The 55,352-nt window shown below is 66.5% G+C and carries 49 protein-coding genes (1 of these 49 running past the window's edge); 37 read left to right on the top strand and 12 right to left on the bottom strand.

Translation table 11 applies throughout. From position 1 onward, the window contains the following. The 9 genes from AC1DOP_RS18125 to AC1DOP_RS18085 form a co-directional block, all read left to right on the top strand. On the top strand, nucleotides 1-393 hold a 393-nt coding region (locus tag AC1DOP_RS18125), incomplete at its 5' end, for a GDP-mannose 4,6-dehydratase (protein WP_442121734.1). A 16-nt stretch (nucleotides 394-409) separates the two neighbouring features. Then, entirely contained in the window at nucleotides 410-1,576 is a 1,167-nt protein-coding gene (locus tag AC1DOP_RS18120; RefSeq protein WP_442121733.1) for a nucleotidyltransferase family protein, read from the top strand. Then, entirely contained in the window at nucleotides 1,573-2,991 is a 1,419-nt protein-coding gene (locus tag AC1DOP_RS18115; RefSeq protein ID WP_442121732.1) for a mannose-1-phosphate guanylyltransferase/mannose-6-phosphate isomerase, read from the top strand. Before AC1DOP_RS18120 ends, AC1DOP_RS18115 begins: the two co-directional genes overlap by 4 nt. A 143-nt stretch (nucleotides 2,992-3,134) precedes the next feature. Next, nucleotides 3,135-3,848, top strand: a complete 714-nt coding sequence (locus AC1DOP_RS18110; RefSeq protein ID WP_442121731.1) for a PEP_CTERM-anchored TLD domain-containing protein — start codon at nucleotides 3,135-3,137, stop codon at nucleotides 3,846-3,848. 35 nt (nucleotides 3,849-3,883) lie between these two features. Beyond that, entirely contained in the window at nucleotides 3,884-4,912 is a 1,029-nt protein-coding gene (locus tag AC1DOP_RS18105) for a TIGR03790 family protein (RefSeq protein WP_442121730.1), read from the top strand. Between the two features lie 143 nt (nucleotides 4,913-5,055). Then, entirely contained in the window at nucleotides 5,056-8,085 is a 3,030-nt protein-coding gene (locus AC1DOP_RS18100) for an ExeM/NucH family extracellular endonuclease (RefSeq protein WP_442121729.1), read from the top strand. A 25-nt stretch (nucleotides 8,086-8,110) separates the two neighbouring features. Further along, the gene (locus AC1DOP_RS18095; protein ID WP_477252582.1) at nucleotides 8,111-8,701 is read left to right on the top strand and encodes an NF038129 family PEP-CTERM protein; all 591 of its coding nucleotides are present in this window, start codon (nucleotides 8,111-8,113) and stop codon (nucleotides 8,699-8,701) included. A 269-nt stretch (nucleotides 8,702-8,970) separates the two neighbouring features. After that, nucleotides 8,971-9,687 carry a winged helix-turn-helix domain-containing protein gene (locus AC1DOP_RS18090; protein WP_442121727.1) on the top strand — a complete coding sequence of 239 codons (717 nt, stop codon included), beginning with the start codon at nucleotides 8,971-8,973 and terminating at the stop codon, nucleotides 9,685-9,687. A gap of 8 nt (nucleotides 9,688-9,695) precedes the next feature. Beyond that, the gene (locus AC1DOP_RS18085; protein ID WP_477252580.1) at nucleotides 9,696-10,463 is read left to right on the top strand and encodes a LuxR C-terminal-related transcriptional regulator; all 768 of its coding nucleotides are present in this window, start codon (nucleotides 9,696-9,698) and stop codon (nucleotides 10,461-10,463) included. 14 nt (nucleotides 10,464-10,477) lie between these two features. On the opposite strand, the gene AC1DOP_RS18080 is transcribed toward AC1DOP_RS18085, so the two are convergent. Together AC1DOP_RS18080 and AC1DOP_RS18075 are read right to left on the bottom strand one after the other, a co-directional pair. Next, nucleotides 10,478-10,768, bottom strand: a complete 291-nt coding sequence (locus AC1DOP_RS18080; RefSeq protein WP_477252578.1) for a hypothetical protein — start codon at nucleotides 10,766-10,768, stop codon at nucleotides 10,478-10,480. 349 nt (nucleotides 10,769-11,117) lie between these two features. Continuing rightward, complete coding sequence (locus AC1DOP_RS18075; RefSeq protein ID WP_477252576.1) at nucleotides 11,118-11,867, bottom strand: NF038120 family PEP-CTERM protein; 750 nt, start codon at nucleotides 11,865-11,867, stop codon at nucleotides 11,118-11,120. A gap of 257 nt (nucleotides 11,868-12,124) precedes the next feature. On the opposite strand from AC1DOP_RS18075, the gene AC1DOP_RS18070 reads away from it, so the two are divergent. From AC1DOP_RS18070 to AC1DOP_RS18015, 12 genes are all read left to right on the top strand, one after another. Continuing rightward, the gene (locus AC1DOP_RS18070) at nucleotides 12,125-12,556 is read left to right on the top strand and encodes a hypothetical protein (RefSeq protein ID WP_442121723.1); all 432 of its coding nucleotides are present in this window, start codon (nucleotides 12,125-12,127) and stop codon (nucleotides 12,554-12,556) included. 189 nt (nucleotides 12,557-12,745) lie between these two features. Next, the gene (gene gspG, locus AC1DOP_RS18065; protein ID WP_442121722.1) at nucleotides 12,746-13,198 is read left to right on the top strand and encodes a type II secretion system major pseudopilin GspG; all 453 of its coding nucleotides are present in this window, start codon (nucleotides 12,746-12,748) and stop codon (nucleotides 13,196-13,198) included. A gap of 11 nt (nucleotides 13,199-13,209) precedes the next feature. Further along, nucleotides 13,210-14,400: a type II secretion system F family protein gene (locus AC1DOP_RS18060; RefSeq protein WP_477252573.1), complete on the top strand. Its 1,191-nt coding sequence runs from the start codon at nucleotides 13,210-13,212 to the stop codon at nucleotides 14,398-14,400. A 17-nt stretch (nucleotides 14,401-14,417) separates the two neighbouring features. After that, the gene (locus AC1DOP_RS18055; protein WP_442121744.1) at nucleotides 14,418-16,100 is read left to right on the top strand and encodes a GspE/PulE family protein; all 1,683 of its coding nucleotides are present in this window, start codon (nucleotides 14,418-14,420) and stop codon (nucleotides 16,098-16,100) included. Further along, nucleotides 16,093-16,926 carry a hypothetical protein gene (locus AC1DOP_RS18050; RefSeq protein ID WP_477252571.1) on the top strand — a complete coding sequence of 278 codons (834 nt, stop codon included), beginning with the start codon at nucleotides 16,093-16,095 and terminating at the stop codon, nucleotides 16,924-16,926. Before AC1DOP_RS18055 ends, AC1DOP_RS18050 begins: the two co-directional genes overlap by 8 nt. Beyond that, nucleotides 16,923-17,474, top strand: coding sequence for a PilN domain-containing protein (locus AC1DOP_RS18045; protein WP_477252569.1), 552 nt, complete (start codon nucleotides 16,923-16,925; stop codon nucleotides 17,472-17,474). Before AC1DOP_RS18050 ends, AC1DOP_RS18045 begins: the two co-directional genes overlap by 4 nt. Then, nucleotides 17,471-18,064: a hypothetical protein gene (locus tag AC1DOP_RS18040; RefSeq protein ID WP_442121718.1), complete on the top strand. Its 594-nt coding sequence runs from the start codon at nucleotides 17,471-17,473 to the stop codon at nucleotides 18,062-18,064. The genes AC1DOP_RS18045 and AC1DOP_RS18040 overlap by 4 nt, the downstream gene beginning before the upstream one ends. Beyond that, nucleotides 18,061-18,621, top strand: a complete 561-nt coding sequence (locus AC1DOP_RS18035; RefSeq protein ID WP_442121717.1) for a hypothetical protein — start codon at nucleotides 18,061-18,063, stop codon at nucleotides 18,619-18,621. The genes AC1DOP_RS18040 and AC1DOP_RS18035 overlap by 4 nt, the downstream gene beginning before the upstream one ends. After that, nucleotides 18,621-20,636 (top strand): secretin N-terminal domain-containing protein, encoded by a 2,016-nt coding sequence (locus tag AC1DOP_RS18030; protein WP_477252567.1) that lies wholly within the window; start codon nucleotides 18,621-18,623, stop codon nucleotides 20,634-20,636. The genes AC1DOP_RS18035 and AC1DOP_RS18030 overlap by 1 nt, the downstream gene beginning before the upstream one ends. Further along, complete coding sequence (locus tag AC1DOP_RS18025; protein ID WP_477252565.1) at nucleotides 20,633-21,109, top strand: prepilin-type N-terminal cleavage/methylation domain-containing protein; 477 nt, start codon at nucleotides 20,633-20,635, stop codon at nucleotides 21,107-21,109. The genes AC1DOP_RS18030 and AC1DOP_RS18025 overlap by 4 nt, the downstream gene beginning before the upstream one ends. A gap of 4 nt (nucleotides 21,110-21,113) precedes the next feature. Beyond that, nucleotides 21,114-21,488, top strand: a complete 375-nt coding sequence (locus AC1DOP_RS18020) for a type II secretion system protein (RefSeq protein WP_442121714.1) — start codon at nucleotides 21,114-21,116, stop codon at nucleotides 21,486-21,488. Nucleotides 21,489-21,502: 14 nt separating this feature from the next. Continuing rightward, nucleotides 21,503-22,318 carry a type II secretion system protein gene (locus AC1DOP_RS18015; RefSeq protein WP_477252563.1) on the top strand — a complete coding sequence of 272 codons (816 nt, stop codon included), beginning with the start codon at nucleotides 21,503-21,505 and terminating at the stop codon, nucleotides 22,316-22,318. Here AC1DOP_RS18015 and murJ read toward each other — a convergent pair. Then, nucleotides 22,299-23,843 carry a murein biosynthesis integral membrane protein MurJ gene (gene murJ / locus AC1DOP_RS18010; RefSeq protein ID WP_442121712.1) on the bottom strand — a complete coding sequence of 515 codons (1,545 nt, stop codon included), beginning with the start codon at nucleotides 23,841-23,843 and terminating at the stop codon, nucleotides 22,299-22,301. The two genes, AC1DOP_RS18015 and murJ, sit on opposite strands and share 20 nt — an antisense overlap. A 201-nt stretch (nucleotides 23,844-24,044) precedes the next feature. On the opposite strand from murJ, the gene rpsT reads away from it, so the two are divergent. Then, the gene (rpsT, locus tag AC1DOP_RS18005) at nucleotides 24,045-24,311 is read left to right on the top strand and encodes a 30S ribosomal protein S20 (RefSeq protein WP_047823157.1); all 267 of its coding nucleotides are present in this window, start codon (nucleotides 24,045-24,047) and stop codon (nucleotides 24,309-24,311) included. A 297-nt stretch (nucleotides 24,312-24,608) separates the two neighbouring features. Here the strand turns inward: rpsT and AC1DOP_RS18000 are convergent, their stop codons facing one another. After that, nucleotides 24,609-24,806, bottom strand: a complete 198-nt coding sequence (locus AC1DOP_RS18000) for a hypothetical protein (protein WP_442121711.1) — start codon at nucleotides 24,804-24,806, stop codon at nucleotides 24,609-24,611. Nucleotides 24,807-24,912: 106 nt separating this feature from the next. Beyond that, nucleotides 24,913-25,491 (bottom strand): pseudouridine synthase, encoded by a 579-nt coding sequence (locus tag AC1DOP_RS17995; protein ID WP_442121710.1) that lies wholly within the window; start codon nucleotides 25,489-25,491, stop codon nucleotides 24,913-24,915. Between the two features lie 81 nt (nucleotides 25,492-25,572). Between AC1DOP_RS17995 and icd the strand changes: the two genes are divergently transcribed. After that, nucleotides 25,573-26,829 carry an NADP-dependent isocitrate dehydrogenase gene (icd, locus tag AC1DOP_RS17990; RefSeq protein ID WP_442121709.1) on the top strand — a complete coding sequence of 419 codons (1,257 nt, stop codon included), beginning with the start codon at nucleotides 25,573-25,575 and terminating at the stop codon, nucleotides 26,827-26,829. Nucleotides 26,830-26,880: 51 nt separating this feature from the next. Next, nucleotides 26,881-27,051 carry a hypothetical protein gene (locus tag AC1DOP_RS17985; RefSeq protein ID WP_442121708.1) on the top strand — a complete coding sequence of 57 codons (171 nt, stop codon included), beginning with the start codon at nucleotides 26,881-26,883 and terminating at the stop codon, nucleotides 27,049-27,051. Between the two features lie 60 nt (nucleotides 27,052-27,111). Here AC1DOP_RS17985 and AC1DOP_RS17980 read toward each other — a convergent pair whose 3' ends face one another. Beyond that, nucleotides 27,112-27,315, bottom strand: coding sequence for a cold-shock protein (locus AC1DOP_RS17980; protein WP_060566744.1), 204 nt, complete (start codon nucleotides 27,313-27,315; stop codon nucleotides 27,112-27,114). A 344-nt stretch (nucleotides 27,316-27,659) separates the two neighbouring features. On the opposite strand from AC1DOP_RS17980, the gene clpS reads away from it, so the two are divergent. From clpS to AC1DOP_RS17960, 4 genes are all read left to right on the top strand, one after another. Further along, nucleotides 27,660-27,962, top strand: coding sequence for an ATP-dependent Clp protease adapter ClpS (gene clpS / locus AC1DOP_RS17975; RefSeq protein WP_027864722.1), 303 nt, complete (start codon nucleotides 27,660-27,662; stop codon nucleotides 27,960-27,962). After that, nucleotides 27,959-30,259, top strand: a complete 2,301-nt coding sequence (gene clpA, locus AC1DOP_RS17970) for an ATP-dependent Clp protease ATP-binding subunit ClpA (RefSeq protein WP_442121707.1) — start codon at nucleotides 27,959-27,961, stop codon at nucleotides 30,257-30,259. The genes clpS and clpA overlap by 4 nt, the downstream gene beginning before the upstream one ends. Before the next feature lie 129 nt (nucleotides 30,260-30,388). Then, nucleotides 30,389-31,966: a methyl-accepting chemotaxis protein gene (locus tag AC1DOP_RS17965; RefSeq protein WP_477252557.1), complete on the top strand. Its 1,578-nt coding sequence runs from the start codon at nucleotides 30,389-30,391 to the stop codon at nucleotides 31,964-31,966. Nucleotides 31,967-32,057: 91 nt separating this feature from the next. Then, entirely contained in the window at nucleotides 32,058-35,453 is a 3,396-nt protein-coding gene (locus tag AC1DOP_RS17960) for a S41 family peptidase (RefSeq protein WP_477252555.1), read from the top strand. A gap of 26 nt (nucleotides 35,454-35,479) precedes the next feature. Here AC1DOP_RS17960 and AC1DOP_RS17955 read toward each other — a convergent pair whose 3' ends face one another. The 3 genes from AC1DOP_RS17955 to prpR form a co-directional block, all read right to left on the bottom strand. Further along, nucleotides 35,480-36,658 carry a trans-sulfuration enzyme family protein gene (locus AC1DOP_RS17955; protein ID WP_442121704.1) on the bottom strand — a complete coding sequence of 393 codons (1,179 nt, stop codon included), beginning with the start codon at nucleotides 36,656-36,658 and terminating at the stop codon, nucleotides 35,480-35,482. Then, nucleotides 36,655-38,040 carry a pyridoxal-phosphate dependent enzyme gene (locus AC1DOP_RS17950; protein WP_477252553.1) on the bottom strand — a complete coding sequence of 462 codons (1,386 nt, stop codon included), beginning with the start codon at nucleotides 38,038-38,040 and terminating at the stop codon, nucleotides 36,655-36,657. Before AC1DOP_RS17950 ends, AC1DOP_RS17955 begins: the two co-directional genes overlap by 4 nt. A gap of 94 nt (nucleotides 38,041-38,134) precedes the next feature. Next, entirely contained in the window at nucleotides 38,135-39,763 is a 1,629-nt protein-coding gene (gene prpR, locus AC1DOP_RS17945; RefSeq protein ID WP_477252551.1) for a propionate catabolism operon regulatory protein PrpR, read from the bottom strand. A gap of 111 nt (nucleotides 39,764-39,874) precedes the next feature. On the opposite strand from prpR, the gene AC1DOP_RS17940 reads away from it, so the two are divergent. From AC1DOP_RS17940 to AC1DOP_RS17930, 3 genes are all read left to right on the top strand, one after another. Then, nucleotides 39,875-40,228: a DUF485 domain-containing protein gene (locus AC1DOP_RS17940; RefSeq protein WP_477252549.1), complete on the top strand. Its 354-nt coding sequence runs from the start codon at nucleotides 39,875-39,877 to the stop codon at nucleotides 40,226-40,228. After that, nucleotides 40,225-41,886: a cation acetate symporter gene (locus AC1DOP_RS17935; protein ID WP_442121700.1), complete on the top strand. Its 1,662-nt coding sequence runs from the start codon at nucleotides 40,225-40,227 to the stop codon at nucleotides 41,884-41,886. Before AC1DOP_RS17940 ends, AC1DOP_RS17935 begins: the two co-directional genes overlap by 4 nt. 76 nt (nucleotides 41,887-41,962) lie before the next feature. Then, nucleotides 41,963-42,328, top strand: a complete 366-nt coding sequence (locus AC1DOP_RS17930; protein WP_477252547.1) for a VOC family protein — start codon at nucleotides 41,963-41,965, stop codon at nucleotides 42,326-42,328. A 7-nt stretch (nucleotides 42,329-42,335) separates the two neighbouring features. On the opposite strand, the gene AC1DOP_RS17925 is transcribed toward AC1DOP_RS17930, so the two are convergent. Next, entirely contained in the window at nucleotides 42,336-43,451 is a 1,116-nt protein-coding gene (locus tag AC1DOP_RS17925) for an alpha/beta fold hydrolase (protein ID WP_477252545.1), read from the bottom strand. 2 nt (nucleotides 43,452-43,453) lie between these two features. Then, the gene (locus tag AC1DOP_RS17920) at nucleotides 43,454-45,067 is read right to left on the bottom strand and encodes a M20/M25/M40 family metallo-hydrolase (protein ID WP_477252543.1); all 1,614 of its coding nucleotides are present in this window, start codon (nucleotides 45,065-45,067) and stop codon (nucleotides 43,454-43,456) included. 268 nt (nucleotides 45,068-45,335) lie between these two features. Here AC1DOP_RS17920 and prpB point away from each other — a divergent pair, with 268 nt between their 5' ends. The 6 genes from prpB (at nucleotide 45,336) to AC1DOP_RS17890 (ending at nucleotide 54,892) form a co-directional block, all read left to right on the top strand. After that, on the top strand, nucleotides 45,336-46,226 hold the full coding sequence (prpB, locus tag AC1DOP_RS17915) for a methylisocitrate lyase (protein ID WP_442121696.1): 891 nt from the start codon (nucleotides 45,336-45,338) through the stop codon (nucleotides 46,224-46,226). Nucleotides 46,227-46,253: 27 nt separating this feature from the next. After that, nucleotides 46,254-47,420 carry a bifunctional 2-methylcitrate synthase/citrate synthase gene (gene prpC, locus AC1DOP_RS17910; RefSeq protein ID WP_442121695.1) on the top strand — a complete coding sequence of 389 codons (1,167 nt, stop codon included), beginning with the start codon at nucleotides 46,254-46,256 and terminating at the stop codon, nucleotides 47,418-47,420. Between the two features lie 45 nt (nucleotides 47,421-47,465). Further along, nucleotides 47,466-47,990, top strand: coding sequence for a GNAT family N-acetyltransferase (locus AC1DOP_RS17905; protein ID WP_442121694.1), 525 nt, complete (start codon nucleotides 47,466-47,468; stop codon nucleotides 47,988-47,990). Further along, the gene (gene acnD / locus AC1DOP_RS17900) at nucleotides 47,987-50,602 is read left to right on the top strand and encodes a Fe/S-dependent 2-methylisocitrate dehydratase AcnD (RefSeq protein ID WP_477252540.1); all 2,616 of its coding nucleotides are present in this window, start codon (nucleotides 47,987-47,989) and stop codon (nucleotides 50,600-50,602) included. Before AC1DOP_RS17905 ends, acnD begins: the two co-directional genes overlap by 4 nt. A gap of 56 nt (nucleotides 50,603-50,658) precedes the next feature. Then, nucleotides 50,659-51,861, top strand: coding sequence for a 2-methylaconitate cis-trans isomerase PrpF (prpF, locus tag AC1DOP_RS17895; protein WP_477252538.1), 1,203 nt, complete (start codon nucleotides 50,659-50,661; stop codon nucleotides 51,859-51,861). Between the two features lie 151 nt (nucleotides 51,862-52,012). Continuing rightward, nucleotides 52,013-54,892 carry a sensor domain-containing protein gene (locus AC1DOP_RS17890; protein WP_477252536.1) on the top strand — a complete coding sequence of 960 codons (2,880 nt, stop codon included), beginning with the start codon at nucleotides 52,013-52,015 and terminating at the stop codon, nucleotides 54,890-54,892. Here the strand turns inward: AC1DOP_RS17890 and xth are convergent. Further along, a protein-coding gene (gene xth, locus AC1DOP_RS17885) for an exodeoxyribonuclease III (protein WP_442121690.1) crosses the window boundary here: on the bottom strand, nucleotides 54,873-55,352 show its 3' portion. It continues 285 nt past the right edge of the window; only the last 480 of its 765 coding nucleotides appear in the window; the start codon falls outside the window, past its right edge — the gene reads right to left on this strand; it ends in the stop codon at nucleotides 54,873-54,875. The genes AC1DOP_RS17890 and xth overlap by 20 nt on opposite strands.

Raw genomic sequence — 55,352 nt, 5'->3', positions numbered from 1 at the left:
ATCGCCCAGGTCGCCAACGGCCAGCGCGAGAAACTGTCCGTGTACGGTGGCGACTACCCGACCCCGGACGGCACCGGCATGCGCGACTACATCCACGTGGTCGACCTGGCGATCGGCCACGTCAAGACCCTCGACAAGCTGGCCCAGGGCGCCGGACTACATACTTACAACCTGGGCACCGGCAATGGCAACAGCGTGCTGGAAATGGTGCATGCCTTCGAAAAGGCCTGCGGCAAGCCGATTCCGTATCAGATCGTAGACCGTCGCCCCGGCGACATCGCGAAGTGCTACGCCGACCCGACCCGCGCGCGCGAGGAACTCGGTTGGACGGCGAAGCGTGACATCGCGCAGATGTGCGCCGACTCCTGGCGCTACCAGACTACCCCAAAATGAGCATGAGGACCGAACCATGAAAGCGATGATTCTTGCAGCAGGCAAAGGCACCCGCGTACGTCCGCTGACCTATGACCTGCCGAAACCGATGATCCCCGTGCTGGGCAAGCCCGTGATGGCTTATCTGATCGAACACCTGCGCAAGCACGGCGTGTCCGAGATCATGGTCAACGTCAGCCACCTGCACGAAAAGATCGAGGAATACTTCGGCGAGGGCGAGCAGTTCGGCGTCCAGATCGGCTACTCCTTCGAAGGCTATACCAAGGAAGACGGCGAAGTGGTGGCGGTGCCGATCGGCTCGGCCGGCGGCATGAAGAAGATCCAGGAATTCGGCGGCTTCTTCGACGACACCACCATCGTCCTGTGCGGCGACGCCCTGATCGACCTCGACCTGAAGGCGGCCCTGCTGGAGCACCGCCGCAAGGGGGCGATGGCCACCGTGATCACCAAGGAAGTGCCTTGGGACAGGGTGTCGAGCTATGGCGTGGTGGTCACCGACCAGAACGGCCGCATCACCCAGTTCCAGGAAAAGCCGAAGCAGGAAGAGGCGCTGTCGAATTTCATCAGCACCGGCATCTACATCTTCGAACCCGAAGTCATCGACCTGATCCCCTCGGGCGTGGAGTTCGACATCGGCTCCCAGCTGTTCCCGCTGCTGGCGGAGAAGGGCATGCCCTTCTATGCCCAGGGCCGCCCGTTCAACTGGCTGGACATCGGCAGCGTGTCGGATTACTGGGAAGTGCTGCAGAACGTGCTGACCGGCGAAGTCAATCACATGGACGTGCCCGGCATCGAGATCGAGCCCGGCCTGTGGGTGGGCCTGAACACCAGCATCGACTGGAACGGTACCACCATCAAGGGCCCGGTCTATATCGGCTCCGGCGTCAAGATCGAGGCCGGCGCCACCATCATCGGCCCGACCTGGATCGGCCATGGCAGCCACATCTGCGAAGGTGCCGAAATCGTCCGTAGCGTGCTTTTCGAATATACTCGCGTGCTTAACGATGTGACATTGCACGAGATGATCGTCTTCAAGGACTACAGCATCGACCGCGCCGGCGAGATGAAGCACTCGTCCGAATACAGCTCCGACGAGTGGCTGAACGCCCGCGACCGTCGCCGCAGCCGCCGCAAAGACGGCGCGGACGAGACAGATTCCCCATTAGAGAAAATTAGCGCATGAAAATTTATCCAGTCATCCTCTCCGGCGGCGCCGGCACCCGCCTGTGGCCGCTCTCGCGTGCCCTGATGCCCAAGCAGCTCTTGCCGCTGGTCACCGACAAGACCATGCTGCAGGAGACCGCTTTGCGGGTCCGCGGCTGGCCGGGGTTGATGGCGCCGCTGGTCGTCTGCGGCAACGAACACCGTTTCCTGGTTGCCGAGCAACTGCGCGAGGTGGGCATCACCCCGAGCGGCATCCTGCTCGAGCCGGTCGGCCGCAACACGGCCCCGGCCGTGACCGCGGCCGCGCGCCACCTACTGGCCGAGGATCCCGAGGCCATCATGCTGGTGCTGCCGGCCGACCACGTGATCGAGAAGAACGAAGCCTTCCGCCTGGCGGTCGAGCGTGCGTACCAGATGGTGCAGGACGGTTCGCTGGCCACCTTCGGCATCGTGCCGAGCGTGCCGGAAACCGGCTACGGCTACATCCGCCGCGGCGAGCCGCTGCCGGGCGTTGATGATTGCTACAAGATCGAGCGCTTCGTCGAGAAGCCCGACCGCAACACGGCCGAAGCTTTCGTGGCCGATGGCGGCTTCTACTGGAACAGCGGCATGTTCATGTTCCGCGCCGACCGCTTCCTGGCCGAGATCGAGCAGCACGCGCCCGAGATCGCCAGGGCGGCGGAGCAGGCCATGAGCAGCGCCTACCGCGACCTCGACTTCTGCCGCCTGGACGAAGCCGCGTTCACGGCCTGCCCGTCGGATTCGATCGACTATGCGGTCATGGAACATACCCGTGACGGCGTGGTGGTCGCCGCCGACATCGGCTGGAGCGACGTCGGTTCCTGGTCGGCCCTGGCCGACGTGCAGCAGGCCGATGCCCACGGCAACGTGCAGCGCGGCGACGTCTACCTGGACGGCGTCAGCAATTCGCTGGTGCGCGCCGAGAGCCGCATCGTGGCCGTGGTCGGCGTCAAGGACCTGGTCGTGGTGGAAACCTCGGACGCGGTGCTGGTGGCGCACAAGGACCAGGTCCAGCGCGTCAAGAACATCGTCGACCACCTGAAGGTCCAGGAGCGCACCGAGCACCTGTATCACACCCGGGTCTACCGTCCCTGGGGCTTCTACGAAGGCATCGATGCCGGCGAGCGCTTCCAGGTCAAGCGCATCTGCGTCAAGCCGGGCGAGAAGCTGTCGCTGCAGATGCACCACCACCGCGCCGAGCACTGGGTCGTGGTGTCGGGCACCGCGCGCGTCACCTGCGGCGACAGCGTCAAGCTGCTGGCCGAGAACGAGTCGACCTATATTCCGATCGGCATGACCCACCGCCTGGAAAACCCGGGCAAGCTGCCGCTGCACCTGATCGAGGTGCAGTCGGGCAGCTACCTGGGCGAAGACGACATCGTGCGTTTCGAGGACGTCTACCAGCGCGCCTGACCCGTTCGCCTGAATCACATTCGCCTTGATCACGCCGCCCGCGCACCAGCGCCGGCGGCGTTCTCTTTTCCGCAGGTCTACAGTGCGTACATCATCATGCGTCAGGCATACAATGCCTTGACTCGAACCGATGGGGGACTCCCATGAAGACGATCATTGCGGCGGGCGGCATGGTGCTGGCGCTGGCCGGCGGCCTTGCGCGTGCAGGCGATATCATCGGCGGCTCCAGCCTGCTGGACGACGGCCGCCAGGCCCAGCTAGAGCGCTGGCTCGGCAAGGGCGAGTTCAACCTCGACAAGGTCTACACCTTGCGTCCGGGCGATACCTCGGCCACCTTCCACCAGGCCGCCGACGGCAGGGGCGCAAGCTTCACCCTGCTCGACGTGACCAACAGCAGCGGGCAGAGCTTCCTGGTGGGCGGCTACAACCCGCAGAGCTGGTCGTCCACCGACGGCTGGCACGAGACCGAGCGCGACTTCCAGCGCACCGCCTTCCTGTTCAACTTCACCACGCCGGCGGTCTACCGCCAGGTGCCGACCAGCTACGAGCTACCCAGCCAGGGTCTGCGCCAGACCTTCAACGACATCCTGTTCGGCCCCGTGTTCGGCTCCGGCCCCGACCTGCTGGTCAATGACGACCTCACCAAGGCCTTGTCCTGGCAACTGAGCTATGGCAATCCGATGAACGAGGGCATGAGCATCATCGACGGCAGCCTGGGCGGCCAGGCCGTCACCGTGAATGCGATGGAAATCTTCGCCATCGTCCCGGTGCCGGAGCCAAGCGCCGGCGCGATGCTGCTGGCCGGGATCGGCATGCTCGCCGCGTTCGGACACTGGCGCCAGCGCAAACGGGCGTAAATTGTCCTCGTTGCAAGTTGTGGCATGATGAAGGGATGAGATCGATCCGACGTTTTCTTCCCTTCCTGATGCTGGCGGTCAGCGCCGGCGCCCATGCCCAGTTCACCAGTGCCCCCAGCCTGCAGCCGGCGCAACTGGCCGTCGTCATCAACGATGCCGAGCCGAACAGCGTCAAGATCGGCGAGTACTACCGCAAGCGGCGCGGCATCCCGGAAGCCAACGTGGTCCACGTCAGCATTCCGGACAAGCCGCACGAGATCAGCTTCGAACGCTTCCAGGAACTCAGGGAAGAGATCGACAGCCACCTCGGCCCGGACATCCAGGCGGTGCTGATGGTCTGGACCGCGCCCTACAGGGTCGAGTGCAATTCGATCACCGGCGCCTACACGCTGGGCTTCGATCCCTCCCAGTGCGCCAAGACCTGCGCCAGCGGACGCTCCAGCCCTTACTTCAACTCCAGTTCCACACGGCCCTATACCGACCTCAAGCTGCGCCTGTCGATGCTGCTGCCGACCGAATCGGTATCGGAAGCCAGGGCGCTTATCGATCGCGGCGCCTCGGCCGGTTTCCGCGTCGTGCCGGCCACCGCCTATTACCTGGTCACCTCGGAAAAGGCGCGCAACTCGCGCGCCGGCTTCTTCCCGCCGCCGGGCCGTATCGAGTCCAGGAAACTCAGCACCAAGACGATCCAGGGCGATGTGCTGGAAGGCGCGAAGGACGTGATGATCTACGAGACCGGCATGGCCCAGGTGGACAAGCTGAATACCCTGCATTTCCTGCCCGGCGCCCTGGCCGATCACCTGACTTCGCTCGGCGGCGACCTGCTGGGAGAAGGGCAGATGAGCAGCCTGCGCTGGCTGGAGGCGGGCGCCACCGCCAGCTACGGCTCGGTCAGCGAACCCTGCAACTACTGGCAGAAATTCCCCAATCCGACCGTGCTGCTCAAGCATTACGTGCAGGGCAATAGCGCGATCGAAGCCTACTGGAAGAGCGTCGCCTGGCCGACCCAGGGCCTGTTCATCGGCGAGCCGCTGGCGGCTCCCTACCGCAAACGGCCGCGCTGACGGCCGTCCCCCTTCCGTTTCCCGAGCGGTGAAGCGGATTGGTCCGTACGGACTAATCCGTGGTCATGATGTTGTCAATTTGTGCATTTAATATTGATTTGTTAAGTGTTTCACTGACAACCGCATCCACTTCGGGAACCCACATGACCCAACGTTCATTCTTTCAAGCTCCAGGCCGCCTGACCGTGCTCGCGGCCCTGCTGGCCAGCCTGTCGGCGCCGGCCTTCGCCGGTGACGGCGGCCCCATCGTCATCAGCCAGGTCTACGGCGGCGGCGGCAACGGCGGCGCCACCTATCAGAACGACTTCGTCGAACTGTTCAACCGCAGCGGCGCCCCTGTCACCCTCGATGGCTGGAGCATCCAGTACACCTCTGCCGGCGGCAACAGCTGGGGTAGCAACAAGGTCAACATTCCCAAGGTAACCCTGGCTGCGGGACAGTACTACTTGATTCAGCTGCAATCCGGCGGCGCGGTCGGCGCCGCGATGCCGGCCGCGGACGCCTCATCCGGCAGCGTCAACATGAGCGCCAGCGCAGGCAAGGTCGCGCTGGTCAGGAGCCAGACCGCTCTGCCGACGGTCGCCAATCCGAATCCGACCGACCAGCCCACGCTGGCCGACCTGGTCGGCTTCGGCACCAGCGCCACCGGCTACGAAGGCACTGGCCCCACCTCGCCGAACCTGTCGAGTTCGCTCGCCGCGCTGCGCAAGGACGGCGGCTGTGCCGATACCGACGATAACAAGAACGATTTCGTCAACGGCACGCCGGCGCCGCGCAACACCGCCAGCGATCTGCATGTCTGCAGCGGCACTGGCGGCGGCACCCCGCCGGCCGCGCCGATCGTCCTGAACTGCCCGGCCACCGTCAGCGGCGGCCTCGGCACCGCTTTCTCCGGCGCCCTGAGCGCATCGGACAGCGACAGCATCGTCAACGCCGCCGTCATCGCCAGCGGCGCCGTGAGCGGCATCAGCCTTACCGACTTCGCACCGGCCGCCGCCGCCGGCGGCAGCGCCTCGGTCAAGCTGTCGGTCGCGGCCAACGTGCCGGCCGGCCTCTATCCGGTGGTGGTGAGCTTCAGCAACGACGCCAGCCAGAGCAACAGCTGCACCGTCAACGTCTCGGTCGCCGGCCAGCTGACGATCCCGCAGATCCAGGGCAGCGGCGCCACCAGCAAGTACGCGAACACCGTCCAGACCACCAGCGGCGTGATCACCAAGAAGCTCAGCGGCGGCGGCTTCTTCATCCAGGACCCGAACGGCGACGGCGACCCGACCACCTCGGACGCCATCTACGTGTTCGGCGCCGCCACTGCCGGCAACGTCGGCGACATGGTGCGCGTGACCGGCACCGTGACCGAATACAAGCCGAGCGGCGCGACCCGTTCCTACACCGAACTCACCAGCGTCACCGCGGTCACCGTCACCGGCAGCGGCTACACCATCGCCCCGACCAATATCCAGCTGCCGGACGCCGACCTCGCCAACTACGAAGGCATGCTGGTGCGCTTCGTCGGCCCGCTGACCGTGAACGGCAACAGCTACCTGGCCGACCGCGGCGAACTGGTGCTGTCGAACGGCCGCCGCGAAACCGCCACCAACCGCTATCGCCCGGGCACCCCGGAAGCGATCGCGCTGATCAAGGCCAACGATCGCAACATGGTCGTCCTCGACGACGGCATCTTCACGACCCCGCCGCAGATTCCCTACCTGGCCGACGACAAGACCGTGCGCACCGGCGATACCGTGAACGACCTGACCGGCGTGCTCGACTTCGGCGCGATCGGCGGCGGCGGCGCCGCGTTCAAGGTGCAGCCGACCGAGACCCCGCAGATCAGCCGCACCAATGCGCGCCTGGACAAGCCGGAAGTCGCCCCGGGCAACGTCAAGGTCGCCAGCGCCAACGTGCTGAACTTCTTCACCACCTTCACCGACGGCACCGATGTCGAGGGCCGGACCGGCCAGGGCTGCAAGCTCGGCAGTTCGACCAGCAAGAGCAATTGCCGCGGCGCCGACAGCCTGGCCGAGTTCGTGCGCCAGCGCGACAAGATCGTCAACGAGCTGAAGGGCATGGATGCCGACGTGGTCGGCCTGATGGAAATCCAGAACAACGGCGACTATGCGGTCAACTACCTGGTCGGCCAGCTCAATCAGGCGGTCGGCTATCCGGCCTACGCCGTCGTGCCGCAGCCGCCGGCCACCGGCACCGACGCGATCCGCGTGGCGATGATCTACAAGCCGGCCGTGGTGAGCCTGGTGGGCGCTTCGATGTCCGACAACGCCGCGATCAACAACCGTCCGCCGATGGCCCAGACCTTCAAGTCGGTCGCCAACGGCGCCAGGTTCTCGCTGATCGTCAACCACCTGAAGTCGAAGGGCAGCTGCAGCGGCGCCGGCACCGGCGACAGCGACAGCGGCGACGGCCAGGGCTGCTGGAACGCCACCCGCGTCAAGCAGGCACAGCAGCTGGTGAGCTTCATCAACCAGGTGGTGGCAAGCTCGGGCGATCCGGACGTGCTGGCGGTGGGCGACTTCAATGCCTACGGCCAGGAAGATCCGATCGTCTACCTGAACGGCCAGGGCATGGTCAGCGAGCTGGAGCGCTTCGTGCGTCCGAACGGCATGCCGTACTCCTATGTGTTCGACGGCCAGAGCGGCTACCTCGACCACGCGCTGGCCAGTACCTCGCTGGACAAGCAGGTGGCCGGCGTGACCGAATGGCATAACAACGCCGACGAACCGGATGCGATCGACTACAACCTGGAAGGCAAGGCCGGCAACGACCCCTACGTGAACAACGCCTTCCGCGCCTCCGACCACGATCCGGTGATCGTCAGCCTGAACCTGGCGCCGGTACTGACCGACGTGAGCGCCAGCGTGAAAGCGGTGCAGTCGGGCTTCACCGTCAACCGCATCACCAACAAGTACAGCGGCTCGGTCACCTTCACCAACATCGGCGCTGCGGCGCTGAGCGGTCCCCTGCAGTTCCTGCTGCAAGGCCTGCCGGCCGGCGTCACGCTCGACAACAAGAGCGGCACCAGGGATGGTGCGCCGTATGTGACGCTGCCCGATGCGTCGCTCGCCGCGGGCGCCTCGGTGACGGTCAGCGTGACATTCAGCAACCCGAACAAGGTCACGATCTCGTACACGCCGAAGCTGTACAGCGGCTCGTTCTAACCCACCGAATCAAGGATCAAACAAGATGGCAACTCTGAAATCGCTCCTGACCAGCTCGCTGCTGGCACTGACCATGGCCTGCGGCGCCGCCCTGGCCACCCCGATCACCTACCACGTGGACCTGACCACCAAGTCCTTCGCCGCCGAAGGCAGCGGCTACCTGGAGCTGTCGCTGGCCGGCCCGGGCACCGGGGTGCCGACCTCGGCCTTCATCAGCAAGCTCACCGGCGTCGGCAGCGGCACCACGCTGTTCGGCGACGCGTCCGCGGCGGGCAACGGCTTTACCTTGCGTGCTCCGGACGGCGCGCTGTGGCAAGCCGTCACCTTCGGCGGCCTGCTCGGCTTCGACCTGACGCTCGATGTCGGCGATACCGGCAGCGACTTCAGCCGCTTCAGCGTCGCCGTCGTGAACCAGGAGCAGACGGATTACCTCACCGGATCCGTGGTCCAGATCGACCTGTCCGCCGGCGCGCCGCCGCAGATCCAGGGCAGCGACATCGCGTTCGTCACCGAAGGCGCCGGCGGCGGCAACACCGACGTGCCCGAACCGGCCGACTGGGCCCTGGTCATGACCGGCCTCGGCCTGATGGGCCTGATGCAGCGCCGCCGCGCCTGACCCGGGCAGCGGCTGCAATCACCCGCCTGTCCGCGAGGGCAGGCGGGTTTTTTGTGTCTTGTATGTATCCTTTTCGCCACTTTTGCCGCGCCCTCGCCGGCCTGTTCCGGACGGGTGAAGCCCGCTTCCCTCTAGGGTTTGCGCGCTTTTCTCATTTATTCGGGAAAGATATCAATCTCCAAGGCAAATCATATTGTTCAGTCCATCTTGCTTGGTGCATATTAAAATCATTCCTGTTCCCGCAGACCCAGCAATGTAGACCGAGTTCCATGGCAGCACACATTCTCGTGGTCGACCCCGATCCCGCCATCCGCCGGCTGCTCGAGCTGAACCTGAGCAGCGCCGGCCACCATGCCGCCAGCTGCCTCGACGCCGAGTCGGCCCTGGTGCTGATGGACGACAGCCTGCCCGACATGCTGCTGCTCGAGTGGGACCTGCCCGGACAATCCGGCGAGGCGCTGATCCGCCGCCTGCGCGCCCAGGCGCGCACCCGCGAGCTGCCGATCATCATGGTGTCCGGCCGGATCGGCGAGCACGACAAGATCCTGGCACTGGAATCGGGCGCCGACGATTACCTCGGCAAACCCTTCAATCCGCGTGAGCTGCTGGCGCGCATGGGAGCGGTGCTGCGGCGGCGCATCCCGCACGTGTCGAGCGAGACCGTGCAGATGGCCGGCCTGCGCCTCGATCCCGGCACCCAGCGCGTGATCGCCGGCTCGCGCCTGCTGGCGCTGGGACCGGTCGAATTCCGCCTGCTGAACTTCCTGATGCACCATCCGGAGCGCGTGCACACCCGTTCCCAGCTGCTCGACAAGGTCTGGGGCCGCCATGCCGTGCTCGACGAGCGCACCGTCGATACCCACGTCGGCCGCCTGCGCAACGCCCTGCAGCCCAGCGGCCACCAGGAACACATCGAAACCGTGCGCGGCACCGGCTACCGCTTCGTGGCCTGGAACGCGCGCGTCGACTGGTCCGAGGTCGCCTGAGTTCGCGCGTGGACGCGGTCGTCATCCTCAGCCGGCAGGAGCAGGAATACCTGCTGCGCGCCGTCGAATCCGGCCTGCGGGTGGCCAGCATGCGCCAGTTCTTTCTCTGGACCCAGGGCCAGCTGCAGGCGCTGCTGCCGCACCAGGTGATGGTGGCGCTGCAGTTCGCGCCTTCGGGTGCGCTGCGCCGGCTGGAATGCCTGCATGCGACCCTGCTGCCGGCCGATGCCGAAACCCTGCTGGCAGACTGCCGCGACGGCCTGGCGCTGCGCATCGCCCGCCACTGCATGCGGGGCGGCAGGTTGCCGGCGCTGGCCGACCTCGGCGCGGATGAGGCGGACGGCAGGCGCGGCGCCCTGGCCGGTTTCGGAACGGAGTTGCGGGAAGCCGGCTTCGACAGCGTGCTGGTGCACGGCACCGGGCCGCTGGCGGACGGGGCAAGCGTATTCCTGCTGTTCGGGCTGCCGATGCGGCCGGGGCCGCGGCATGCCTATTTCCTGGAATTGCTGCTCGCCCACCTGCACCTGGCGCTGCTGCGCCTGCCGGTGTCGGAAGCGCATGCCGCCGGCCGGCCGCCGCGGCCGCTGAGCGCGCGCGAAACCGAGATCGTCGGCTGGCTGCGCGAGGGGAAGAGCAATGAAGAGATGGCGCTGATCCTCGGGATCAGCGCGCTGACCGTCAAGAACCACCTGCAGCGGATCTACCGCCTGCTCGGGGTCGGCAATCGCGCGCACGCTCTGGCGCGCTGCCTCGAACTACGCCTGCTGGAAGCCTGAGCCTCCGGCAAGAATCAGATGCTGCTGCTGGTGTCGCCGGCTGCCTGGCCGGCGGCGGCGCGGCGCATCGCATCGTAGCGGTAGGCTTCGGCGTTGCCGTCGATGATGCGCGGGCTCTTGCAGCCATCGGCGGCGCAATCCGGCGCCGGCATGGTGGCAGCGACCTGGGATGCAGTGCCCGACTGTCCGGACACGAGCACGGCGGCAGCGGTCTGGGTCGGCTGGTCGGCCTGGCCACCGCCGCAGGCGGCGAGGATGACGGCGACGACGAAGGCGGAAACGGAGCGGAAGGCGTGAAGTTTCATGGTGCGGAAGAGGGTGCGTTCAACAGATGATCTATTGTAGGCAGGAAATTTTCCGCGACTCAATATTTTTTTCGTTAATTTAGTGCAAATATTGATGTTTTGAAAGATTTTTGTGTGGAAATAAGCGAAGTTGCGAGTAAATGCCGAAAGTGTGCTCGGGGAAATTTTAAGTGCACCAAGGCAACGTCGTGCTGATGCGACGTTTGCGTACTGACATCTGGAAAAACTGCATAAACAAATTCACATCCGCGGCAAGCTGTGTTATCGCTTCGGCACGTGGGAGGAGGAGGGCAGAAAAGGAGGGGAGTCGGCGCATCCCGGAGGCCGCGCCGGCGTTGCCGCGAAGGGATCAGCGGCGGCGGCGGGTGCCCGCGCCCACACCCAGCAGGCCCAGCGCCAGCAGGGCCGCGCTGGCCGGCTCCGGCACCTCGTTGCTGGGCAGGTCGGACAGGGCGATATTGTCCAGGCCGATCTGGGCCGGATTGCCGTCCAGGCCACCGCACTGGCCCTCCGCGTTGCAGCGGAAGCCGACGATCGCCAGTTCGATGAACTGTTGCTGCGAGAAGTCGAGGCCGCCGACGGCATCGGTCGCGTCGAAGTGCTGGAAGGCGATCGTGTCCGGGATGTTGAACTGGATGGTGTCGACGGTGGTCCCGTCGGCGCGCAGGCCGATCACTTGCAGCGCGGCCGGGATGGACGGGTACTGTTCGCCGAGGGCGGCGATGAAGCTGGCGTCCAGTCCGCTGAAGCTGAAGGTCGCTCCCGACACGTTCGGCGTGATGTCGATCAGGCCGCTGGTCAGCAGGTCGAAGTAGGTCGTCGTGTTATTGATCGGGCAAACGTTCGGACCGCAGCTGGCCAGGTTGCCGCCGTCGATGAAGCGGCCGATCAGGATCGTGTTCGGCGGCGCCACGCCACCCGGATCGAGGAAGGTGACCTTGTAGCCGTCCTGCACGAAGCTTCTCGTGTTGAGCGCCGGCCCGCTCTGGCCTTCGAAATCGATGACGGCCGCCTGGGCCACGCCGGCGGAGGCGATGGCAAGCACGGCAGCGCCGAAGATATGTTTGAGTACACCGCCGCGAAGTGTGGTCCTGATCATGGTTTGCCTTTTTTCGGTGGAGGATGCGCGGATGCGCGGCTTGCGGGACTGCCCAAAACTTGCCATAGAATATATCATTTAAGATAACTTTGTGTGGCAGATAACACACAAGCGAACGAACGGCGATATTCACATTCAGCCGAATAATATTTGAATTAACTAAGCATCTGTCGTGTAACAGGCGCTTATGAACGAAGGGTGCCGACGCCCCATCGGTACGCTTGACGCTGCGACGGGCCGGGGCGCATGATGGGTCCATGCGAACCCTGATCCCCTTATTGCTGGCGCTGGCCGCCTGTACCGCCTGCAGCGCCGCCGCCCCCGAGGCCCGGCAGGTGCCGCGCGGCACCCAGACCCCGCCGGCCGCCGCCGCAGGCGAACCGGGCGATACCCTTGCGCGCATCCGCGCCCTGGTCGGCACGCCGGACTGTTCCAGCGATGCGCAATGCCATACGCTGGCGCTCGGTGCGCGTCCCTGCGGAGGGCCCGAAAGCTACCTGGCCTGGTCCTCGGGCAAGACGCAGCAGGCCGAACTCCAGGCCCTCGGCGAGCGCTACAAGGAAGAGCGGCGCACCGCCAATGCGGCGGACGGCAGGGTCTCGACCTGCCAATACATGATGGATCCCGGCGCCGTCTGCCGCGCCGGCACCTGCCAGCTGGGCGGCAGCGGGGTTCTGCAGGCGCGCTGATTTCCCCGGCGATTCCCCTTGCGTGGCTGCATTATTCCTGGCTTTTTTCGGTTACAGGCCTGTGACGCATCGATACGTTTCCTTCGATTGTCGCAACTTGTGTTGCATAGTAAAAAAGAAATTGTCTGTGCGTCTAGGAGCATGGTAGCCTTGCACGGCTAGGCTTTCCAAAAGCACAAAGGAGTGGGGATGGTTTCAGAGAAGTACCGGGGCGCACACGGTCGTGTCGACAAGGCCCGCAGCGCAGGTTTCACGCTGCTCGAGCTGCTGGTGGTGATCGTCATCATCGGCCTGCTGGCCGCTTATGTCGGCCCCAAGTATTTCTCCCAGCTCGGCAAATCCGAAGTCACGGTGGCGCGCGCCCAGATCGAAGCCTTCGAAAAATCGCTCGACACCTACCGCCTCGACGTCGGCCGCTACCCGACCACCGAGGAAGGCCTGAACGCCCTGGTGGTGGCGCCGCCCACCGCCGCCGGCAAGTGGAACGGTCCCTACCTGAAGAAGGGCGTGCCGCCTGATCCCTGGGGCCACCCCTACCAGTACCGTGCGCCCGGCACCAAGGGCGACTACGAGATCGTCTCGCTCGGCAAGGATGGCCAGCCGGGCGGCACCGGCGACGCCGCCGACATCAGCTCGCAATAAGCGCGCCTGCCGTGCAGTTCGCGGTCCGCACCCTCGCTCCCGACATGAGCATCGCCAGCGTGGTGGTCGATGCCTCGGATGAAGCCGACGCCCGCCGCCAGGTCGAGGCGCGCGGTCTCTACGTCAGCGCGGTCGAACCGGCGCGCGCGGCCGGCTTCCAGCTGCGCCGGCGCGGCGGCAAGCTGTCGCTGGTCCTGTTCAGCGAGGAGCTGCTGGCCCTGCTGACCGCGGGCCTGGGCATCGTCGAGGGCCTCGAAGCCCTGCTCGAAAAGGAAGCCGGTCCGTCCACCCGCGCGGTGCTGGAGCGCCTGCTGGCCGGCCTGCGCGAGGGCAAGCGCTTCTCCAGCGTGCTGGCCGAGCAGCCGGCCCTGTTCCCGCCGCTCTACGTCGGCATCGTGCGTGCCGCCGAGGGCACCAGCGACCTGCCGCGCGCCCTCGAACGCTATATCGAATACCAGCAGCGCATCGATGCCGTGCGCTCGAAAATCGTCAGCGCCTCGATCTATCCGGCGATCCTGCTGGTGGTCGGCGGCGGCGTCTCGATCTTCCTGATGTCCTATGTGGTGCCGCGCTTCGCCGAGGTGTATCAAGGGGCCGGGCGCAACCTGCCGTGGATGTCGCGCCTGATGCTGGACTGGGGCCAGTTCGCCGGCCGCCACGCCGGCGGCCTGCTGCTGTCCTTCGCCGCCGCCATCCTGCTGGCCGGCTGGGGCATGCGCCGCGTGCTGCGCCAGGGCGGCGCCGCGCGCCTGCTGGCGAAGCTGCCGGGCATCGGCGAGCGCGCCCGCGTCTACGAACTGTCGCGCCTCTACCTGACCCTGGGCATGCTCAACGAGGGCGGCATCACCATCGTCAGCGCGATCGAGACCGTGCAGGGCATGGTCTCGCCCGGCATCGGCGCCAGCCTGCGCGCGGCCAAGGCGGCGATCGAATCCGGGCGTCCGCTGTCCGACGCCTTCGAGGCCAACGGCCTGACCACGCCGATCTCGCTGCGCATGCTGCGGGTGGGCGAGCGCACCGGCGACATGGGCCCGATGCTGACCCGCTCGGCCGCCTTCTACGACGGCGAGATCGGGCGCTGGATCGACCGCTTCACGCGCACCTTCGAGCCGCTGCTGATGGCCGCCATCGGCCTGGTGGTCGGCGCCATCGTGGTGCTGCTGTACATGCCGATCTTCGACCTTGCCGGAGACATGTCGTGACTGATTCGAACGCCGACATGTTCGCTCACTTCGATCCCGCCCTGCTGGCTCGCGCGCGCGCCCAGAGCCGCCAGTCGCAGCGTTCGCTGGTCGAGGAGCTGCAGTCCCTGTCCGGGCTGGAAGCACGCCAGATCGTGCGCCGGCTGGCCGAGCCCTTCGGCCTGACGGTCATGGAGACGGCCGAGATGTTCGGCCGGCAGCCGGCCTTCGACCTGCTGCCGCTGGCGCATGCGATGGCGCGCAACTGCGTCCTGCTGAAAGACGGAGAGGGGCAGCTGACCGGCGTGATCGCCGACCCCTTCGACCTCGACCTCCAGACCTGGCTGGCGGCGCAGGCCGGCTGCACGGCTGTGCGTCCGCTGCACCTGCGCCTGGCGCTGGCCGGGGACATCCAGGCCTATCTCGGCAAGCAGGAGGAATCGGCGCGCGCCGTCGATACGCTGGTGGGCGACAGCGACTCCGGGCGCCGCGACGGCAAGGCCGCCACGATGCTGTCCTTCGCCTCGGTGTCGGAAGGCGCCAGCCCGGCCGTCAAGCTGGTCAACTCGACCCTGTACGATGCCTTGAAGGCCGGCGCCTCCGACATTCATCTCGAGAGCACGGCCGGCGGCCTGGCCGTGAAATACCGCGTCGACGGCGTGCTCGATCATGCGGCCTCGGTGGGCGGCATCGAACTGGCCGAGCACATCATCTCGCGCCTGAAGGTGCTGGCCGAACTCGACATCGCCGAGCGCCGCATCCCGCAGGACGGCAGCTTCCGCGTGGAGTCCGGCGGCCGCGAGATCGACCTGCGGGTTTCCATCATGCCCAGCATCCACGGCGAGGACGCGGTCATCCGTATCCTCGACAAGCGCGCCATGATCGAGTCCTATGGCGCGCTGACACTGGAGGCGCTGGGCTTCGATGCGCCCTCGCTGGCGACCCTGCGCATGCTGGCCCAGGAAGCCTACGGCATGCTGCTGGTGACCGGGCCGACCGGCTCGGGCAAGACCACGACCCTGTACGCGGCGCTCACCGAGATCCACAATGGGCGCGAGAAGATCATCACCATCGAGGATCCGGTCGAATACCAGCTGCCGGGCATCCTGCAGATCCCGGTCAACGAGAAGAAGGGCCTGACCTTCGCCAAGGGCCTGCGCTCGATCCTGCGCCACGACCCGGACAAGATCATGGTCGGCGAGATCCGCGACCGCGAGACCGCCGAGATCGCGGTGCAGTCGGCCCTGACCGGCCACCTGGTGCTGACGACCGTCCACGCCAACAATGTGTTCGACGTGTTCGGGCGCTTCACCCACATGGGCATCGATCCGTATGCCTTCGTCTCGGCCCTGAACGGCATCTGGGCCCAGCGCCTGATCCGCATGAATTGCCCGCACTGCGCCGCGCAATACGAGCCGGACGACGCCGAGCTGGCCTCGGCGCACCTGCACCCGGAAGAGGTGGGCGACTACCTGTTCATGCGCGGGAAGGGCTGCGGCGACTGCCGCGGCACCGGCTACAAGGGCCGCCGCTCGATCGCCGAGATCCTGACCCTGAACGACGAGATCCGCGAGCTGATCGTCGACAAGCAGCCGATCCGCCGCATCAAGGCCGCGGCCGCCGCCAACGGCACCCGCAGCCTGCGCATGGCCGCGCTCGATCTGGTCAGGCGCGGCGCCACCACCATCGAAGAGATCAAACGGGTGACCCTGCATGCGTAGATGGCTGAGACCCTGGCTGGCGCAGGCGCTGCGCCTCGGGATCGCGCCCGACGGTCTGGCGCTGGTGCGCACCAGCGCCTGGCAGCACGAGCGCGCCCTGCTGCTCGGACAGCTGCGCCTGGCCGCGGATGGCGCGTACACGGGCCTGGATGCGATCGCGGAGGCGCTGCCGCTGCTGCTGGATGAGCACGACGTGGCCGGCATGCGCGTGAGCGTGGTGCTGTCCGACGAACTGGTGCGCCTGTGGCAGGTTGCGCCCCCGGGCGGCGCGGCGCGGATGGCCGACCTGGAAGCCGCCGCCGCGCTGCGCTACCAGGCGCTGTTCGGCGCCGGCCTGGCCGGATGGAGCATCCGCGCCGACTGGAACGCCAGCCAGCCCTTCCTGGCCGCGGCCGTGCCGCAGGCCCTGCTGGCGCAGCTGCGGCAGGCCGCTGCCAGCCACCGCTTCCACCTGGTCGAGGTGGCGCCGCAATTCGTCGCCGCGCTGAACCAGTTCCGTTCGCGGCTGCGTCCTGGCGCCTGGTTCGGCCTGGTGCACGGCGGCGTGCTGAGCGTGGCGGCCTTCGAGGGCAGACAGCTGGCCGCGGTGCGTACCGCGCCGATTCCCGACGGCGCCGACCGCGACTGGCTGGAAAGCCACGTCGCGCGCGAGGCTCTGCGCGTGGGCCTGGGCCGCCCGGAGCGCCTGCAGGTCTGCGGCCCGGCGCCGCAAGGCTGGGCCAGCAGCGCCGGGCGCCTGAAGTTCGCCTGCACCCTGTTCGAGGACGAGCTCGATCCGCTGTGGCCGGACAGCGCGCGCCTGGCCATGACGGGGAGGGCGCCATGAAGAAGGTCCGCATCGATTTCGCACCGCCGGGCCTGGTGCGCAGCGTGTTCCGTACGCCGCGCCAGACCTGGGCCGCGGGATGGGCGCTGCTCTGCATCGCGTTCGCGCTGGGCGCCGCCAACGTCGGAATCGGCAAGCGGCAGCGCGAAATCGATCTGCTGCGCGCGCAATCGCAGGCGCGCACCCAGGCGCAGGCGCGGACGGTGGCGCCGGCCGTGGCCCGGCCGCCCGTGCCCGACGCCCAGGCGGCCGCGGTGAACGCCGCCGTGCTGCAGCTGAACTTGCCCTGGCGCGCGCTGCACGACGCCGTGCAGGCCGGCACGCCGGCCAGCGTCGCGCTGCTGGCCCTGGAACCGGACGCGCGCAGGCACAGCGTGCGCATCACTGCCGAGGCGAAGAGCAGCGACGACATGATCGCCTACGTCGGGCAGCTGCGGAAACAGGAATGGTTCAGCAGCGTCGTCCTGGCGCGCCACGAGATCAACGAACAGGATCCCAACCGGCCGATCCGCTTCCAGCTCGACGCGCAGTGGAGGGCGGCGCAATGAGCTCCCCATCCTTCGGCGGCCTGATGCTGCGCCTGCGGCTGGCCGTGCGCGCCAATCCGCTGCTGACGGCGATCGGGCTGGCCATCCTGGCCTGCCTCGCGGCGCTGGCCTGGACCCTGCACGCGGCCGTGCGGGCCGACCAGGAACACGATGCGCTGAAGGCGGCCGCGGCGCGCACGTCGAGCCCGGCATCAAAGGTGCCTGCGGCCGCGCCTGTGTCCGCGCTTCCGGCCGCGCCGCCGCCCGACACGCTGGACGCCTTCTATGCCGCCCTCGGCCCGCGCAGCTACGCCGAGCAACAGGTGAAGACCCTGTTCGCGCTGGCGGCGAAGAACGGCCTGTCGCTCAGCCAGGGCGAGTACAAGAGCGCCTACGACCGCAATGCGCGCTTCTACACCTACCAGGTGAACCTGCCGGTGAAGGGAAGTTATGGCGCCATCTGGCAGTTCGCGCTGGGCGCGCTGCGCGCGATCCCGTTCGCCTCGCTGGACGACATCGGCTTCCGCCGCGACAGCATCGGCGATCCGGTGGTGGAGGCGCGCCTGCGCCTGACCCTCTACCTGAAGGACGTTCCGGGAGGCGAGCGATGAAGCCGCGCCACCTGCTGCTGGGCGCGGCCCTGGCGGGCGCCGCGCTGCTGGCCATCTTCGGCGACCGCTCGCCCGAGGTCGAGGTGGCCGAGGCGGCGGAGCGGGCACCGCGCCCGCGTGCCGCATCACCTGTCCCATCCGCGCTCGCAGCGGCCACCGCGGCGGCCACACCGGCCGCGGCGGAGGGCTCCGGCGGACCGCGCATCCTGGCACTGATACCGCGCGAAGCCCTGGTCGGCGACAGCGAGGCCGCATTCCGCCAGGGCGAGAGCGGCGTGTTCGGACGCCAGGACTGGACGCCGCCGCCGCCGCCTCAACCCGCGCCGCCGCCTGCGCCGCCGAGCGCGCCGCCGCTGCCCTTCACCTTCATCGGCAAGGCGGTGGCCAACGGCGCCTGGGAGGTCTACCTGACGCGCGGCGACCGCACCTATGTCGTGCACGACAAGAGCCTGATCGACGGCACTTATCGCGTCGACGCCATCGCACCGCCCTTGCTGACCCTGACCTATTTGCCGCTGAACCAGGTTCAGCAGCTCAATATTGGAGTATTCGACTGATGCTGCGTCTGTCCCGTAACTTGGCGGTACCTCTTGCAGTCGCCATCCTGCTGGCCGGTTGCGCCGGCCAGGCGGCCTACCGCGAGGGCAATGCGCTGGTGGCCCAGGACAGGGTCGAGGCCGGCCTGCTGAAATACCAGGAAGCGGTGGCCGCCGATCCGGCGAATGCGGCCTATAAGACGGCCTGGCTGGGCGCGCGCGACAACGCCACCAACCGCCTGCTGACCCAGGCCGACCGCGAACTCGCCGACGGCAATGTGCAGCTGGCCCTGCAGGATTACCAGCGTGTGCTGGGCATCGATCCGGTCAACGACCGCGCCCGCGCCGGCCTGCGCCTGGTCGAGGCCGACCGCCGCCACGCCGTGCTGCTCGAGGACGCGCGCGCCGCCTTCGAACGCAAGGACTACGACGCAGCGCGCCAGAAGCTGGGCGCGATCCTGAGCGAGCGCCCCAGCCACGAACCGGCGCGCCGGCTGCTGGCCGAGGTCACGGAAAAGACCGCGGCGGCGCCGGGCGAGGCGGCCCTGGCCCAGGCCTTCAGGACGCCGATCAGCCTGGAATTCCGCGATGCCCCGATCAAGCAGATCTTCGAAGTCATCGCCCGCCATTCGGGCCTCAACTTCCTGTTCGACAAGGACGTCAAGACCGACCAGCGGGCCTCCATCTTCCTGAAGAACAGCACCGTCGAATCGGCGGTCTACTACCTCCTGATGACCAACCAGCTCGAGCGCCAGGTCATGGACGGCAACACCATCCTGATCTACCCGAACATCGCGGCCAAGCAGAAGGAATACCAGGAGATGACGGTCAAGACCTTCTTCCTGGCGAATGCCGACGCGAAGAGCATCGCCAACACGCTCAAGACCATCCTCAAGTCGCGCGACGTGGTGGTCGACGAGAAGCTCAACCTGGTGATCCTGCGCGACAGCCCGGAAGCGGTCAGGCTGGCCACCCAGCTGGTCCAGCTGCAGGACGTGCCGGAACCCGAGGTCGTGCTCGACGTCGAGGTGCTCGAGGTGCAGCGCAACCGCCTGCTCGATCTCGGCGTCGACTGGCCGACCGCGCTGTCCTTCGCGCCGCTGAAGAACCTGAACGACGTCCCTCTCACCATCGACCAGGTGCGCGGCCTCAATGCCGGCAATATCGGCGTGACCGGCGTGTCGGCGACCATCGCCGCCAAGAAGACCGACGGCGACGCCAACACCCTGGCCGCGCCGCGCATCCGCGTGCGCAACAAGGAAAAGGCCAAGGTCGTCATCGGCGACAAGCTGCCGACCATCACCACCACCATCTCCTCGGGCGTGGGCGGCTTCGCCTCCGAGTCGGTGAATTACGTGGACGTCGGCCTGACCCTGAACGTCGAGCCGACCATCTACCTGAACAACGAGATCGGCATCCGCATCTCGCTCGAGGCCAGCACCCTGGTCGACACCATCCAGACCAAGACCGGCACCACCGCCTACCGCATCGGCACGCGCTCGGCCGCCACCATGCTGCAGCTGAAGGATGGCGAGAACCAGGTGCTGGCGGGCCTGATCAAGAACGACGAGCGCAGCAGCGCCACCCACCTGCCGGGCCTGGGCGACCTGCCGCTGGTCGGCCGCCTGTTCGGCAGCCGCCAGGACACCCGGGACAAGACCGAGGTGGTGCTGTCGATCACGCCCCACCTGGTGCGCAACATCCAGCGTCCGGCCGCCGGCGCCGCCGAATTCAATGCCGGCACCGAGGCCAGCTTCCGGCGCCGTCCGGACCAGGCGGTGCGCCTGCCGGCCACGCTGCCGGGCCGTCCGCAGCTGTCCGCGCCGGCCTCGCCCGTCGCTGCACCGGCGCCGGTGCCCGCGCCTGCACCTGCGCCTGCGCCGGCGGCGATGGTGCCGGCCACCAGCGTCAACATGGGCGGTCCGCCGCCATCCGCGCCGCCCTCGAGTCCTGCCACCGCGCTGCCGCCGACGCCCGAGGTGCAGGCCGTGCCGCTGCCCCAGCCCGACGTGACGCCGGTGCCGTCCCGCCAATGATGCGTCGCGCGCGCGGCTTCACGCTGATCGAGCTGCTGGTCACGCTCGCCATCCTGGCCCTGCTCGGGGCCATGGTGGTGCCAGCCGCCAGCATGGCCGCGCAGCGCCGCCACGAGCAGGACCTGCGCCTGGCCCTGCGCGAGATCCGCCAGGCCATCGACGCCTACAAGAAGGCCAGCGACGAAGGCCGCATCGCCAAGGCCGTGGGCGCGACCGGCTATCCGCCCAGGCTGGAGCTGCTGGCCGACGGCGTGGTCGACCAGCGCAGCCCGAAGAAGGCGAAGATCTACTTCCTGCGCCGCCTGCCGCGCGATCCCTTCGCCGCCGACCCGGCGCTGGACGATGCCCAGACCTGGGGCAAGCGCAGCTATGCCAGCGAGGCCAAAGAACCGAAGGAGGGCGACGACGTGTACGACGTGTATTCGCTGTCCGGCCGGGTGGGCCTGAACGGCATCCCCTACGGCAGGTGGTGAACGCATGAAGACGAACCGCGGATTCACCCTGATCGAACTGCTGGTGGTGCTGGGTATCGTGGCCCTGCTGCTGACCCTGGCCGTGCCGCGCTTTTTCCCGAGCGTCGACAGGACGAAGGAGACCATCCTGGCCGAGAACCTGCGCACCATGCGCGCAGTGATCGACCAGTTCCATGCCGATACCGGACGCTATCCGGAATCGCTGGAGCAGCTGGTCGATAAAAAATACCTGCCGCGCCTGCCCTTCGATCCGGTGGCAGACAGCGACGCCAGCTGGATCGTCGTGCCGCCCGAGGATCCGTCGCGCGGCAACGTGTACGACATCCGCAGCGGCGCCGAGGGCAAGGGCCATAACGGCAAGCCGTATTCGGAATGGTAGCGCGCGGGCCTTGCATGCGGCTGCGCCGCGAGGCCGGCTTCACCTATGTCGGTCTGATCGTGCTGGTCACGATCATCGGCCTGGTGGGCGCCGCGACCCTGAAGGCCGACGCCCTGCTGCGCCGCGCCGCCGCCGAGCAGGAGCTGCTGGAGATCGGTGCCGCCTTCAGCGCCGCGCTGACCAGCTATGCGGAGGCAAGCCCGCGCGGCCAGCCGCCGCAGCCGCCCTCGCTGGAAGAATTGCTGAAGGATCCGCGCTTTCCCGGCACCCGCCGTCACCTGCGCAAGATCTTCGTCGACCCGGTCAGCGGCAAGGCCGAGTGGGGCATCGTCTGGCTGAACAAGGGAGGCGGTATCGACGGCAAGGGCAGCGGGGTGGTGGCGGTGTACAGCCTGTCGCAGGCCAAGCCGCTGAAGCAGGCGAACTTCGATGCGCGCTTCCAGAACCTGGAGGGGCGCGAGCACATCTCGGACTGGAAGTTTGCGGCGACCGGGCAGGGGGTGGCGCAGGGACAGCCTGGACAGCCGGGGCAGCCGCCGGGTCAGCCGGGACAGCCGGGGTTGTTCGGCCAGCCGGGCCAGCCCGCTGCCGGCCAGCCGCCCGCCGGCCAGCCGCCCGGCGCCGCGCCGTCCGAGCCGCCGTCGCTGTTCCCGGGACGCGGTGATCCGGAGAATGCAAAACCGCCGCCGGCGGAACATGCGGCACCGCCGGAACCGGCCGAACCGCCGCCGCCGTCGGAAGCCTCGGGTTCCGGCGACGACGAGAAGGACGAGAAGGACGCGAAGGACGCGAAGGACGCGAAGGACCGTCTTACTTCGCGCGGCGCATGAAGTCGCGCGGACGGAAGCCCAGCGCGAACAGCACGGCAAAGTAGACGGCGGCGCTGAAGCCGATGATCAGGAGCAGGGCGCCGATGCGCAGGAAGGGATGGGAGCGCAACGCAGCCCAGTCGAGCTGCGCCTGGCTGAACCAGGCCGCCATGCCCATCACGACGACGGCGGCCACCACCTTCAGGAAGAAGCCCAGCCAGCCGGCATGCGGCGTGTAGATGCGTCGCTTGCGCAGGCCGATGAACAGGAAGAGCGCGTTGATGCAGGCGCCCATGCCGATCGACAGCGCCAGCCCGGCCACGCCCAGCAGCGGCACGAAGACCAGGTTCATCGCCTGGGTCGCGATCAGCACGCCGATGGCGATCCGCACCGGGGTGCGGATGTCCTGGCGCGCATAGAAGGCCGGCGCCAGGATCTTGACCAGGATGATGCCCAGCAGGCCGGCGGCATAGGCCATCAGCGGCGCGGTGGCGGCGGCCACGTTGGCGGCGTTGAATTCGCCGTAGTTGAACAGGGCGGCAATCAGCGGCGTCGACAGGGCCGCCAGGCCGACCGCGGCGGGCAGGGCCAGCAGCAGGGTCAGGCGCAGGCCCCAGTCGAGCAGGGCCGAGTATTCGGCAACGTCGCCGTCCGAATTGGCCTTGGACAGGCTGGGCAGCAGGATGGTGCCGAGGGCCACGCCCAGCATCCCGGTCGGGAATTCCATCAGGCGGTCGGCATACTGCAGCACGGAGACCGCGCCGCCGCCCATGTTCGAGGCGTAGTTGGTGTTGATGAGCAGACTGATCTGGGCGGCGGAGACGGCGAACACCGCCGGGCCCATCTTCTTGAGGATGCGGCGCACGCCGGGGTCCTTGAGGCCCGAGAGCGGGTTGAAGGACAGGCGCGGCAGCATGCCGATGCGCTTCAGGGCCGGGATCTGGATCGCGATCTGGGCCACGCCGCCGACCATCACCGCCACCGCCATCGAATAGATCGGCACCTCGAAGTACTTCACCAGGAATAGCGAGAAGATGATCGAGGACAGGTTCCACAGCACCGGCGTGAAGGCCGGGATCTTGAACTCGCGCCAGGTGTTGAGCACGGCGCCGGACAGCACCACGAAGGACATGCAGGCGATGTAGGGGAACATCAGGCGGGTCATCACAACCCCCTTGTCGAAGCCGTCGCCGTCCAGGCCGCTGGCGATGGCCATCAGGATCAGCGGCGAGCCGATAACGCCGAGCACGCTGACCAGCACGGTCGCCCAGACCAGGGTGGTGGCGACGTGGTCGACCAGGCTGTGGGTGGCGGCTTCGCCCTTCTGGGTCTTGTATTCGGCCAGGATGGGCACGAAGGCTTGCGAAAAGGCGCCTTCGCCGAACAGGCGGCGCAGCAGGTTGGGCAGGCGGAACGCTATATAGAAGGCGTCGGTGTAGGGCGAGGCGCCGAAGGCGCGGGCAAACAGGCTGTCGCGCAGCAGGCCGGTGATGCGGGAAACCATCGTCATGCTCGAGATGGCCGCCAGGGTTCGGAGTAGGTTCATAGGCCGCGATTATAGCTGGGCAATAGCCCCAGGAAACCTCCGTGGCGTCGCTTTTTGCGGGGTAAAGCGGACAGGAATATGAATTGGGAATTGCCCTGCGATGAAACCTTCGCTATAATCGAGGGCTGTATTGAATTCAGTTGGCAGACACTAATCGTTTGAGGTGTTTGCGGACGCAACTTACACCGATTAGGAATTTCCATGGCAAATACCGCACAGGCGCGCAAGCGCGCTCGTCAAGCAGTTAAGCAAAACGCTCACAACTCGGCACAGCGCTCGACCCTGCGCACCGCGATCAAGGCTGTCAAGAAGGCCATCCAGGCTGGCGACAAGGCCGCTGCGACCACCATCTTCCAGCAATCCGTGTCGACCATCGACAGCATCGCTGACAAGAAAATCATCCACAAGAACAAGGCCGCTCGCCACAAGAGCCGCCTGGCTGCCGCCATCAAGGCCCTGTCGGCCTGATAGCGACACCTGCCGCGCCTTCGGGCGCGCAGTTCCGAAGGATGAAAGACCCGCCCGACCCCGGTCCGGCGGGTTTTTTCGTTTGCCAACTTCGGGGTCAGAGCACTTTTTTGGGTAACTGCCCAGGCGCATGCTTCAGCGCTGGGATAGGGCAGGTCCAGCCTTCCATCGCGACTAATCGCCCAGCAGGGATGCCGTGAGGATCTTGCCAAAAAAAGTGCTCTGACCCCGAATTTGCTGACCCCGAATTTGAAAAAAGGCAGGCCGCGGCCTGCCTTGCTTGTCCGGCGCCGGTGCTTACCTGGCCGGTTCGGATGGCATCGCGGGGGCTGCGGTTTTCCTGGTCTTTTTCATCTTCTTGGCTTTCTTCGGTGCGACGGCGGCCGGCTCCGCCGGCGACGCGGCCGGTGCGGCTGCGGGCGCGGCTGCCGGGATGGCGGCGAACACGGAAACGGCGAACAGCGAAGCAAACAGTCCAGCGATGAGTTTGGACATTTCGGGTTCCTTTTCGTTAAGAAATCGATCCACGACGTGAATCTGGCTCGTTAACGGCAGGCATTCCTTTCGGGATGAGGGTCTTGCCCTTGAGGCAAGTCAACCCTCAGCCTTTCTTCGCCTTTCCGGCACCGACGGCCTCCGCCGGCACTTCCATCCAGTCGCCCGGCATCAGCGGATGGCTGGCCAGCGAGAACGGGCCGATGCTGGTGCGCACCAGGCGCAAGGTCGGCAGTCCGACCGCGGCCGTCATGCGCCGCACCTGGCGATTCTTTCCTTCCTCGAGCGTGATGGCGATCCAGCTGGTCGGCTTGTCATGGCGCACGCGGATCGGCGGATTGCGCGGCCACAGCCATTCGGGTTCGGCGATCTGCACCGCGCGGCAGGGCTTGGTCACGAAGTCGCCCAGGTCGAGCGGCGCCTGCAGGCGCGCCAGCAGTTCGGCGTCGGCCGCGCCTTCCACCTGCACGATATAGGTCTTGGCTTCCTTCTGGTCCGGATGGGCGATGCGGTGCTGCAGGCGGCCGTCGTCGGTGAGCAGCATCAGGCCTTCGCTGTCGGCGTCGAGGCGGCCGGCCGGGTAGATATTCGGGATATCGATGTAATCGGCCAGCGAGGCGCGGCCCGGCTCGGCGCTGAACTGGCAGAGTACCTGGAATGGCTTGTTGAATAAGATGAGGGACATGTAATCGGTTTTTAGAGCAAAATAGCAATCGTCATCAATATTGTGATTATCGCAGCCCAGCGCGCCCCTACGGAGAACACGATGTACGAACATATTAAAGTACCCACCGAAGGCCAGAAGATCGCCGTCAAGCCCGACTTTTCCCTGGACGTCCCGGACCAGCCGGTCATCCCCTACATCGAGGGTGACGGCACGGGCGTCGACATCACTCCGGTGATGCTGAAGGTGGTCGACGCGGCGGTGGCGAAGGCCTATGGCGGGCGGCGCAAGATCAGCTGGATGGAGATCTTCGCCGGCGAGAAGTCGACCCGGATCTACGGCCCCGACGTCTGGCTGCCGCCGGAGACCCTCGATGCGGTGAAAGAATATGTGGTGTCGATCAAGGGCCCGCTGACGACCCCGGTCGGCGGCGGCATCCGCTCGCTGAACGTGGCGCTGCGCCAGGAGCTGGACCTCTACGTCTGCCTGCGCCCGGTGCGCTACTTCACCGGCGTGCCTTCGCCGCTGAAGGAGCCGCAGAAGACCGACATGGTCATCTTCAGGGAAAATTCGGAAGACATCTACGCCGGCATCGAGTGGGCCGCCGAGTCGGAGGGCGCGAAGAAGATCATCGACTTCCTCGTCAACGAGATGGGCGTCAGGAAGATCCGCTTCCCGCAGACCTCGGGCATCGGCGTCAAGCCGGTCTCGCGCGAAGGCACCGAGCGCCTGGTGCGCAAGGCGATCCAGTATGCGATCGACCACGACAAGCCTTCGGTGACCCTGGTCCACAAGGGCAATATCATGAAGTACACGGAAGGCGGCTTCCGCGACTGGGGCTATGCGCTGGCCCAGCGCGAATTCGGCGCCGAGCTGGTCGATGGCGGTCCGTGGTGCAAGTTCAAGAACCCGAAGACCGGCCGCGACATCGTCGTCAAGGATTCGATCGCCGACGCCTTCCTGCAGCAGATCCTGCTGCGCCCGGCCGAGTACAGCGTGATCGCGACCCTGAACCTGAACGGCGACTATATTTCGGACGCATTGGCGGCCCAGGTCGGCGGCATCGGTATCGCGCCAGGCGCCAATATGTCGGATTCGGTGGCGATGTTCGAAGCGACCCACGGCACCGCGCCCAAGTATGCGGGCAAGGATTATGTGAACCCGGGTTCGCTGATCCTGTCGGCCGAGATGATGCTGCGTCACATGGGCTGGACCGAGGCGGCCGACCTGCTCATCAGCTCGATGGAGAAGGCGATCATGTCGAAGCGCGTCACCTACGACTTCGCGCGCCTGATGGAGGGCGCGACCCAGGTCTCCTGCTCGGGCTTCGGCGAGGTCATGATCGACTACATGGGTTGAGACGCGGCATGGCCGACCTACCTTTTTACGAACGGATCGGCAAGCTGATCTATGGCGTCCAGCGCCAGGCAGCTGGCCGAGCGCTACGAGACCTTCATCAAACGCATGGACGAGAAGGCGGCGCTGGATGGGCCTGAGGTCGAGGAGATTCTGCGGGGCACGCCGGAACTGCTTGCGGCGCTGGTGGAGGGTTGCGCCTGGGGAGCGGGGCGCAGCGGCTGAGAGACTGCGCCCAAGAAAAAAAGCCCCGCCGCAGCGGGGCTTTCTGGCTTCCGAGGGAGATTACACGCCCTGGATATTGGAAGCTTGCTTGCCTTTAGGGCCTTGCGTGACTTCGAATTGGACTTTCTGACCTTCTTTGAGGGTCTTGAAACCGGCCATATTGATTGCGGAGAAGTGCGCGAACAGATCCTCGCCGCCGTCATCAGGAGTGATGAAGCCAAAACCCTTGGAATCATTGAACCATTTAACAGTACCAGTTGCCATAAAAAACTTTCAAATAAAAACTAATCACACGAGCCATAAAAGCAAGAAGCTTCTTGCCCCCTCCTCAGCCTGCTCACTTCTTATCAACAAGTACATAAGTACATGTCAATGTTTGCATTGTTGGTGCAATAATCTTGTAAGTCAAGCGCTTTTGAACGGGTGTTGTAAAAACATTCACTACTGCTTTGCAACAAGCTCTTGATTTTTACAATCGGACCGCCATCTGCGCTCAGTTGGGAAAACGCGTAAGATGGAAAGCACATGGGATTGCATAGGGGGATTCCCTCAATTGTCCCTGATTGTTAACGTACGCACGAACAGCGAAAGCATCTTAGAATACTCTTATGGCAACCAAGCACGATACCGAACAGCTGCTGGAGCGGCAGACCGTAAAGCCACCCCCCCTGTATCAGGTGGCGCTGCTGAATGACGACTACACGCCGATGGAATTCGTGGTCGCCATCATCCAGGAGTACTTCAACAAGGATCGCGAGACGGCGACGCAGATCATGCTTTCCGTACATCGCCATGGTAAAGGGGTGTGCGGCGTGTTTTCCAAAGATATAGCGTGTACCAAAGTGGAGTTTGTATTAACGCATGCGCGTAAGGCAGGTCACCCCCTGCAGTGCGTGATGGAGGAAGTATGATTGCGCAGGAATTAGAAGTCTCTTTACATATGGCCTTTGTCGAAGCGCGGCAGGCTCGTCACGAGTTCATCACGGTCGAACACCTGCTGCTGGCGCTGCTCGACAACCCGTCGGCCGCTGAAGTCCTGCGTGCATGCGCGGTCAACATCGAAGACCTGCGTAAGACCTTGACGAATTTCATCGGCGACAATACCCCGACCGTGCCGGGCACGGGCGAGGTCGATACCCAGCCGACCCTTGGCTTCCAGCGCGTGATCCAGCGTGCGATCATGCACGTGCAATCCGCCTCGAACGGCAAGAAGGAAGTGACCGGCGCGAATGTGCTGGTGGCGATCTTCGGCGAGAAGGACTCGCATGCCGTCTACTACCTGCACCAGCAGGGCGTGACCCGTCTCGACGTGGTCAATTTCATCTCGCACGGCGTGCGCAAGGACCAGCAGATCGACAGCCAGAAGGCGTCGGAAGGCGTGGAAGAAGCCCAGGTCGAAGGCCAGGCCAAGGAAAGCCCGCTGGACCAGTTCACCCAGAACCTGAACAAGGCTGCCGCCGATGGCCGCATCGATCCGCTGATCGGCCGCGAAGAGGAAGTGGACCGCGTGATCCAGATCCTGTGCCGCCGCCGCAAGAACAACCCGCTGCTGGTGGGCGAGGCCGGGGTCGGCAAGACCGCGATCGCGGAAGGCCTGGCATGGCGCATCGTCCAGGAAGACGTGCCCGACATCCTGCAGAATGCCGTCGTGTATTCGTTGGACATGGGCGCGCTGCTGGCCGGCACCAAGTACCGCGGCGACTTCGAGCAGCGTCTGAAAGCGGTGCTCAAGCAGCTGAAGGATATGCCGAACGGCATCCTGTTCATCGACGAGATCCACACGATCATCGGCGCCGGTTCGGCTTCGGGCGGCACGCTCGACGCTTCGAACCTGCTGAAGCCGGCCCTGGCGAACGGCCAGCTGAAGTGCATCGGCGCGACCACGTTCACGGAATTCCGCGGCGTGTTCGAGAAAGACCATGCGCTCAGCCGCCGCTTCCAGAAGGTCGACGTCAACGAGCCTTCGGTCGAGCAGACCGTGCAGATCCTGCGCGGCCTGAAGTCGCGCTTCGAGGAGCACCACGGCGTGAAGTACTCGTCGTCGGCACTCTCCACCGCGGCGGAACTGGCGGCGCGCTTCATCAATGACCGTCACCTGCCGGACAAGGCGATCGACGTGATCGACGAAGCGGGCGCGGCCCAGCGCATCCTGCCGAAGTCGAAGCAGAAGAAGACCATCGGCAAGACCGAGATCGAGGACATCATCGCGAAGATCGCGCGGATTCCACCGCAGACCGTCAACCAGGACGACCGCAGCAAGCTGCAGACCATCGACCGCGACCTGCGCAACGTCGTGTTCGGGCAGGACCCGGCGATCGAGGCGCTGTCGGCCGCGATCAAGATGGCCCGCGCGGGCCTGGGCAAACAGGACAAGCCGATCGGCTCCTTCCTGTTCTCCGGTCCGACCGGCGTCGGCAAGACCGAGGTGGCCAAGCAGCTGGCCTTCATCCTCGGCATCGAGCTGGTGCGCTTCGACATGTCGGAGTACATGGAACGCCATGCGGTGTCGCGCCTGATCGGTGCGCCGCCGGGCTATGTCGGCTTCGACCAGGGCGGCCTGCTGACCGAGGCCATCACCAAGAAGCCGCACGCGGTTCTGCTGCTGGACGAGATCGAGAAGGCCCATCCGGACATCTTCAACATCCTGCTGCAGGTGATGGACCATGGCACGCTGACCGACAACAACGGCCGCAAGGCGGACTTCCGCAACGTGATCATCATCATGACCACGAATGCGGGCGCCGAGAGCCTGACCAAGCGCTCGGTGGGCTTCGTGGATTCGAAGGCGGCAGGCGACGAGATGGCCGACATCAAGCGCATGTTTACGCCGGAGTTCCGCAACCGCCTGGATGCGATCATCAGCTTCCGCGCGCTGGACGAGGAAATCATCCTGCGCGTCGTGGACAAGTTCCTGATGCAGCTGGAAGAACAGCTGCACGAGAAGAAGGTGGAAGCCATCTTCAGCGAGAAGCTGCGCAAGTTCCTCGCGAAGAAGGGCTTCGATCCGCAGATGGGCGCCCGTCCGATGTCGCGCCTGATCCAGGACATGATCCGCAAGGCGCTGGCCGACGAGCTGCTGTTCGGCCGCCTGGTCAACGGCGGACGCGTGACGGTGGACCTGAACGAGAAGGACGACGTCTTCCTCGAGTTCCCGGAAGGCGACGTCCCGCCGCCGCCGGAGCCGGTCGAAACGGTCGAGATCGAGTAACGAGTACGTAACAATGTGCGCGGGGTTCGCCCCGCCACAGGAAGCCCGCCGCGTGCGGGCTTTTTTTTCGTCATCGGATTGTCATAATGCAATCCTATACTGGGCGGCAATTTAACCAGCATTGCTCCCATGCGACTTGCCAAGCTCCAGACCGGTACCAAGATCCTCGGCGCTTTCGCCGTCGTGTCCGCCGCCATCGCCGTCATCTGCGCCGTCGCCCTGTGGCGCATGCAGGCCGCCGATGCCCTGACCAGCGATCTCGTCAACAACCGCCTGGCCGGCCAGCAGCTGAGTTCCGAACTGCTCGGCGTGGCGCGCCTGAACGGCATGCGCGCCGTCGCCATCGCCCGCAGCGACAGCCTCGAAGTCGGCGACTATTTCCAGGCCCAGCTCGGCCAGGGCGAGCAGGAGGCCACCAGACTCGAATCGCGCATCGCGGCGCTGGCCACCAGCGCGGACGAGCGCAAGCTGCAGCAGCAGGCCGCCGCCGACAAGGCCGCCTACATGAAGGTGCGCCAACAGGTCTTCCAGGCCAAGGACCTCGGCAAGACCGTCGAGGTCGAACAGCTCGCATCCACCAGCCTCTCCGCCACCTTCGATGCCTATACCCGGGCGCTGGGGGCGCTGCTGGCCCACCAGACCCGCCAGGCCCACGCGCTGGCCGCGGCATCGGAAAGCGCCTCGCTGTTCAGCCGCGTCCTGCTGCTGGGCGTCGGCGGCGCCGCGCTGCTGCTCGGCGGCCTGGCCGGCTGGCTGCTCACGCGCAGCATCGTCGCGCCGCTGCAGGACGCCGTGCGGCTGGCCGAACGGGTCGCCCGCGGCGACCTCAGCGCCACCATCCGCCACGTGCGCGGCGACGAGATCGGGCGCCTGTTCGACGCCCTCAACCACATGACCGGCGGCGTCTCCGCCACCGTCGTGAAAGTGCTCGACAGCGCGCGCATGATCGACGACGCCTCGGCCGACCTCGCCGCCGGCAACCGCGACCTGTCGCAGCGCACCGAGCAGCAGGCCAGCAGCCTGCATGCCACCGTGCGCTCGATGGCCGAGCTGACCGAGGCGGTGCAGCAGAATCACGTGAACGCCCACGATGCCAGCGAACTGGCCCTGGCGGCATCCGGCGTGGCGCGCGAAGGCGCGGGCGCGGTCGAGCAGATGGTCGAGCGCATGGCGACGATCCGCCAGTCGGCCGCCAGGATCGGCGACATCACCGCGATGATCGACGGGATTGCCTTCCAGACCAATATCCTGGCCCTGAACGCGGCGGTGGAGGCGGCGCGCGCCGGCGCCGAAGGCCGCGGCTTTGCCGTGGTGGCGAACGAGGTGCGCAGCCTGGCCCAGCATTCGGCCGCGGCCGCCAAGGAAATCAAGAGCCTGATCGCGGAATCGCTCGGCGCCATCGAATCGGGCGCCGGGATTGCCGGCGCGGCCGGCCTGACGATGCGCCAGATCCTCGAGCGCGTGCAGCAGGTGGCCGACCTGCTGGCCGCCATCGATGCCGCCAGCTCCGAGCAGGCCGAGGGCATCGCCCAGGTGCGCCGCACGATCGCGGAGATGGACGAGGCGACCCGCCAGAACGCGGCGATGGTCGAGCAGGCCGCGGCCGCCGCCGGCACCATGCGCGCCCAGGCCGAGCAGCTGACCGGCGTGGTCTCGACCTTCAAGGTGAGGGAGCAGGGCAGGGAGGCGCGGCTGTTGCCGGCCTGAGGTCAACGCCACTCTTTTTTGCACGTATGCACGCCAACTAAGCGTTTCGCTATGGCAAACTCATGTTCTTTAGCAAACTTGCCTAGTGAACATGAACGTGTCCCGCACCCTCCTCGCAATGTCGCTGGCCCTCATCGGCCAGCAGGCGGTCGCCGCCGATCCCTATATCCGTTTCCCCGCCGTGCGCGGCGATACCATCGTGTTCACCGCCGAAGGCGACCTCTGGCGCACATCCATCGCCGGCGGCAAGGCGACCCGCCTGACCACCCACCCGTCGAGCGAAACCCATGCCGCCATTTCCCAGGACGGCAAGTTGGTCGCCTTCGTCGCTTCCTACGAGGGCGCCCAGGAAGCCTATGTGATGCCGATCGAAGGCGGACTGCCGAAGCGCATCACCTTCGAGAATGGCGGCGTGAGCGTGCTCGGCTGGACGGCCCAGGGCGAAGTCCTGGTCGCCATCGACAACCCGGTCGGCCCGAGCAAGCGCCGCGTGGTCGCCGTGCTCGATCCGCTCAAGCTCACGCGCCGCGTGCTGCCGCTCGCCGACGCCAACGACGCCGTGCTGGACGATCTGGGGCGCACCGTCTACTTCACGCGCATGGGCCTGTCCGAGACCCGCGACAACGTGAAATCCTACCGCGGCGGCGCCCATGCCCGGCTGTGGCGCTTCGACCTGGGTTCGAAGACCGAGGCCGAGCCGCTGTTCAAGGGCGAATCTCTTGACAATCGCGCCAACAACCGCCACGCCATGTGGTGGAACGGTCGCCTGTACTTCATCAGCGATGCGAACGGCGCCGACAATCTGTGGACCTCGCTCCCGGACGGCAGCGACCGCCGCCAGCTCACGCAGCACAAGGAATGGGACGTGCGCACCGCCTCGCTCGGCGATGGACGCATCGCCTACCAGCTGGGCGCCGACCTGCACGTGTTCGATATCGCGAGCGGGCGCGATTCGCTGGTCCACGCCAGCCTGGTGTCCGACTTCGACCAGCAGCGCCTGCGCCGCGTGAAGTCGCCGCTCGACGCCCTGACCGGCATCGAGGTCGCCAGCAAGCTTGATCGCATCGTCCTCACCGCCCGCGGCAGGGTGACGATCGCCGGCACCGGCAGCCATCGCCGCGTCGAGATCGCGGTGCCGGAAGGCGCGCGTGCCCGCGGCGCCGTCTTCAGCCACGACGACAAGTGGATCTATGCCATCGCCGACACCAGCGGCGAGAACGAGATCTGGCGCTATGCGGCCGACGGTTCCGGCCACGGCGAACGCCTGACGACGGACGGCGCCAGCCACCGCCTGGGCCTTTACCCGTCCCCGGACGGCAAATGGCTGGCGCACACCGACAAGAAGGGCCGCACCTGGCTGCTCGACCTGGCCAGCAAGGCCAACGTCATCATCGACGATGCCGGCCAGGCCGGCCTCGAGCGTCCGGACCAGGTGGTCTGGTCGCCGGACAGCCGCAACCTGGCCTTCGTGCGCGACGGCAGCAGCGAACGGCGCAGCCAGATCGGCATGCTGAACCTGGCCAGCCGCAAGCTCAGCTTCGTCACCACCGACCGCTACGAAGCCAGCTCGCCGGCCTTCTCGCCGGACGGTAAGTGGCTGTACTTCCTCTCCGCGCGCCACTTCAACCTGGGCAATGCCTCGCCCTGGGGCGACCGCAATATGGGCCCGGTGTTCGACAAGCGCGTGGGCGTGTATGCGCTGGCGCTGCAGCCCGGGGTGCGCTTCCCGTTCAAGCCGGAAGACGAGCTGACCAAGCCGGAAGAGAAGTCCCCGGAGGCGGCGGCCAAGGCGGCCGTGAAGTCGCCCGGCGCGGAAGAGGCGGATGCCGCCAAGAGCGCGGCAGTCGCCGCCGCCGCGGCGGCGGCGGAAGCCAGGGCGGGTGCCGACAAACCGGCGGCGCCGCTGCCTCCGATCGTGTACGAGGGCCTGCGCGAGCGCCTGTACGAAGTGCCGCTCGCACCGGGCAACTACAGCGCCCTCGCCGTCGACGACAAGCGTCTCTACCTGCTGGACGCCGGCGACGACGAGCGCGCCAAGGGCACCCTCAAGACCCTCGCCATTTCGCGCAGCAGCCCGCAGCCCGAAACCTTCGCCGCCAATGTGCGCGAATTCGGCCTGTCCACCGACCGCAAGCACGTCTTCTACCGGACTTTCGCCAAGGGCGCGCCGGGCGACATGCTGATCGTCGACGCCGCCGCCAAGGCGCCCGCGGATCTCACGAAGTCCAAGGTCAAGGTCGACGACTGGGCGGTCAGCTCGAACCCGCGCATGGAATGGAAGCAGATGTTCAACGACGCCTGGCGCATGCACCGCGACTTCCTGTACGACGCCAACATGCGCGGCATCGACTGGAACGCCGCGCGTACGCGCTATGCGCCGCTGGTCGAGCGCGTGACCGACCGCGCCGAACTGGACGACGTGCTGGGCATGATGATCGGCGAGGTCGGCGCGCTGCACTCGCAGATCCGTCCGGGCGACGTGCGCCGCGCGCCCGCCGAGGGCACGCCCGCCAGCCTGGGCGCGGTGCTGACCCGGGTGGCCGACGGTTACCGCGTCGACCACGTCTACCGCAGCGAGCCGGAGCTGCCGTCCGAGGCCGGTCCGCTGGCCGCGCCGGACGTCCAGGTCAGGGAAGGCGACATCATCACGGCCGTCAACGGCAAGTCGCTGCTGGAAGCGCGCGACATTTCCGACCTGCTGCTGGACACCGCCGGCAAGCAGGTGCTGCTGAACGTGAAGAGCCCGGGCGCCAAGGATGCGCGGGGTAAAGCTGAACTGCGCGCCGTCATCGTCACCCCGGTCACGATGGCGACCCATGCCAGCCTGCGCTACGCCGACTGGGAGCAGGGCAGGGCCCAGCAGGTCGACAGCGCCTCGAAAGGCAAGATCGGCTACCTGCACCTGCGGGCGATGGTGGCGCGCGACATCAACGCCTTCGCGCGCGACTTCTACGCCAACATCAACAAGGATGGCCTGATCATCGACGTGCGCCGCAATAACGGCGGCAACATCGACAGCTGGATCATCGAAAAGCTGCTGCGGCGCGCCTGGGCCTTCTGGTCTTCGAACGGCAAGCAGCCCTACTCGAACATGCAGAACACCTTCCGCGGCCACCTGGTGGTGCTGACGGACGAGCTGACCTATTCGGACGGCGAGACCTTCGCCGCCGGCGTCAAGGCCCTGAAGCTCGGCCCGCTGGTCGGCAAGCGCACCGCCGGCGCCGGCGTCTGGCTCAGCGACGGCAACGGCCTGCTCGATAACGGCATGGCGCGGGTCGCCGAGAACGGCCAGTTCTCGACCGATGGCGAGTGGCTGATCGAAGGCGTCGGCGTGACCCCGGATGTCGAGGTCGACAACCTGCCTTTCGAGACCTTCAACGGGCGCGACCGCCAGCTCGAGGTGGCCCTCGAGCTGCTGGAGAAGAAGATGAAGGAAGAGCCGGTGAAGCCGTTGAAACCGGCGGCGATTCCGGCCCTGAAGCGCTGAGCGCTCATTGAGCACTCATTGAGTGCTCAAACGGCGGCCAGCGCCCGCGCCAGATCGGCGCGCTGGTCGTCGATGTGCTCGATGCCGACCGACAGCCGGATCAGGCCGTCGCCGATGCCGAGCAGCGCCCGCTGCTCCGGCGGGATGGTCGCATGGGTCATGATGGCCGGGTGCTCGATCAGGCTCTCGACCCCGCCCAGGCTCTCGGCCAGGGTGAAGATCTCGCAATGTTCCAGAAAGCGGCGCGCCCCGGCCAGGTCGGTATCGAGGTCGATCGAGATGATGCCGCCGTAGCCGTGCATCTGGCGCCGCGCCAGCTCGTGCTGGGGATGCGAGGCCAGGCCGGGATAGAACACCCGGCTGACCTTGCGCTGGCTTTCCAGCCAGCCCGCCAGTTCCAGCGCATTCGCCGAGCTGCGCTCGACCCGCAGCGCCAGGGTCTTGATCCCGCGCAGCACCAGGAAGCTGTCGAACGGTCCCTGGATCGCGCCCACCGCGTTCTGGATGAAGCCGAGGCGCTCGCGCAGCTGCTGGTGGCGCGGCTCAAGGCCCACCACGGCGACGCCGCCGATCACGTCCGAATGGCCGTTCATGTACTTGGTGGTCGAGTGCACCACGATGTCGATGCCGTGCTCCAGCGGACGCTGGACGATGGGGCTGGCGAAAGTGTTGTCGCACACGCTGAGGACGCCGCGCTCGCGGCACAGGGTGGCGATGGCGTGCAGGTCGGCCAGCTTCAGCATCGGGTTGGTCGGCGTCTCCACCCACACCATCTTCGTTTCCGGACGCAGGGCATTGGCGACGGCCAGCGGATCGGTCAGGTCGACGTAGGTGAAATCGTGGCCGGCGCTGTGGCGGCGCACCCTTTCGAACAGGCGGTAGGTGCCGCCGTACATGTCGTCGCCGGCCACGATGTGGGAGCCGGCGGGCAGCAGTTCCAGCACCGCGGAGATGGCGGCCAGGCCGGACGCGAAGGCGAAGGCCGCGCCGCCGCTTTCGATGTCGGCCACGCAGCGTTCCAGCGCCCAGCGGGTCGGGTTGTGCGAGCGGCCGTAGTCGAGGCCCTTGTGCACGCCCGGGCTTTCCTGGGCAAAGGTCGAGGTCGCGTAGATGGGCGGCATCACCGCGCCGGTGGCGGGGTCGGGCGCCTGGCCGCCGTGGATGACGCGGGTGGCCAGATGGCGCTTGCTTTCTCTATCGTTCATTTCAATGTTCTGCGCAGGTGGTTGAGGAGGTCGAAGCGCGTGATCAGCCCGTAGAAATGATCGCCGTCCGCGATCACGGCGGTCAAGCCGCGGTCGAGAATCTCGCGCAACTGCTGCATGCCGGCCGAAGGCGGCAGGGTCTGCAGCTCGGAAGTCATGGTGCCGGATACCGGGGCCTGGAAGTGTTGCTGGTCTTGCGTCACGTGCAGCAGCAGGTCGGATTCGTCGATCAGTCCGACCAGGCGGCCCTTGGCGATGACCGGCAGCTGGGCCAGGTCAGCGCTTCGCATGCGGTTGAAGGCGGTCAGCAGCGGGTCGGTCGGGGACACGGTGACGACTTCGCCGTCGTCAAAGCGGCGCCCGATCAGGTCGCGCAGGTCGCCGGTACGCGGCCGGTGCAGCAGGCCCTGGTCGACCATCCAGCCGTCGCTGTAGACCTTGGTGAGGTAGCGGGTGCCGGTGTCGCACACGAAGGTGACCACGCGCTTCGGCGTGGTCTGCTCGCGGCAGTAGCGCAGGGCGGCCGCCAGCAGGGTGCCGGTCGAGGAACCGGCCAGCAAGCCTTCCTGGCGCAGCAGGGCGCGCGCGGTGTTGAAGCTTTCCTCGTCGCCGATGGAGTAGGCGCGGCGCACCCGCGACAGGTCGGCGATCGCCGGAATGAAATCCTCGCCGATGCCCTCGACCGCCCACGAGCCCGACACCTCGGACACGCGCCCGGTACGCACGTACTCGGCCAGGATCGAACCCTCGGGGTCGGCCAGCACGAATTCGAGCGCCGGCTGCACCTTCTCGAAGTAGCGCGACAGGCCGGTGAGGGTGCCGGAAGAACCGACCCCGACCACGATGGCGTCCACCTCATGCCGCATCTGTTCCCAGATCTCGGGACCGGTGGTGGTCTCGTGGGCCCAGGGGTTGGCCGGATTGTTGAACTGGTCGGCGAACCAGGCGCCGGGAATCTCGCGGGCCAGGCGCGCGGCATAGTCCTGGTAGTACTCGGGATGGCCCTTGCCGACGTCCGAGCGGGTCAGGTGGATCTCGGCGCCGAGGGCCTTCAGGTGCAGGACTTTTTCGGCCGCCATCTTGTCCGGCACCACCAGCACCACGCGGTAGCCCTTGATGCGGGCCACCAGGGCCAGGCCGAGGCCGGTATTGCCGGCGGTGGCCTCGACCACCGTGCCGCCCGGCTGCAGGCGGCCATCCTTTTCCGCGGCCTCGATCATGGCGCGGCCGATGCGGTCCTTGATGGAACCGCCGGGATTCTGGGACTCCAGCTTGAGAAATAACTGGCAGGGGCCGGTGTCCATCCGGGTGACCTCGACCAGCGGGGTGTTGCCGATCAGCGAAAAGATTGCAGCGGATGACGCGGGTTGCGCGGTTTCCATATCTCCTCCAAGGTGGCCAGGTCGTCAAAAAAAGACGAGCATAGGACGCCTGTTGGCATCCCGGCTTGGGGAAGATTAACTCTTTTGAGGAAAGTCAGGCGCCGGATTTCAGGCGCCGCCACAGCGTGGTCCGGCTGATCCCCAGGTGGCGCGCTGCGGCGTCGCGCTGGCCGCCGAAACGGGCCAGCACCTCGGCCACGCTTTCATGCGGCGATGGAAGAACGGCCGCGGCGGGCGGGGGAGCGGACGGGGCCGGAGCCGGCGAGGGCAGGGCCTGGCCCAGCTCCGGCGCTACCGACAGCAGGAAGGCCGGCGTCAGGGCCTGCAGCGGTTCGGCCGCCAGGAACAGCGCCAGCCTCTCCATCAGGTTGCGCAGCTCGCGCACATTGCCCGGCCAGGCATAGGCCTGCAGGAGCGGCGCGCAGGCGGCGATCTCGGCGGCCTGGTTCGGATGCGGACGAGCGCTGAGGGCCGCCATCGCGTTCTTCAGCGACCATTCGGCCAGCTGCGGGATGTCGGCGCGGCGCTCGCGCAGGGGCGGCAGCGCCAGGCGCAGTACCGCCAGGCGGTAGAACAGGTCGGCGCGGAAGCGTCCCTCGCGCACGCGGGCGTCGAGGTCGCAGTGGGTGGCGCTGATCACCCGCACGTCGATCGGCACCGGCCGCGTGCCGCCCACCCGCATCACTTCGCGTTCTTCCAGCACGCGCAGCAGGCGGGTCTGCAGGCTAAGGGGCATCTCGCCGATCTCGTCCAGGAACAGGGTGCCGCCGTTGGCCGCTTCGAACAGGCCGGCGCGCCCGCCGCGCCGCGCACCGGTGAAGGCGCCTTCCTCGTGCCCGAACAGCTCGGATTCCAGCAGCGACTCGGCGATCGCGCCGCAGTTCACGGCGACGAAGGGACGCAGGGCGCCGCGGCGCGGACTCTCGCGGTGGATGGCCTGGGCCACCAGCTCCTTGCCGCTGCCGGTCTCGCCCTGGATCAGCACCGTGGCCGGCGAACGTGCGTACAGCACCACGGCCTGGCGCAGCCTCTCCATCGCCGGCGAGTCGCCGCGCAGGTCGTTCAGGCCGCGCCGCGCGCGCCGCGGATCGGGGCTGCCGCGCCGTCCGCGCCCCGCTTCCAGGCGGGTCAGGCGCGCCATCTCCAGCGCATCGTCGAAGGCCTGGCGGATCGAGGCCGCCGAATACACGAACACCGCCTTCAGGCCGGCTTCCTCGGCCAGGTCGGTAATCAGGCCGGCGCCGACAATCGCCCCGATCCCGTCCGCTTTCAGCTCGTCGATGGCGGCGCGCGCATCCTCCTCGGTCACATAGGTGCGCTGGACGATGGACAGGCCGAAGGTGGCGGCGAACTCCGCCAGTTCCGGCATCGGCTGCTGGTAGCTGATCACCGCGACCCGCGGCGACAGGCGGCGCGCCCGCGCCAGCGCCTGCATCACGTCGCTGCCGCTGGCCTTCGCCACCACCACCGGCACCGAGACCCGTCCCTTCAGGTAGGCGGCGTTGGAGCCGGCCGCGATCACGACGTCGCAGTGCTCAAGCGCCATGCGTTCGCGGATATGGCGCGCGGCGTCGTCGAAGCCCAGGTGCAGCGGCTCGATCTGGGCCAGGTGGTCGTATTCGAGGGTGATGTCGCGGAACAGATCGGACAGGCGGGACACGGAAACGGTCCAGATCACAGGCTTGTCGAGGCCCTCGTGCAGGGTGCGGGTGGGATGACTCATATCGCAAGTGTAGTGGAATCCGACCCATGCCGTAAGAATCGGGTAAGGACCGGCCCGTAGGATCGCAAACAGCCTGCATAAAAGGCATCACTAAAAGTATTGGAGACAAAAGTGGATCAAGACATTGTTCAACGGGTCAAGAGCGACCCGAATTACCAGAAGCTGGTCAAGACCCGCTCCCGCTACGGCTGGATGCTGACCTGGGCCGTGATGGTCGTGTATTACGGCTTCACCCTGCTGAACGCCTTCGACAAGGAATTCATGGGTTCCCGCATCGGTGCGGGCGTGATGTCCTGGGGCGTGCCCCTGGGCCTGTTCGTGATCCTGTTCACGGTCGTCGTCACCGGCATCTACGTGCGCCGCGCGAACAAGGAATTCGACGCCCTGACCGACGCCATCCAGCGCAATGCCGCCGCCGGCCAGCCCGCACAGACCAACCAGCCGAACAAGGTGCGCGCAGCATGAAGAACCTGATCCGTAACGCCAGCGCGCTGGCCGTCCTGGCGGCCGCCAACGCCGCCATCGCCGCGCCCGACCTGGGCCAGGCCACCAAGCAGGCCACCAACTGGACCGCGATCACGATGTTCGCCGTGTTCGTCATCCTGACCCTGTTCATCACCAAGTGGGCCGCCAAGCGCACCCGCTCGGCGTCCGACTTCTACACTGCGGGCGGCGGCATCACCGGCTTCCAGAACGGTCTCGCCATCGCCGGCGACTTCATGTCGGCCGCTTCTTTTCTGGGCATCTCGGCCGCGGTGTTCGCCAACGGCTTCGATGGCCTGATCTATGCGATCGGCTTCCTGGTCGGCTGGCCCGTCATCACCTTCCTGATGGCCGAGCGCCTGCGCAACCTGGGCCGTTTCACCTTCGCCGACGTCGCCGCCTACCGCTTCGCCCAGAAACCGGTGCGCATGTTCGCCGCCTCGGGCACCCTGGTCACCGTGCTGTTCTACCTGATCGCCCAGATGGTCGGCGCCGGCCAGCTGATCAAGCTGCTGTTCGGCCTGGACTACAGCATCGCCGTGGTGCTGGTCGGTATCCTGATGATGGTGTACGTGCTGTTCGGCGGCATGACCGCCACCACCTGGGTCCAGATCATCAAGGCCGTGATGCTGCTGGCGGGCGCCTCCTTCATGGCGTTCTCGGTGCTGGCCATGTACAACTTCAGCCCGGAAGCGCTGTTCGCCAAGGCCGTCGAAGTGCACGCCAAGAAGGACTCGATCATGGGCCCGGGTAACTTCATCAAGGACCCGATCTCCGGCATCTCCTTCGGCATGGCGCTGATGTTCGGCACCGCCGGGCTGCCGCACATCCTGATGCGCTTCTTCACCGTCCCGAGCGCCAAGGAAGCGCGCAAGTCGGTGCTGTGGGCCACCACCTGGATCGGCTACTTCTACATCCTGACCTTCATCATCGGCTTCGGCGCGATCGTGCTGGTCGGTACCAACCCGGCCTTCAAGGATGCGGCAGGCAAGCTCCTGGGCGGTAACAACATGGCGGCCGTGCACCTGGCGAACGCGGTCGGCGGCGACGTCTTCCTCGGCTTCATTTCGGCCGTGGCCTTCGCGACCATCCTCGCGGTGGTGGCCGGCCTGACCCTGTCGGGCGCCTCGGCCGTCTCGCACGACATCTACGCCACCGTCATCAAGAAGGGCCAGCCGGCCCCGGGCAGCGAACTGCGCGTCTCGAAGATCACCACCATCATCCTCGGCATCATCGCCGTGGGCCTGGGCTATGTGTTCGAAACCGTGAACGTCGCCTTCATGGTGTCGCTGGCCTTCGCGATCGCCGCCTCGGCCAACTTCCCGGTGCTGTTCATGTCGGTCCTGTGGAGCAAGTGCACCACCCGCGGCGCCACCATCGGCGGCTTCCTGGGCCTGATCACGGCCGTGGGCCTGACCGTGCTGTCGAAATCGGTGTGGGTCGACGTCTTCCACAACAAGACCGAGATCTTCCCGTACACCTCGCCGGCCCTGTTCTCGATGATCGTCGGCTTCGTGGGCGTGTGGCTGTTCTCGATCACCGACAAGAGCCCGCGCGCGGCGATCGACAAGGCTGGTTTCGAGGCGCAGGAAGTGCGTTCGGAGACTGGTATCGGCGCCGCCGCCGCATCGGCACACTGATCCGCCGCTGCTGTACACTGAACCCGAAAGCCGGTTTCCGGCCTTCGGGTTCTTTATTTGGGAAGGGGCGGGGAAGATGATACCGATACTGGTCGTGCGCGACATCCAGGAAGCCATCGCCTTCTATACGCGCGTGCTCGATTTCGAGCTGCGCTTCAGCTGGCCCGGGGAATCCGCGTGCTACGCGGGCCTGGCCAGGGGCAAGGAAGAGCTGCACCTGAACCTGACGCCCGGGGAAGGCCGCTTCGGCCATTCCAGCGTCATCGTCCTGTGCGAGGACGTGGATGCCCTGTTTTCAGGCTTCGTCGCGCGCGGATTGAATCCGCCCACCCGGCCGGATTCGCCGGTGCACGCCGGCCCGCTCGAGCAGACCTGGGGCACCCGCGAATTCTACGTCGACGACCCGAGCGGAAACACGCTGGTCTTCCAGCAGCGCCGCTGAAGCTGCGTCAGGGCGCGACGTCGCCCGCCTTCTCCGCAAACGGCCGCGCATGGCGCACCAGCGACACCAGGGTCTTCCCCGGCTCCTCGTTGAAGATCTCGTGGGCCGAATGCTCGAACCACACCAGCCGCTTCGACGGCGCCTTCACCTTCCCGAACCATTCTGCGGTGGCCGATGAGGACACGTTGTAGTCGTGCCGTCCGTTGAAGATCAGGATCGGGCAGCGGAATGTCGTGTAGCCGCTGAAGTCCATCGAGATCGTCTCCGCCAGCAGCCGGCTGGACGAGAATTCGGTGGCGTCCCAGATGGTCTTCAAATCCGCATCCGTGTATTCCGGCGACAACTTCACCGCGGCCGCCTCGGCGTCGAAGCCGGTCCTGCCGTACACCGCGCCGCCGTAGCGGCCCAGCCATTTGCGCTGCAGGTAGAGGTCCTTCAGTGCTACCTGCTTGCCCGGCTGGGCGTAGGGCGCGATCGATTCCAGCTCGCGCACCGCCTCGAGATTGTTCTCCTTCTTCGCCGCATCCATCGCGAAGCGCCAGCCGCGCCGCTCGCTTTCCGGCGCATCCGTGATCTGGCCGATGCCGATATAGGCGTGCAGCCAGTCAGGATGGCGCTGCGCCAGTTCGATACCGAGCGAGCTGCCCCATGAGTGCCCCATCACGTAGATGCGCTGCTTGCCGAATTCCTTGCGCAGCCAGGCCACCATCTCCTCGGCGTCGGCCAGCATGCGGGCGCGGGTCATGGTCGGCGCTACCTTGCCCGGATCGTTGGCGGCATAGGTCTTGCCGGCGCCGCGCTGGTCCCATTGCACGACCGTGAAATACTCTTCCCAGCCGCGCTGGAAGTACCAGCTGGTCGGCATCGCCACATAGCCCGGGCCGCCGTGCAGCATCAGCAGCACCGGGTTGCGGCGGTCGGCGCCGCGCACACTGATCCACTGCTCGATGCCGCCGATCCTGACCGCCTGCGTCCTTTCGATGCCCTGCGGGGTGACGATGCGGCGCATGTCGGCGACGATCTTCACCGCCTCGGCGCGGCTGGCGATGCCGTCGGCCCGGGCGTTCGCACCCGGACCGGCCAGCAGCAGCGCGCAGGCAAGCGATGCGTATGCGCGCCTCATCCTCATTCCTTGGCCGGATCGCGGTAGTGGAAGGGATCGGTCGGCGTCGGCTGCTTCGGCAGCACGTTGCGCGGCATCGGTGTGTCGCTCTCGGCCGCCTGCAGCAGCACGGTGGCCATGATCACCGCGGCCTGGCGCAGGTCTTCGGTGCGCAGGTGGTCGAAGGTGTCGAGGTTCGAATGGTGCACGCGCGAACCGTAGTCGAGCGGGTCCTGGATGAACTGGAAGGCGGGCAGGCCCATGCCGGCCATGATCTGGTGGTCGGTGCCGCCGGTCTTCTTGGCCACGACCTTGTTCGCACCCAGGCTGTCGAAGGGAGCGAGCCAGTTCTTCAGCACAGGTATCGCCGCGAAGTTACCCTCGGCATAGATACCGCGGATCTTGCCCGAGCCGTTGTCGAGGTTGAAGTAGGCGGCCATCTCGTCATAGCCGGGCAGCGGCGTGACCGGGTAGGTCTCCCACATGAATTCGGGCAGTTTGGCGTGCTCCGGATTGCTCGGGCGCGGGCGGGTCGCGATGTGATTTTTGATATAGGCGAGGGAGCCCAGCAGGCCTTGTTCCTCGCCCGACCACAGCGCAAAGCGGATGGTGCGCTTGGGCTTCACGCCCAGCTGCGAGAGGATGCGCGCCGCTTCCATCACCACCACCGAGCCGGCGCCGTTGTCGGCGGCGCCGTCGCCGGCCACCCAGCTGTCGAGGTGGGCGCCGGCCATCACGTAGCCGGCCTGGGGATCGCTGCCCGGGATCTCGGCCAGGATGTTGTAGGCGTTCGTGTCGCGGTCGTCGAAGTGGACATTGCTGTTCAGTTCGAGCTTCACTTCGCCGACCTTGGCCAGGCGCGCCAGGCGGCGGTAGTCTTCGGCCGCCATCTCGACTTCGGGCAGGGAGACGGTGTCGCCCTTGCGGTGGAAGTAGCCTTCGCCCTGCACCAGGCCGCCGTTACGGTAGGACATCTTGACCAGCGCGACCGCTCCTTCCGCCGCCATGAAGCGGTCGATCTCGCGCGCCTGCTCGAAGTATTTCTTGTACAGGTCGAACGACTGGTCCGGATCGTAGTGCGGCTGGTCGTAGGTCGACAACTTGCCCAGTTCGGCCTCGTCGTAGCGCTTGAAGGTGGCGCCGGTGTCGTCCTTCGGCACCTCCGGATAGCTGACCAGCACGATCCTGCCTTTCACCTTGCCCTTGTACTGGGCCAGGTCGCGCACGTTGCGGACCGGCGCCACCACGATAGTCGCGCTCACGGTGCCACGGGTCGCCGGTGTCCAGGCCACCGGGATCGCGGTCAGGGCCAGCGGCCGCGGCGCCACCATGCGCACGCTCGAGGATTCGATCCACCAGCCGCGCCCGAAATCGTAGCCTTCGGCGTGGACATTCTTCAGGCCCCAGCTCGTGAACATCTGCTGGGTCCACTTTTCCGCCTGGCGCATCGCCGGCGAATTGGTCATGCGGCCGCCGATGCGGTCGCTCAGGTAGGCGGCCAGGTTCACGACCTGGCCACGGTTATAGCCTTCGTCGGCGATGCGGTTGATGGTGTTGGCGTCGACCGGTTCGGCATGGGCGCCGAAGCAGAGCAGGGCGATGCCGGCGAGCAGGCCGGCCTTACGAATGTCGCACATAGATCCTCTTGGTTGTTTTTGTCAAAAAGGAATTGCGCAGAGGATTCTACGCCTGAGCAACTCAGCTGTGCGAACAGGATCCAGGCTTGCGTGTTGCGCAACGATGTTTCAAAATGAAACGTTCGTGAAACATCGATGCCGAAACACGCAGGGCGAAACGGCGCAAGTGCTTGAAAACACGGGGCAAGGCGCCAGCGATTGGCTTGGCACGCCGTTTGCATTAGTGAGGGCATATTCCCGTCAACGCATCATTGAAAGGTAAGAGGACATGAGCCAACTCTCCGCAGGCGCCAAATTCCGCCAGGCCGTGCAGGAAGAACATCCGCTGCAGGTGATCGGCGCGATCAACGCCAACCACGCCCTGCTGGCCAAGCGCGCTGGCTACCGCGCGATCTACCTGTCGGGCGGCGGCGTGGCTGCCGGCTCCCTGGGCCTGCCCGACCTCGGCATCTCGGGCCTGGAAGACGTGCTGATCGACGTGCGCCGCATCACCGACGTCTGCGACCTGCCGCTGCTGGTCGACATCGACACCGGCTTCGGCTCGTCCGCCTTCAACGTGGCCCGCACCGTGCGCTCGCTGATCAAGGCCGGCGCCGGCGCCTGCCATATCGAAGACCAGGTCGGCGCCAAGCGCTGTGGCCACCGGCCGGGCAAGGAGATCGTCAGCCAGGGCGAGATGGTCGACCGCGTGAAAGCCGCCGTCGACGCCCGCACCGACGACAACTTCGTCATCATGGCGCGCACCGATGCGCTGGCCGTCGAGGGCCTGGACAAGGCCGTGGAGCGCGCGGTCGCCTGCGTCGAAGCCGGCGCCGACATGATCTTCCCGGAAGCGATCACCAGCCTGGAGATGTACGCCCAGTTCAAGAAGGCGGTCAAGGTGCCGATCCTCGCGAACATCACCGAATTCGGCGCGACCCCGCTGTTCAGCGTCGAAGAGTTGAAAGGTGCCGACGTCGACATCGTGCTGTATCCGCTGTCGGCTTTCCGCGCCATGAACAAGGCCGCCGAGAACGTCTACGAGACCATCCGCCGCGAAGGCACCCAGAAGAGCGTGGTCGACACCATGCAGACCCGCGCCGAACTGTACGACCGCATCGATTACCATAGCTTCGAGCAGAAGCTCGATGCCCTGTTTGCCCAGAACAAAGCCAAATAATTCATCGAATACGGAGATATCAAGACCATGACCGATCAGACCAGCCAAACCGAGACCCCGACTTTCAAACCCAAGAAATCGGTCGCCCTGTCCGGCGTCGCCGCCGGTAACACCGCGCTGTGCTCGGTGGGCCGCTCCGGCAACGACCTGCACTACCGCGGCTACGACATCCTGGACGTGGCCGACACATCCGAATTCGAAGAGATCGCCTACCTGCTGGTGCACGGCAAGCTGCCGACCGCCGCCGAACTGAAAGGCTACAAGGCCAAGCTGAAGATGTTGCGCGGCCTGCCGCAAGCGGTGAAGAGCGCGCTGGAAGCCCTGCCGGCCGCCTCGCACCCGATGGACGTGATGCGCACCGGCGTCTCGGTGCTGGGCTGCACCCTGCCGGAAAAGGACGACCACAACATCCCGGGGGCGCGCGACATCGCCGACCGCCTGATGGCGTCAACGGGTTCGATGCTGCTGTACTGGTACCACTTCAGCCATAACGGCAAGCGCATCGAAGTCGAGACCGACGACGACTCGATCGGCGGTCACTTCCTGCACCTGCTGCACGGCCAGAAGCCATCCGATGAGTGGGTGAAAGCGATGCACACTTCGCTGATACTGTACGCCGAGCACGAGTTCAATGCCTCGACCTTCACCGGCCGCGTGATCGCCGGCACCGGTTCCGACATCTACTCGGCCATCACCGGCGCGATCGGCGCGCTGCGCGGTCCGAAGCACGGCGGCGCCAACGAAGTCGCCTTCGAGATCCAGAAGCGCTACGAGAACCCGGACGAAGCCGAAGCCGACATCCGCAACCGCGTCGCCAACAAGGAAGTCGTGATCGGCTTCGGCCACCCGGTGTACACGATCTCGGACCCGCGCAACAAGGTGATCAAGGAAGTAGCCCGCGATCTGTCGGCGAGCGCCGGTTCGATGAAGATGTTCGACATCGCCGAGCGCCTGGAAACGGTCATGTGGGAAGTGAAGAAGATGTTCCCGAACCTGGACTGGTTCTCGGCGGTGTCCTACCACATGATGGGCGTGCCGACCGCGATGTTCACGCCGCTGTTCGTGATCGCGCGTACCTCGGGCTGGTCGGCACACATCATCGAGCAGCGTATCGACAACAAGATCATTCGTCCGAGCGCGAACTATGTCGGTCCGGAGGATCTGAGGTTCGTGCCGCTGGCGGAGCGTAAGTAAACCACTGCCGTCATCCCCGCTTTCGTGGGGATGACGAAGGATGACATGAACGATCCGACTATCCGCCGACTCACCCCAAGCGACACAGCCGCCTACCGCGAGCTGCGCCTGGCCAGCCTGCGCGAGTTCCAGTTCGCGCACGGTCCCGACTACGAAGAAGCGCTCGGCAAATCCCTCGCCTGGCATGCGGAGCGCCTTGCCAGGCCGGACTACCACTGGTTCGGCGCTTTCGACCGTGAACTTCTGGTCGGCGCCATCTGCCTGCGCGCCAAGGAGGGCAGGCGGCTGCGTCACGTCGCCAGCCTGAACAGCCTGATGGTCGGGCGCGAGCATCAGGGCGCCGGCATCGGGCGACTGCTGACGGCGCATCTGATCGCCTTTGCCCGCTCGCTCGGCCACATCCGGCAGCTCACGCTGGTGGTCAACGAGGACAACGCGCCGGCCCGTCGCCTGTACGACAGCCTCGGCTTCCAGCAATTCGGCGTCCAGCCGGATGCCATCTTTCACGAAGGCCGGTACTGCGCCACGCAGCACCTGCTCTTATCTCTGGTTTCACCTGATCCATCATGAACAGCCAATATCGCAAACCCCTGCGCGGACAGGATGCCGCCCAGACCAATCTGCACTACTTCGACGCCAAGGCCGCAGTCGAGGAAATCCAGCCGGGCGCCTGGGACGGCCTGCCTTACACCTCGCGTGTGCTGGCCGAAAACCTGGTACGCCGCTGCGAGCCGCAGGCCCTGGTGCCTTCGCTGAAGCAGCTCATCGAACGCAAGCGCGACCTCGATTTCCCATGGTTCCCGGCGCGCGTGGTCTGCCACGATATCCTGGGCCAGACCGCCCTGGTCGACCTGGCCGGCCTGCGCGACGCCATCGCCCTGCAAGGCGGTAATCCCGCCCTGGTCAACCCGGTGGTGCCGACCCAGCTGGTGGTCGACCACTCGCTGGCGGTCGAGTGCGGCGGCTTCGATCCGGACGCTTTCGCCAAGAACCGTGCCATCGAAGACCGCCGCAACGAAGACCGCTTCGACTTCATCGAGTGGACCAAGAAGGCCTTCCAGAACGTCGACGTGATCCCGCCGGGGAACGGCATCCTGCACCAGATCAACCTCGAACGCATGAGCCCCGTGGTCCAGGTAAAGGATGGCGTGGCCTTCCCGGACACCCTGGTCGGCACCGACTCGCATACCCCGATGGTCGATGCGCTGGGCGTGATCGCGATCGGCGTCGGTGGCCTGGAAGCGGAGAGCGTCATGCTGGGCCGTGCTTCCTATATGCGGCTGCCGGACATCGTCGGTGTCGAGCTGACCGGGAAACCGCAGCCCGGCATCACCGCCACCGACATCGTGCTGGCGCTGACCGAATTCCTGCGCAAGTCGAAAGTCGTCTCCGCCTATCTTGAATTCTTCGGCGAGGGTTCGGCGAACCTGACCCTGGGCGACCGCGCCACGATCTCGAACATGGCCCCCGAATACGGCGCCACCGCCGCCATGTTCTCGATCGACGAGCAGACCATCAAGTACCTGAAGCTCACCGGCCGCGACGACGAGCTGGTGAAGCTGGTCGAGACCTATGCGAAGGAAGCGGGCCTGTGGTCCGACACCCTGGCGAACGTCGAGTACGAACGCACCCTGCATTTCGACCTGTCGACCGTGGTGCGCAACATCGCCGGACCCTCCAACCCCCACAATCGCGTGCCGACTTCGGAACTGGCGGCCCGGGGCATCGCCGGCAAGGTCGAGAATGAGCCGGGCCTGATGCCGGACGGCGCCGTGATCATCGCCGCCATCACCAGCTGCACCAACACCAACAACCCCCGCAATATGATCGCCGCCGGCCTGATCGCGCGGAACGCCAACAAGCTGGGACTGCTGCGCAAGCCCTGGGTGAAATCGTCGCTGGCGCCAGGCTCGAAGGCCGTGGCGCTCTACCTGGAAGAGGCGGGCCTGCTGCCGGAACTGGAAAAGCTGGGCTTCGGCATCGTCGCCTTTGCCTGCACCACCTGCAACGGCATGTCGGGCGCGCTGGACCCGGTCATTCAAAAAGAAGTGGTCGAGCGCGACCTGTACGCGACCGCCGTCCTGTCCGGCAACCGCAACTTCGACGGCCGCATCCACCCCTATGCCAAGCAAGCCTTCCTGGCTTCGCCGGCGCTGGTGGTGGCTTATGCGATCGCCGGCACGATCCGCTTCGACATCGAGAAGGACGTGCTGGGCGTCGATGCCTCCGGCCGCGAGATCAGGCTGGCCGACATCTGGCCGAGCGATGCCGAGATCGACGCCGTGGTCGAGCAGTCGGTCAAGCCGCAGCAGTTCCGCAATGTGTACGACGTGATGTTCGCGCGCCAGGAGACGACGGAAGAAGCCGTGTCGCCGCTGTACGACTGGCGCCCGATGAGCACCTATATCCGCCGTCCGCCGTACTGGGAAGGCGCGCTGGCCGGCGAGCGCACCATGAAAGGCATGCGCGCACTGGCGGTGCTGGGCGATAACATCACCACCGACCACCTGTCGCCGTCGAACGCCATCATGATGAACTCCGCGGCCGGCGAATACCTGCACAAGATGGGCCTGCCGGAAGAGGACTTCAACTCCTACGCGACCCACCGCGGCGACCACCTGACGGCCCAGCGCGCAACCTTCGCCAATCCAACGCTGAAGAACGAAATGGTGCGCAATGCCGACGGCAGCGTGCGCGCCGGCTCGCTGGCCCGCATCGAGCCGGAAGGGCAGGTCACGCGCATGTGGGAAGCGATCGAGACCTATATGGAACGCAAGCAGCCGCTGATCGTGGTGGCCGGTGCCGACTATGGCCAGGGCTCCTCGCGCGACTGGGCGGCCAAGGGCGTGCGCCTGGCGGGCGTGGAAGCCATCGTGGCCGAAGGCTTCGAGCGCATCCACCGCACGAACCTGGTCGGCATGGGCGTGCTGCCGCTGGAATTCCAGCCGGGCACCACCCGCCTGACCCTGGGCCTGGACGGTACCGAGACCTATGACGTGGTGGGCGAGCGCACGCCGCGCGCGACGCTTACGCTGGTCATCCATCGCAAGAACGGCGAGACGGTCGAGGTGCCGGTGATCTGCCGCCTGGATACGGCGGAAGAGGTGTCGATCTACGAGGCCGGCGGCGTGCTGCAGCGGTTTGCGCAGGACTTTTTGGCGACCACCAAAGTCGCTGCATGATATTGAACCCGTCATTCCCGGCAATGCCGGGAATGACGGTTTTGGAGCTAACACATATGGCCCACGTCCCACAGATTAAAATCCCCGCCACCTACATGCGTGGCGGCACCAGCAAGGGCGTCTTCTTCCGCCTCCGGGACCTGCCCGAAGCGGCGCAAGTCCCCGGCGAGGCGCGCGACAAGCTCTTGATGCGCGTGATCGGCAGCCCCGACCCCTACGGCAAGCAGATCGACGGCATGGGCGGCGCCACTTCCAGCACCAGCAAGACCGTCATCGTCGGCAAGGCCACGCGCCCGGACCACGACGTCGACTACCTGTTCGGCCAGGTCTCGATCGACAAGCCCTTCGTCGACTGGAGCGGCAACTGCGGCAACCTGTCGGCGGCGATCGGCCCCTATGCCATCGCCAACGGTTTCATCGACGCCGGTCGCATTCCGGAAAACGGTAGCGTCACCATCCGCATCTGGCAGGCGAATATCCAGAAAACCATCGTCGCCCACGTGCCGGTCACCAATGGCCAGGTCCAGGAAACCGGCGACTTCGAGCTGGACGGCGTGACCTTCCCGGCGGCCGAAGTGCAGCTCGAGTTCATGGACCCGGCGGCCGAGGAGGGCGAGGGCGGCGAAGGGGGGAGCAATTCGATGTTCCCGACCGGGAACCTGGTCGACGAGCTGGAGGTGCCCGGTGTCGGCACCCTGAGAGCCACGATGATCAACGCCGGCATTCCCACCATCTTCGTGAACGCTCTGGATGTCGGCTACAAGGGCACCGAGCTGCAGGACGACATCAACGGCGACCCGAAGGCGCTGGCGATGTTCGAATCGATCCGCGCCCACGGCGCCATGCGCATGGGCCTTATCGCGCACGTGGAGGAAGCCGCGCGCCGCCAGCACACGCCGAAGGTCGCCTTCGTCGCGCCGCCCGCCGATTACACGGCGTCGAGCGGCAAGCAGGTGAAAGCGCACGACATCGACCTGCTGGTGCGCGCGCTCTCGATGGGCAAGCTGCACCACGCGATGATGGGCACGGCGGCGGTGGCGATCGGCACCGCGGCGGCGATTCCCGGCACCCTGGTCAGCCTGGCCGCCGGCGGCCGTGCGCACGAGGCCGTGCGTTTCGGCCACCCGTCCGGCACCCTGCGCGTCGGCGCCCAGGCCGGGCAGGTGGATGGCGACTGGGTCGTCAAAAAGGCCGTGATGAGCCGCAGCGCCCGTGTGCTGATGGAGGGCTGGGTACGCATCCCCGGCGACGCTTTCTAAGAGCGACTCCAGGAGCGCATTCAGCCGATGAGCCCGCCGTACAACACGGCGGGCCTTTTTTTTGCCAGTTTGATATTTCCGGTGATTTGTGGTTTATGATTCCCATGGGAAATAGAGGTCCCATGGACGGACCCGGAGACTGGAACAAGGGATGGATCGTGTAACGAGCAAACCGGCCCTGGTGGCCGAAGCGCTGGCGCTGCTCGCGGCGCCGGCATGCGCCTGCGACGCGCAGGGGATGATTTGGGCGGCCAACGAGGCGCTCGAGCGGCTGCTCGGTGCGCCGATCGAGGGCCGCACGCTGCCGGCGCTGTTCTGCGAGCGCAGCGTCCCGCAGGCGCTGCACGAGACCGCCCTGGCGCCGGGCGGCGAACGGCGCTGGAGCGGCGTGATGGCTGCCGGCGCGCGCGAAGTGCCGGTCGAGGTGAGGGCGCGGCCGCTGCCGCCGGACGCCGGCATTGCCGGCGCCACCTTCGTGTTCGGCGAACTGCCCGGCACTGGCCAGGCCGACCAGCGCGCCCGCCTGGAGCAGGCCGCGGTGCTCGAACACGCCCCGGTCGGCATCGTCGTCACCCTGCCGCATATGGTCAAGTCCTGCAATCCGCGCATGGCCCAGATGCTGGGCTACGATGCCTGCGAGCTGGTCGGACGCGACCCGGTCGAGTTCTTCTTCTCGCGGACGCAGTACGCAGCCTTCATGGAGAAGGCGATCCAGGTCCTGGCCGCCGGCGAGCTGTTCGAACAGGCCGAGATCCAGCTGCGCCGCCGCGACGGCTCGCTGATCTGGTGCCGCATCCGCGCCAAGGCGGTCGACATGACCTCGCGCGAGGCCGGCACGATCTGGATCCTGGAAGACGTCACCGAGGCGCACCAGGCCCTGATCGAGGTGCAGGCGATCATGACCAACGCCTCGATCGGCATCTTCTTCACCCGCGAACGCGTCATCACGCGCGCCAACAGCAGCTTCGATCGCATGTTCGGCTACCGGGAGGGCGAAACCCTGGAACGGCTGACGCGGATCCTGTATGCCGACGACCAGTCTTTCGACGCGCTGGGCGTGGCGGCCTACAGCGTGCTCGGGCAGGGCAAGCCCTTCGAGGCCGAGAGCACCATGGTGCGCAAGGACGGCACGCCGATGTGGGCCAGGCTGATCGGCTATGCGATCAACCGTGAGGCGCCGGCCAAGGGTACGATCTGGATGATCGAGGACCGCACCCGCCAGAAGTGCGACGAGGAATCGCTGCGCAACGCCCTGCTGGAAAACCAGGCCATCCTCGACAACGCGGTGCTGGGCATCGCGGTGGTCGAGCACGGGCGCACGCTGCGCTGCAATCGCAAGATGGAAGAGCTGTTCCGCTATCCCGGCGCCGCGATCGAGGGCACCTCGGTGCGCGCGCTCTATCCGGACGCCGCCAGCTGGGACGAGGCGCGTCGCCAGACCCGCTCCGACTTCGCGGCCGGGCGTGTGCACATGGCCGAATACCAGCTGATGCGGCGTGACGGCACGCGCTTCTGGGCGCGCCTGTCGGGCCGGCCTTTCGACCTGGCCGAGAGCAGCGGCCGCAGCGTCTGGCTGATCGACGACGTCACCGACCAGCGCGAGGCGGCCGACGCCCTGCGCCGCGCGCGCGACGAACTCGAAGTGAGGGTCCACGAGCGTACCGCCGAACTGGCCGGCGCAAACCGGCTGCTGCAGGCCGAGATCGTCGAGCGCCGCCAGGCCGAGGCACGGGTCCACCACATGGCCTACCACGACGCCCTGACCGGGCTGCCGAACCGCGCGCTCCTCTCCGAACGCCTGGACCGGGCGATGCTGGCGGCGCGCCGCGAGGGCCGCAAGCTGGCCGTGATGTTCATCGACCTGGACCGCTTCAAGACCATCAACGATTCGCTCGGCCACCTGACCGGCGACCACCTGCTGAAGGAAGTCGCGAACCGCCTGTGCAAGGTGGTGCGCGCGGTCGACACCGTGGCGCGCCTGGGCGGCGACGAATTCGTGGTGCTGGTGCCGGGCGTGCGCGCGGCCGAGGAATGCGCGCTGGTCGGCGAGAAGATCATCGGTGCGCTGGCCGAGCCGGTGCGCTTCGAAGGCCGCAGCCTGCATATCTCGCCCTCGATCGGCATCTGCCTGTGCCCGGACGACGGCGAAGACGTCGAGACCCTGATGCGCAAGGCGGACGCCGCGATGTACCACGCCAAGGCCTCGGGCCGCAACAACTACCAGTTCTTCGCCGAGCGCATGAACGTGGCGGCGGCGCGCCATTTCGAACTCGAGACCAGCCTGCGCGGGGCCCTCGAACGCCATGAATTCACGCTGTTCTACCAGCCCATCGTCTGCATGCGGGAGCGCAGCGTGAGAGGCCTGGAAGTGCTGCTGCGCTGGCGCCGTCCCGGCCACGGCCTGGTCGCGCCCGACGATTTCATCCCGATGCTGGAGGAGAACGGTCTGATCGTGCCGGTGGGGGAGTGGGTGATCCGCGCCGCCTGCGAACAGGCGGTGGCGTGGCAGCGCACGGGGCTGCCGGCGGTGCCGCTGGCGATCAACCTGTCGGCGCGCCAGTTCATGCAGCGCGGCCTGATCGAATCGATCCGCCGCATCCTCATTGATACCGGCATCGACCCGAGCCTGCTCGAATTCGAGATCACCGAGACCGCGCTGATGCAGCACGGCCAGCAGACCCTGGAGACGCTGGGGCAGATCTCGAAGATGGGCATCCGCCTGTCGATCGACGACTTCGGCACCGGCTATTCGAGCCTGGCCTACCTGAAGCGCTTCCCGGTCCACAAGATCAAGATCGACCGCGCCTTCGTGCGCGACCTGGAATCGAGCAGCGAAGACCAGGCGATCGTCGCCGCCATCATGGCGCTGGCCGGCAGCCTGCAGCTGTCGGTGGTGGCCGAAGGCGTGGAGACCGAGGGCCAGATGGACCTGCTGCGCCAGCACGGCTGCGCTTATCTTCAGGGCTACCTGTTCGCGAAGCCGGCCGCCGCCGAGGAGATACCGCCGCTGTTCAGTCGAGCGTTGCGATGACCGGGGTGTGGTCCGAAGGCTGCTCCCACTTGCGCGGTTCGCGGTCGATCGTGCAGGCGGTGCAGCGCTGCGCCAGGCCCGGCGACAGCAGGATGTGGTCGATGCGCAGGCCGCGGTTGCGGCGGAAGGCCATCATCCGGTAGTCCCACCAGCTGTACTGCTTTTCCGGCTGTTCGAACAGCCGGAAGGCGTCCGTCAGCCCCAGGCCGAACAGCGCGCGCAGGGCTTCGCGCTCCGGTTCGGAGCAGTGGATCTGGCCTTCCCACTCGGCCGGATCGTGGACGTCGCGGTCGTCCGGCGCGATGTTGTAGTCGCCCAGGATCGCGAAGTCCGGATGCGCCGCCATCTCTTCCTTCACCCACTCGCGCAGGGCGGACAGCCAGGCCATCTTGTAGGCGTACTTGTCGGAGCCGACCGCCTGGCCGTTCACCACATAGGCGCAGATGATGCGCACGCCCTG

This window comes from Massilia sp. 01N410 (genome assembly GCF_056399665.1).
Note: the sequence above shows the minus strand (reverse complement) of the source record. Positions and strands in the feature narration are given on the sequence as shown.

What these genes read in the sequence shown, in the direction of transcription:
- AC1DOP_RS18110 (WP_442121731.1), top strand. Translation starts at nt 3,135, where the DNA reads ATGAAGACGATCATTGCGGCGGGCGGCATGGTGCTGGCGCTGGCCGGC.
- AC1DOP_RS18025 (WP_477252565.1), top strand. Translation starts at nt 20,633, where the DNA reads ATGATGCGTCGCGCGCGCGGCTTCACGCTGATCGAGCTGCTGGTCACG.
- acnD (WP_477252540.1), top strand. Translation starts at nt 47,987, where the DNA reads ATGAACAGCCAATATCGCAAACCCCTGCGCGGACAGGATGCCGCCCAG.
- AC1DOP_RS18035 (WP_442121717.1), top strand. Translation starts at nt 18,061, where the DNA reads ATGAAGCCGCGCCACCTGCTGCTGGGCGCGGCCCTGGCGGGCGCCGCG.
- clpA (WP_442121707.1), top strand. Translation starts at nt 27,959, where the DNA reads ATGATTGCGCAGGAATTAGAAGTCTCTTTACATATGGCCTTTGTCGAA.
- prpC (WP_442121695.1), top strand. Translation starts at nt 46,254, where the DNA reads ATGACCGATCAGACCAGCCAAACCGAGACCCCGACTTTCAAACCCAAG.
- AC1DOP_RS17960 (WP_477252555.1), top strand. Translation starts at nt 32,058, where the DNA reads ATGAACGTGTCCCGCACCCTCCTCGCAATGTCGCTGGCCCTCATCGGC.
- gspG (WP_442121722.1), top strand. Translation starts at nt 12,746, where the DNA reads ATGGTTTCAGAGAAGTACCGGGGCGCACACGGTCGTGTCGACAAGGCC.
- rpsT (WP_047823157.1), top strand. Translation starts at nt 24,045, where the DNA reads ATGGCAAATACCGCACAGGCGCGCAAGCGCGCTCGTCAAGCAGTTAAG.
- AC1DOP_RS17980 (WP_060566744.1), bottom strand. Translation starts at nt 27,315, where the DNA reads ATGGCAACTGGTACTGTTAAATGGTTCAATGATTCCAAGGGTTTTGGC.
- AC1DOP_RS17925 (WP_477252545.1), bottom strand. Translation starts at nt 43,451, where the DNA reads ATGAGGCGCGCATACGCATCGCTTGCCTGCGCGCTGCTGCTGGCCGGT.
- AC1DOP_RS17905 (WP_442121694.1), top strand. Translation starts at nt 47,466, where the DNA reads ATGAACGATCCGACTATCCGCCGACTCACCCCAAGCGACACAGCCGCC.
- AC1DOP_RS17965 (WP_477252557.1), top strand. Translation starts at nt 30,389, where the DNA reads ATGCGACTTGCCAAGCTCCAGACCGGTACCAAGATCCTCGGCGCTTTC.
- AC1DOP_RS18095 (WP_477252582.1), top strand. Translation starts at nt 8,111, where the DNA reads ATGGCAACTCTGAAATCGCTCCTGACCAGCTCGCTGCTGGCACTGACC.
- AC1DOP_RS17995 (WP_442121710.1), bottom strand. Translation starts at nt 25,491, where the DNA reads ATGTCCCTCATCTTATTCAACAAGCCATTCCAGGTACTCTGCCAGTTC.
- murJ (WP_442121712.1), bottom strand. Translation starts at nt 23,843, where the DNA reads ATGAACCTACTCCGAACCCTGGCGGCCATCTCGAGCATGACGATGGTT.
- AC1DOP_RS17955 (WP_442121704.1), bottom strand. Translation starts at nt 36,658, where the DNA reads ATGAACGATAGAGAAAGCAAGCGCCATCTGGCCACCCGCGTCATCCAC.
- prpB (WP_442121696.1), top strand. Translation starts at nt 45,336, where the DNA reads ATGAGCCAACTCTCCGCAGGCGCCAAATTCCGCCAGGCCGTGCAGGAA.
- AC1DOP_RS18050 (WP_477252571.1), top strand. Translation starts at nt 16,093, where the DNA reads ATGCGTAGATGGCTGAGACCCTGGCTGGCGCAGGCGCTGCGCCTCGGG.
- AC1DOP_RS18080 (WP_477252578.1), bottom strand. Translation starts at nt 10,768, where the DNA reads ATGAAACTTCACGCCTTCCGCTCCGTTTCCGCCTTCGTCGTCGCCGTC.
- AC1DOP_RS17920 (WP_477252543.1), bottom strand. Translation starts at nt 45,067, where the DNA reads ATGTGCGACATTCGTAAGGCCGGCCTGCTCGCCGGCATCGCCCTGCTC.
- AC1DOP_RS17985 (WP_442121708.1), top strand. Translation starts at nt 26,881, where the DNA reads ATGGCGTCCAGCGCCAGGCAGCTGGCCGAGCGCTACGAGACCTTCATC.
- AC1DOP_RS18055 (WP_442121744.1), top strand. Translation starts at nt 14,418, where the DNA reads ATGTTCGCTCACTTCGATCCCGCCCTGCTGGCTCGCGCGCGCGCCCAG.
- prpR (WP_477252551.1), bottom strand. Translation starts at nt 39,763, where the DNA reads ATGAGTCATCCCACCCGCACCCTGCACGAGGGCCTCGACAAGCCTGTG.
- clpS (WP_027864722.1), top strand. Translation starts at nt 27,660, where the DNA reads ATGGCAACCAAGCACGATACCGAACAGCTGCTGGAGCGGCAGACCGTA.
- AC1DOP_RS18070 (WP_442121723.1), top strand. Translation starts at nt 12,125, where the DNA reads ATGCGAACCCTGATCCCCTTATTGCTGGCGCTGGCCGCCTGTACCGCC.
- AC1DOP_RS18075 (WP_477252576.1), bottom strand. Translation starts at nt 11,867, where the DNA reads ATGATCAGGACCACACTTCGCGGCGGTGTACTCAAACATATCTTCGGC.
- AC1DOP_RS18090 (WP_442121727.1), top strand. Translation starts at nt 8,971, where the DNA reads ATGGCAGCACACATTCTCGTGGTCGACCCCGATCCCGCCATCCGCCGG.
- AC1DOP_RS18105 (WP_442121730.1), top strand. Translation starts at nt 3,884, where the DNA reads ATGAGATCGATCCGACGTTTTCTTCCCTTCCTGATGCTGGCGGTCAGC.
- AC1DOP_RS18045 (WP_477252569.1), top strand. Translation starts at nt 16,923, where the DNA reads ATGAAGAAGGTCCGCATCGATTTCGCACCGCCGGGCCTGGTGCGCAGC.
- AC1DOP_RS18020 (WP_442121714.1), top strand. Translation starts at nt 21,114, where the DNA reads ATGAAGACGAACCGCGGATTCACCCTGATCGAACTGCTGGTGGTGCTG.
- AC1DOP_RS18120 (WP_442121733.1), top strand. Translation starts at nt 410, where the DNA reads ATGAAAGCGATGATTCTTGCAGCAGGCAAAGGCACCCGCGTACGTCCG.
- AC1DOP_RS18100 (WP_442121729.1), top strand. Translation starts at nt 5,056, where the DNA reads ATGACCCAACGTTCATTCTTTCAAGCTCCAGGCCGCCTGACCGTGCTC.
- AC1DOP_RS18015 (WP_477252563.1), top strand. Translation starts at nt 21,503, where the DNA reads ATGCGGCTGCGCCGCGAGGCCGGCTTCACCTATGTCGGTCTGATCGTG.
- prpF (WP_477252538.1), top strand. Translation starts at nt 50,659, where the DNA reads ATGGCCCACGTCCCACAGATTAAAATCCCCGCCACCTACATGCGTGGC.
- AC1DOP_RS18030 (WP_477252567.1), top strand. Translation starts at nt 18,621, where the DNA reads ATGCTGCGTCTGTCCCGTAACTTGGCGGTACCTCTTGCAGTCGCCATC.
- icd (WP_442121709.1), top strand. Translation starts at nt 25,573, where the DNA reads ATGTACGAACATATTAAAGTACCCACCGAAGGCCAGAAGATCGCCGTC.
- AC1DOP_RS18115 (WP_442121732.1), top strand. Translation starts at nt 1,573, where the DNA reads ATGAAAATTTATCCAGTCATCCTCTCCGGCGGCGCCGGCACCCGCCTG.
- AC1DOP_RS18040 (WP_442121718.1), top strand. Translation starts at nt 17,471, where the DNA reads ATGAGCTCCCCATCCTTCGGCGGCCTGATGCTGCGCCTGCGGCTGGCC.
- AC1DOP_RS17930 (WP_477252547.1), top strand. Translation starts at nt 41,963, where the DNA reads ATGATACCGATACTGGTCGTGCGCGACATCCAGGAAGCCATCGCCTTC.
- AC1DOP_RS17890 (WP_477252536.1), top strand. Translation starts at nt 52,013, where the DNA reads ATGGATCGTGTAACGAGCAAACCGGCCCTGGTGGCCGAAGCGCTGGCG.
- AC1DOP_RS17950 (WP_477252553.1), bottom strand. Translation starts at nt 38,040, where the DNA reads ATGGAAACCGCGCAACCCGCGTCATCCGCTGCAATCTTTTCGCTGATC.
- AC1DOP_RS17935 (WP_442121700.1), top strand. Translation starts at nt 40,225, where the DNA reads ATGAAGAACCTGATCCGTAACGCCAGCGCGCTGGCCGTCCTGGCGGCC.
- AC1DOP_RS18000 (WP_442121711.1), bottom strand. Translation starts at nt 24,806, where the DNA reads ATGTCCAAACTCATCGCTGGACTGTTTGCTTCGCTGTTCGCCGTTTCC.